This window comes from Dorea sp. 210702-DFI.3.125 (assembly GCF_020560945.1).
GTDB lineage: Bacteria > Bacillota > Clostridia > Lachnospirales > Lachnospiraceae > Dorea > Dorea formicigenerans.
On the sequence record NZ_JAJCNF010000007.1, the window covers coordinates 1 to 57,671 of the forward strand.

46 protein-coding genes and 1 pseudogene are annotated in these 57,671 nt (G+C 39.5%); 40 read left to right on the top strand and 7 right to left on the bottom strand.

Annotation, left to right across the window (positions count from 1 at the left end):
* From LI164_RS04905 to LI164_RS04980, 16 genes and pseudogenes are all read left to right on the top strand, one after another.
* On the top strand, nt 1-407 hold a 407-nt coding region (locus LI164_RS04905), incomplete at its 5' end, for a DUF4368 domain-containing protein (protein ID WP_227086815.1).
* A gap of 90 nt (nt 408-497) precedes the next feature.
* Nucleotides 498-581 (top strand): annotated as a pseudogene (locus LI164_RS04910) (Maff2 family mobile element protein); the annotation flags it as partial.
* 24 nt (nt 582-605) lie between these two features.
* The gene (locus tag LI164_RS04915; RefSeq protein WP_069989214.1) at nt 606-1,475 is read left to right on the top strand and encodes a VirB6/TrbL-like conjugal transfer protein, CD1112 family; all 870 of its coding nucleotides are present in this window, start codon (nt 606-608) and stop codon (nt 1,473-1,475) included.
* A gap of 17 nt (nt 1,476-1,492) precedes the next feature.
* Entirely contained in the window at nt 1,493-1,861 is a 369-nt protein-coding gene (locus tag LI164_RS04920; protein ID WP_069989213.1) for a PrgI family protein, read from the top strand.
* Entirely contained in the window at nt 1,842-4,664 is a 2,823-nt protein-coding gene (locus LI164_RS04925; RefSeq protein ID WP_227086816.1) for a VirB4-like conjugal transfer ATPase, CD1110 family, read from the top strand. Before LI164_RS04920 ends, LI164_RS04925 begins: the two co-directional genes overlap by 20 nt.
* A 45-nt stretch (nt 4,665-4,709) precedes the next feature.
* The gene (locus tag LI164_RS04930; protein WP_069989211.1) at nt 4,710-5,033 is read left to right on the top strand and encodes a hypothetical protein; all 324 of its coding nucleotides are present in this window, start codon (nt 4,710-4,712) and stop codon (nt 5,031-5,033) included.
* 30 nt (nt 5,034-5,063) lie between these two features.
* Entirely contained in the window at nt 5,064-7,532 is a 2,469-nt protein-coding gene (locus LI164_RS04935; RefSeq protein WP_227086817.1) for a CD1108 family mobile element protein, read from the top strand.
* Nucleotides 7,533-7,547: 15 nt separating this feature from the next.
* The gene (locus LI164_RS04940) at nt 7,548-7,880 is read left to right on the top strand and encodes a DUF4315 family protein (protein WP_227086818.1); all 333 of its coding nucleotides are present in this window, start codon (nt 7,548-7,550) and stop codon (nt 7,878-7,880) included.
* Complete coding sequence (locus tag LI164_RS04945) at nt 7,870-8,562, top strand: CD1107 family mobile element protein (RefSeq protein WP_227086819.1); 693 nt, start codon at nt 7,870-7,872, stop codon at nt 8,560-8,562. The genes LI164_RS04940 and LI164_RS04945 overlap by 11 nt, the downstream gene beginning before the upstream one ends.
* 88 nt (nt 8,563-8,650) lie before the next feature.
* On the top strand, nt 8,651-10,747 hold the full coding sequence (locus tag LI164_RS04950) for a DNA topoisomerase 3 (protein ID WP_227086820.1): 2,097 nt from the start codon (nt 8,651-8,653) through the stop codon (nt 10,745-10,747).
* A 915-nt stretch (nt 10,748-11,662) separates the two neighbouring features.
* Nucleotides 11,663-12,004 (top strand): TnpV protein, encoded by a 342-nt coding sequence (locus tag LI164_RS16275; protein ID WP_227086821.1) that lies wholly within the window; start codon nt 11,663-11,665, stop codon nt 12,002-12,004.
* A 4,343-nt stretch (nt 12,005-16,347) separates the two neighbouring features.
* On the top strand, nt 16,348-18,969 hold the full coding sequence (locus LI164_RS16280; RefSeq protein WP_227086859.1) for an SNF2-related protein: 2,622 nt from the start codon (nt 16,348-16,350) through the stop codon (nt 18,967-18,969).
* 57 nt (nt 18,970-19,026) lie between these two features.
* Nucleotides 19,027-23,847, top strand: a complete 4,821-nt coding sequence (locus tag LI164_RS04965) for a DUF3849 domain-containing protein (protein WP_227086822.1) — start codon at nt 19,027-19,029, stop codon at nt 23,845-23,847.
* Nucleotides 23,844-24,101: a transposon-transfer assisting family protein gene (locus tag LI164_RS04970; RefSeq protein ID WP_227086823.1), complete on the top strand. Its 258-nt coding sequence runs from the start codon at nt 23,844-23,846 to the stop codon at nt 24,099-24,101. The genes LI164_RS04965 and LI164_RS04970 overlap by 4 nt, the downstream gene beginning before the upstream one ends.
* A complete protein-coding gene (locus LI164_RS04975; RefSeq protein ID WP_227086824.1) occupies nt 24,098-25,009 on the top strand; it encodes a YodL domain-containing protein in 912 nt (303 codons plus the stop codon). Before LI164_RS04970 ends, LI164_RS04975 begins: the two co-directional genes overlap by 4 nt.
* A 162-nt stretch (nt 25,010-25,171) precedes the next feature.
* Nucleotides 25,172-25,801: a hypothetical protein gene (locus LI164_RS04980; protein WP_227086825.1), complete on the top strand. Its 630-nt coding sequence runs from the start codon at nt 25,172-25,174 to the stop codon at nt 25,799-25,801.
* A gap of 36 nt (nt 25,802-25,837) precedes the next feature.
* On the opposite strand, the gene LI164_RS04985 is transcribed toward LI164_RS04980, so the two are convergent.
* Together LI164_RS04985 and mobC are read right to left on the bottom strand one after the other, a co-directional pair.
* Nucleotides 25,838-27,487 carry a relaxase/mobilization nuclease domain-containing protein gene (locus tag LI164_RS04985; RefSeq protein ID WP_227086826.1) on the bottom strand — a complete coding sequence of 550 codons (1,650 nt, stop codon included), beginning with the start codon at nt 27,485-27,487 and terminating at the stop codon, nt 25,838-25,840.
* Nucleotides 27,474-27,851, bottom strand: coding sequence for a plasmid mobilization relaxosome protein MobC (mobC, locus tag LI164_RS04990; protein WP_069989199.1), 378 nt, complete (start codon nt 27,849-27,851; stop codon nt 27,474-27,476). Before mobC ends, LI164_RS04985 begins: the two co-directional genes overlap by 14 nt.
* Before the next feature lie 360 nt (nt 27,852-28,211).
* Here mobC and LI164_RS04995 point away from each other — a divergent pair, with 360 nt between their 5' ends.
* The 7 genes from LI164_RS04995 to LI164_RS05025 all read left to right on the top strand — a co-directional run bounded on the left by LI164_RS04995 (nt 28,212) and on the right by LI164_RS05025 (nt 35,830).
* Nucleotides 28,212-28,484, top strand: coding sequence for a DUF6870 family protein (locus tag LI164_RS04995; protein WP_227086827.1), 273 nt, complete (start codon nt 28,212-28,214; stop codon nt 28,482-28,484).
* A gap of 136 nt (nt 28,485-28,620) precedes the next feature.
* Nucleotides 28,621-30,270, top strand: coding sequence for a recombinase family protein (locus LI164_RS05000; protein WP_227086828.1), 1,650 nt, complete (start codon nt 28,621-28,623; stop codon nt 30,268-30,270).
* 20 nt (nt 30,271-30,290) lie between these two features.
* A complete protein-coding gene (locus LI164_RS05005; protein WP_227086860.1) occupies nt 30,291-31,763 on the top strand; it encodes a recombinase family protein in 1,473 nt (490 codons plus the stop codon).
* Between the two features lies 1 nt (nt 31,764).
* Nucleotides 31,765-33,447 carry a recombinase family protein gene (locus tag LI164_RS05010; RefSeq protein WP_227086829.1) on the top strand — a complete coding sequence of 561 codons (1,683 nt, stop codon included), beginning with the start codon at nt 31,765-31,767 and terminating at the stop codon, nt 33,445-33,447.
* Between the two features lie 6 nt (nt 33,448-33,453).
* Nucleotides 33,454-35,061, top strand: a complete 1,608-nt coding sequence (locus tag LI164_RS05015) for a recombinase family protein (protein ID WP_227086830.1) — start codon at nt 33,454-33,456, stop codon at nt 35,059-35,061.
* Nucleotides 35,058-35,399 (top strand): DUF6050 family protein, encoded by a 342-nt coding sequence (locus tag LI164_RS05020; RefSeq protein WP_227086831.1) that lies wholly within the window; start codon nt 35,058-35,060, stop codon nt 35,397-35,399. The genes LI164_RS05015 and LI164_RS05020 overlap by 4 nt, the downstream gene beginning before the upstream one ends.
* Complete coding sequence (locus LI164_RS05025) at nt 35,396-35,830, top strand: helix-turn-helix domain-containing protein (protein WP_227086832.1); 435 nt, start codon at nt 35,396-35,398, stop codon at nt 35,828-35,830. Before LI164_RS05020 ends, LI164_RS05025 begins: the two co-directional genes overlap by 4 nt.
* Nucleotides 35,831-36,024: 194 nt before the next feature.
* Here the strand turns inward: LI164_RS05025 and LI164_RS05030 are convergent, their stop codons facing one another.
* On the bottom strand, nt 36,025-36,231 hold the full coding sequence (locus LI164_RS05030; protein WP_118618550.1) for a helix-turn-helix transcriptional regulator: 207 nt from the start codon (nt 36,229-36,231) through the stop codon (nt 36,025-36,027).
* 198 nt (nt 36,232-36,429) lie between these two features.
* Here LI164_RS05030 and LI164_RS05035 point away from each other — a divergent pair, with 198 nt between their 5' ends.
* Both LI164_RS05035 and LI164_RS05040 read left to right on the top strand, forming a co-directional pair.
* Entirely contained in the window at nt 36,430-36,915 is a 486-nt protein-coding gene (locus tag LI164_RS05035) for a hypothetical protein (RefSeq protein WP_227086833.1), read from the top strand.
* 92 nt (nt 36,916-37,007) lie between these two features.
* The gene (locus tag LI164_RS05040) at nt 37,008-37,385 is read left to right on the top strand and encodes a VOC family protein (RefSeq protein WP_227086834.1); all 378 of its coding nucleotides are present in this window, start codon (nt 37,008-37,010) and stop codon (nt 37,383-37,385) included.
* Between the two features lie 74 nt (nt 37,386-37,459).
* Here the strand turns inward: LI164_RS05040 and LI164_RS05045 are convergent, their stop codons facing one another.
* Nucleotides 37,460-38,080: a helix-turn-helix domain-containing protein gene (locus LI164_RS05045; RefSeq protein WP_227086835.1), complete on the bottom strand. Its 621-nt coding sequence runs from the start codon at nt 38,078-38,080 to the stop codon at nt 37,460-37,462.
* 268 nt (nt 38,081-38,348) lie between these two features.
* Between LI164_RS05045 and LI164_RS05050 the strand changes: the two genes are divergently transcribed.
* From LI164_RS05050 to LI164_RS05060, 3 genes are all read left to right on the top strand, one after another.
* Entirely contained in the window at nt 38,349-39,293 is a 945-nt protein-coding gene (locus LI164_RS05050) for a ParM/StbA family protein (RefSeq protein WP_118329472.1), read from the top strand.
* Between the two features lie 3 nt (nt 39,294-39,296).
* Nucleotides 39,297-39,650 carry a hypothetical protein gene (locus LI164_RS05055; RefSeq protein ID WP_227086836.1) on the top strand — a complete coding sequence of 118 codons (354 nt, stop codon included), beginning with the start codon at nt 39,297-39,299 and terminating at the stop codon, nt 39,648-39,650.
* Nucleotides 39,651-39,730: 80 nt separating this feature from the next.
* Entirely contained in the window at nt 39,731-42,310 is a 2,580-nt protein-coding gene (locus tag LI164_RS05060; RefSeq protein ID WP_227086837.1) for a hypothetical protein, read from the top strand.
* Between the two features lie 154 nt (nt 42,311-42,464).
* Here LI164_RS05060 and LI164_RS16285 read toward each other — a convergent pair whose 3' ends face one another.
* Nucleotides 42,465-42,647 carry a helix-turn-helix transcriptional regulator gene (locus LI164_RS16285; protein ID WP_180214205.1) on the bottom strand — a complete coding sequence of 61 codons (183 nt, stop codon included), beginning with the start codon at nt 42,645-42,647 and terminating at the stop codon, nt 42,465-42,467.
* A gap of 310 nt (nt 42,648-42,957) precedes the next feature.
* Between LI164_RS16285 and LI164_RS05070 the strand changes: the two genes are divergently transcribed.
* The 9 genes from LI164_RS05070 (at nt 42,958) to glmS (ending at nt 52,169) form a co-directional block, all read left to right on the top strand.
* Entirely contained in the window at nt 42,958-43,266 is a 309-nt protein-coding gene (locus LI164_RS05070) for a helix-turn-helix domain-containing protein (RefSeq protein WP_167338123.1), read from the top strand.
* Nucleotides 43,267-44,268: an AAA family ATPase gene (locus LI164_RS05075; protein ID WP_227086838.1), complete on the top strand. Its 1,002-nt coding sequence runs from the start codon at nt 43,267-43,269 to the stop codon at nt 44,266-44,268.
* Nucleotides 44,255-46,156: a recombinase family protein gene (locus LI164_RS05080; protein ID WP_227086839.1), complete on the top strand. Its 1,902-nt coding sequence runs from the start codon at nt 44,255-44,257 to the stop codon at nt 46,154-46,156. Before LI164_RS05075 ends, LI164_RS05080 begins: the two co-directional genes overlap by 14 nt.
* Nucleotides 46,153-46,875, top strand: coding sequence for a hypothetical protein (locus LI164_RS05085; RefSeq protein WP_227086840.1), 723 nt, complete (start codon nt 46,153-46,155; stop codon nt 46,873-46,875). The genes LI164_RS05080 and LI164_RS05085 overlap by 4 nt, the downstream gene beginning before the upstream one ends.
* A gap of 37 nt (nt 46,876-46,912) precedes the next feature.
* Nucleotides 46,913-47,287 (top strand): hypothetical protein, encoded by a 375-nt coding sequence (locus LI164_RS05090; RefSeq protein WP_227086841.1) that lies wholly within the window; start codon nt 46,913-46,915, stop codon nt 47,285-47,287.
* A 230-nt stretch (nt 47,288-47,517) separates the two neighbouring features.
* Nucleotides 47,518-48,180 carry a hypothetical protein gene (locus tag LI164_RS05095; RefSeq protein ID WP_227086842.1) on the top strand — a complete coding sequence of 221 codons (663 nt, stop codon included), beginning with the start codon at nt 47,518-47,520 and terminating at the stop codon, nt 48,178-48,180.
* Nucleotides 48,181-48,379: 199 nt separating this feature from the next.
* Complete coding sequence (locus tag LI164_RS05100; protein ID WP_005336009.1) at nt 48,380-48,790, top strand: DUF234 domain-containing protein; 411 nt, start codon at nt 48,380-48,382, stop codon at nt 48,788-48,790.
* Between the two features lie 40 nt (nt 48,791-48,830).
* Complete coding sequence (locus tag LI164_RS05105; RefSeq protein WP_227086844.1) at nt 48,831-50,066, top strand: Wadjet anti-phage system protein JetD domain-containing protein; 1,236 nt, start codon at nt 48,831-48,833, stop codon at nt 50,064-50,066.
* Between the two features lie 264 nt (nt 50,067-50,330).
* Nucleotides 50,331-52,169 carry a glutamine--fructose-6-phosphate transaminase (isomerizing) gene (gene glmS, locus LI164_RS05110; protein WP_227086845.1) on the top strand — a complete coding sequence of 613 codons (1,839 nt, stop codon included), beginning with the start codon at nt 50,331-50,333 and terminating at the stop codon, nt 52,167-52,169.
* A 183-nt stretch (nt 52,170-52,352) separates the two neighbouring features.
* On the opposite strand, the gene LI164_RS05115 is transcribed toward glmS, so the two are convergent.
* The gene (locus LI164_RS05115; RefSeq protein WP_227086846.1) at nt 52,353-52,934 is read right to left on the bottom strand and encodes a 50S ribosomal protein L25; all 582 of its coding nucleotides are present in this window, start codon (nt 52,932-52,934) and stop codon (nt 52,353-52,355) included.
* 312 nt (nt 52,935-53,246) lie between these two features.
* Here LI164_RS05115 and putP point away from each other — a divergent pair, with 312 nt between their 5' ends.
* A complete protein-coding gene (gene putP / locus LI164_RS05120; RefSeq protein ID WP_227086847.1) occupies nt 53,247-54,791 on the top strand; it encodes a sodium/proline symporter PutP in 1,545 nt (514 codons plus the stop codon).
* Between the two features lie 330 nt (nt 54,792-55,121).
* Nucleotides 55,122-55,922 (top strand): SDR family NAD(P)-dependent oxidoreductase, encoded by an 801-nt coding sequence (locus LI164_RS05125; protein WP_005341128.1) that lies wholly within the window; start codon nt 55,122-55,124, stop codon nt 55,920-55,922.
* Between the two features lie 67 nt (nt 55,923-55,989).
* Here LI164_RS05125 and LI164_RS05130 read toward each other — a convergent pair whose 3' ends face one another.
* Entirely contained in the window at nt 55,990-56,727 is a 738-nt protein-coding gene (locus LI164_RS05130) for an SDR family NAD(P)-dependent oxidoreductase (protein WP_173785513.1), read from the bottom strand.
* A gap of 240 nt (nt 56,728-56,967) precedes the next feature.
* Between LI164_RS05130 and LI164_RS05135 the strand changes: the two genes are divergently transcribed.
* Complete coding sequence (locus LI164_RS05135) at nt 56,968-57,525, top strand: HD domain-containing protein (protein ID WP_173790176.1); 558 nt, start codon at nt 56,968-56,970, stop codon at nt 57,523-57,525.
* The last annotated feature ends 146 nt before the right edge of the window (nt 57,526-57,671 follow it).

Genomic DNA, 57,671 nt, shown 5'->3' on the forward strand with positions numbered 1-57,671 from the left:
GGGAAGCAATGGAACGCTCCCTTACAAGGGACGAGGAACGGATTGAGGTTCTGGATAAAATGGTCATGCGGCTTTATGAGGATATGATTGCAGGGCGTATCAGTGAGCAGAATTTCAACACCATGCTGGAAAAGACACAGACCGAGCAGACGGAGCTTAAAGCAAAAGTGTCCGAGGGCAGGAAGCGGCTGTCCGATGAAGCCCAGCTTGCCAATGACGCAAAACAATGGGTGGAAGCCATTCAGGAATATGCCAACATCACAGAGCTGGACGCAGCCACCCTTAACCGCTTAATCAAAGAAATCGTCGTGCATGAGCGCATTGACGAAGATAAAACAAGACACATTTCTATCGAAATTCATTTTAATCTCAAACCCATCCCGGAGGTGGAACAGGTCACTGCCTGACCTGTCCCGCCGGGACGGTTCTCTTAAAAACACCATATAGATTTTTTGTACGCCGCCGCCCGCCATCGAGCAGAGTTTTACACCTAATTGGGGATAAAACAGCTTATGGCTGGTGGCGGTGTGGCACTGATCGGAACACAGTTAGTACCGCTGTTATCCGGATTGTTTGGTTAAGTGTAAAAAGAGAGGAGATAACTCATGGATCGTATATTTGAGGCGATTGAAACATGGATGAGGGATCTTCTGACAGGCATGGTAAGTTCCAACCTGACAACAATGTACACCGATGTCAATGAAAAGACAGGTGAGATTGCTGCTCAGGTTGGGCAGACACCACAGGGCTGGAATGGAAACATTTTCAGTATGATACAGAATCTTTCCGATTCGGTAATTGTTCCGATTGCCGGTATGATTATCACTTTTGTACTTTGTTATGAATTGATTTCCATGCTGACAGAAAAAAATAACATGCATGATTTGGACACATGGATGTTCTTTAAATATTTTTTCAAGATGTGGGTGGCAGTCTGGATTGTCAGCCACACGTTCACAATTACTATGGCGGTATTTGATGTCGGACAGACGGTGGTAAGCCGGGCGGCAGGGGTCATCAGTTCTGATACAGCGATCAATATAGATACGATGATCAGTACGATGGAAACAGCTATGGAATCTATGGAAATCGGTGAACTTGTCATACTGGCACTGGAAACGATGCTGGTAAGCCTGTGTATGAAGATTATATCTGTATTGATCACAGTTATTTTGTATGGACGAATGATTGAGATTTATTTGTATTCCTCGGTCGGTGCAATACCATTTGCAACGATGTCAAACAGGGAATGGGGACAGATTGGAAACAACTATCTGCGGGGATTATTTGCACTGGCATTTCAGGGATTTTTCATGATGGTTTGTGTGGGAATCTACGCAGTCCTTGTGGCAAATATCCAGATGTCAGATAACGTACATTCCGCATTGTTTGGTGTGATGGCATATACAGTGATTCTGTGTTTCAGTCTGATGAAAACAGGTAATTTTGCAAAAAGTGTGTTTAATGCCCATTAGCAGGAAGGGGGAAAATGATGGCTTTTGTATCTGTACCAAAAGATCTGACCAAAGTAAAAAACAAGATTATTTTAAATCTTACCAAAAGACAGCTTATCTGTTTTGGACTTGCAGCAGCAGTGGGGGTACCGTTTTATTTTTTAACCAGAGGAGTGATCGGTTCCAGTAATGCTGCAACTGGAATGTGTCTTCTGATGCTTCCGGCATTTGTATTTGCCATGTATGAGAAGGATGGGCTTCCGTTAGAAAAAGTTCTGAAGAATATAATTGTGGTCCGGTTTATCCGGCCATCTGTAAGGAAGTATCAGGTGGAAAATATGTATGAGAAAAAACAGAGGATAGTCAGAAAGAAAGGAGGCAGGGAACGTGTTAAAAAGAAAAAATAAGAAAGCGTTGCCAGAACAGTTGGAGGACAGTTTATATCCGGATGATTACTGGCTGGATAAGGAAGATGGGCAGGAAGTTTCAGAACCATTGCCAGATGGAGAAAATCCAGTAAGCGGAAAGTTACGCAAAGAACCGATGGTAACAGGTTATGAAGCACTGGAAAGACAAAGAGGTGTCCGCAGACCCAAAAGGAAGATAACCAGAAGGGAAAAGAAAGCATTAAAACAGGCACAGAAATATGAAGCAAAGCTGCGTAAAGAGCAGGAAAGGGCAGATAAGAAAAGTGAAAAAAGAGAAGCAAAACTTGCTGAAAAAGCAGAAAAAGAAGCCATGCGTCAGGCAAAAAAAGACGCAAAAAAGAGAAAAAGTAAACCGGCTTCCACATCCGGGCAAAAAGCGGCAGGAAACAGGAAACCTGTAAAGACAGGGACAAATAAGACAGCAGTGAAAGCAGATACAGCAAAGGAAAAACAGATTTCAGCACAGCAGTCTATTCCATATCATGAGATGGCAAAGGATGGGATTTGCCGGGTGCAGGATAAGTTTTATTCAAAAACGATCCGGTTTTATGACATCAATTATCAGTTGGCACAGAATGAGGATAAGAACGCAATCTTTGAAAACTGGTGTGATTTTTTAAATTACTTTGACAGCACTATTCATTTTCAGTTGTCTTTTATCAATCAGCACAGTAACATGGCGGAATTTGAAAAAGTTATTCTTATTAAGCCACAGGATGATGAATTTGATGAGCTGCGTATGGAATTTGCCCAGATGTTAAAGAATCAGCTTTCCAAAGGAAATAATGGATTGCTCCGTACCAAATATATTACATTTGGCATTGAAGCGGACAGTATCCGGGAAGCAAAACCGAAGCTGGAGAGAATTGAATCGGATATTCTTAATAACTTTAAGATTCTAGGAGTTTCGGCTTATCCACTGAATGGAGAAGAAAGACTTCAGATCATGTATGAAACCTTTAATCAGGACAGTAAGGTTCCGTTTCATTTTTCTTATGATGATGTGCTTCGGACAGGACTGAGTACCAAAGATTATGTCGCTCCGACCAGTTTTGTGTTTAAAAACGGCAGAGATTTTCAGATGGGAGGTACGATTGGGGCTGTCTCTTATTTGCAGATTCTTGCACCGGAACTTACTGACAAGATGCTTGCGGAATTTCTGGAAATGGACTGTAACCTGATGGTTAATCTCCATATCCAGTCTATCGACCAGATGAAAGCAATTAAGTTGGTAAAGAGTAAGGTAACAGATATTAACAGGATGAAAATTGAGGAGCAGAAAAAAGCGGTACGTTCCGGATATGACATGGATATTATCCCATCAGACTTAAATACATACGGTGGGGAAGCAAAAAGGCTTCTGGAAGATTTACAGTCCAGAAATGAGAGAATGTTCCTTGTGACAGTATTATTTTTAAATACTGCACAGACGAAGCAGGAACTTGAAAATGTGGTATTTCAGACTGCGGGAATTGCACAGAAATATAATTGTGCGTTGAAACGTCTGGACTATCAGCAGGAGCCGGGACTGATGAGCTGTCTGCCTCTTGGGATGAATCTGGTTCCGATCAAAAGGGCACTGACTACAACATCCACAGCAATTTTTGTTCCGTTTACTACACAGGAATTATTTATGGGAGGGGAATCTATTTATTATGGATTAAATGCTCTTTCCAATAATCTGATTATGGCAGACAGAAAGAAATTAAAGAACCCGAACGGTCTGATACTTGGTACACCGGGTTCTGGTAAATCCTTTGCTGCAAAACGTGAAATTGCCAATGCTTTTATTGTGACAAGGGATGATATTATCGTCTGCGATCCAGAAGGGGAATATTACCCACTTGTCCGGGCATTTCATGGACAAGTTATCAGGATTTCACCAACCAGCCATGATTATATTAATCCGATGGACATTAATCTTGATTATGCAGATGATGATGACCCGTTATCTCTAAAGTCAGATTTTATCCTGTCTTTATGCGAGTTGATCGTGGGAGGTAAAAATGGTCTGGAACCAGTGGAAATGACTATCATTGACCGATGTGTACGGCTGGTCTATCAGAATTATCTTTCTGACCCAGTGCCAGAGAATATGCCAATACTGGAAGATTTATATAATCTTCTCCGGGAGCAGAAAGAGCAGGAAGCACAGCGGCTTGCTACTTCCCTTGAAATTTATGTTAATGGTTCTCTGAAAGTATTCAATCACAGAACAAACGTGGAACTGAATAACCGTATGGTCTGCTTTGACATTAAAGACCTTGGAAAGCAGTTGAAAAAACTGGGGATGCTCATTGTACAGGATCAGGTCTGGAATCGAGTGACAATCAACCGTTCTGCAAATAAGAGTACCCGATATTATATTGATGAGTTTCATTTGCTGCTGAAAGAAGAACAGACAGCAGCATACAGTGTGGAAATTTGGAAGCGATTCCGTAAGTGGGGTGGTATCCCGACAGGTATTACACAGAATGTCAAAGATTTGCTTGCATCAAGGGAAATTGAAAATATCTTTGAGAACTCAGACTTTATCCTGATGCTGAATCAGGCTTCCGGTGACAGACAGATTCTTGCGAAACAGTTGAATATTTCACCGCATCAGCTTTCCTATGTTACCAACAGTGGAGAAGGTGAGGGACTTGTTTTTTATGGAAGTACGATTATTCCATTCAAGGATAAATTCGATAATTCACTGATGCTGTATGCACTCATGACTTCCAAACCAGATGAAGTAGAAAAGCGGAAACGTCTTGGAATCGGGGAAAGAGATGAAGAGTAGTTGTAAAAAAGATAGAACAAAACAGAGAAAACGGAGGATTACAGAATGGAAAATAATTGTATGGCAAATCCATGTGAAGGATGCACAGAAGAGGCTTGTGTAGAAATGATGAAAAAACTGCAGGCCGATGAAAAGGTCAAGCAGCTTTTAGAGGCAGGAAAGGACAGCAACGGTGAAGAAGTATTTGGTGAAATGTTGGATGATATGCTTTTTCTGTCAGAAATGATTGATTTACAGCAGGTGCTTTTTTATCTGAGAGAAAAGGAAGGGCTGAGTGAAAGGATGCTGGATATGCTTTTGACTTCGATTCTTTCTAATGTAGATGAAATCTCACATAAATGGGAAGTGTACAAGGATAAAGCGAATTAAAGGGAAACCGCAGCAAAGGGGATGGTGAAATTGCAGGAACATGAATATAAAGCCAGAGATAAAACCGTCCATAAGATGAGCAGGGATGGTCTTAGGGAAGAAAACCTGCATAACAAGGAAGAAAAACGGATCACCAGTCGTGATGAGGATATAGAAGTTTCCAGAAATCCGAAAAAAGAAGAAGATTTCGGAAAAAATCGACGGGAGCGAATAACGGAAAGTAAAGATATACCGACCAGAAAGAAACCCTTTGATATAACCAGATACAGTATAGATGAAGAACAAAAAGTGAAAATGGAACAAGATCTGGGGAATGAGGATGCGAAGGAAGATATGTCTTTAACGGAAGATTCCGGGCCAGATAAACATGCCGTATTTCGTACAGAAAGTATCCGGGGACAGCCAAGAAGTGAACATGCTGCTCTGGAAACCGCAGTGGACAGCAGAAAACTTAGACAGAGAAAAATGGTCAGAGATTACGCAGAAAGAGAAAAACGGAAGGAAAAGGAGGCTTCCAGACAACAAAAAACTGCGGAAAAAGAAAATATCCGTTATCGTGAAACATCTCAGGTTACAGAAGAATCACTGGAAGGATTTCAGGATGAGATCAAAGGTAAGGTAAAGCGGGAGCGGATACTGAAAGAACAGAAAAAACAGTCCCGGCTTTCTTTTGGAGATGAAGGGGATGGCATGGTACATGGAGCAGGAACCGGAATCCGCAAATCAGCTTCGGCAGTGAAAAATGCTGCTCTTACTGTGGGACACTGGAAAGCCCATGAAGCAGAAGATGATAACGCTGCTGTGGAAGGGGCACACAGGATGGAACTTTCAGGGGAAAGTCTTGCAAGAAAGTCTATTTATGTCCGGCAGCGACTGAGGGAAAGCAGGAAACAATCTGCCCGTCTGACAGAAAATATGCTGGATGAAGCAGAAAATAGCAGACTGATGTTTGATGCTGCTTACGGAAATCAGGCAAAAAATGCAGTGAAGAGAGAAGCTGACCAGAAGAAAAAATCAGTACTTCAAAAATTACTACAGAAAAAACGATACCAAAAGCAGTACCGGGCGGCAAAAGAAAGTAAAAAAGCCAAAGATGCGGCAATCACATCGGCACAAAGATTTACAGAAAAAACAAAAGATGCAGTCAAAATGGTGGCGGCACAAAACAAAGGAATCTTTGCTACAGTAGCTCTTTTTGGACTGATTTTTGTTCTGATAGCAGCCAGTTTTTCCAGTTGCAGTGCAGTTTTACAGGGTGGTTCTTCAGCGATCATTTCAACCAGTTATTCCAGTACGGATGAAGATATTTATGCTGCAGAAAATGCGTATAAAGCTCTGGAGGAAGCATTGAACACACAGATCAATCAAATAGAATCCAGGCATCCGGATTATGATGAATACCGTTATCAGATTGATGAGATCGGACACAATCCATATCAGCTTATTTCTTATCTGACAGTGAAATATGGCGGTTTTACTTATGCAGAAGTCGCAGACGAGATAAAAGAAATTTTTCAGCAGCAATATGGAATCAATACACAGTCTACCAGAGAAACCGTAACAGAAACAAAGACTGTCCGGGTAGGAGAATCACTGGGACAGGTTGTTACCAGTGGATATTGCAACTGTTCCATCTGCTGTGGTCAGTGGAGTGGAGGACCGACCGCAAGTGGAGCAATGCCTACCGCAAACCACACGATTGCCGTAGATGCGACAAATCCTTTTGTTCCGATCGGCACTCATGTAGTGATGAATGGCGTGGAATATGTGGTAGAAGATACCGGAGCTTTCGCAAGATATGGTGTGCAGTTTGATGTTTATTATGATAATCATGCGGCGGCATCTGCTCATGGACATCAGACATGGGAGGCTTACATAGCTGACAGCAACGGAAGTCAGGAAGTAGAAGTGACAACAACAAAAGAAGTGAACCGTCTGGATGTTACTATGACCAATCATAATCTGGATACGGTGTTAAGAAGCCGTATGACAGAAGAGGAACAGGAAAGATACGATGCGTATAACCGATATTATGGAAACAGGGATTACCTGTTTGACCTGAATTCCATTCCAACAGGAAGTAGTGGTTTTGGCTATACGATTCCTGGTGAAGCGTTATCTGACCCACAATTCGCAAAGATGATACGGGAAGCAGAGAAATATCTGGGAGTGCCTTATGTATGGGGTGGTTATTCTCCAAGCGGTTTTGACTGTTCTGGATTTGTAAGCTGGGTAATCAATAATTGTGGAAATGGATGGAACATAGGAAGGTGTACTGCCGATGAACTTCGTTCTCATTGTTCACAGGTGTCCCCATCAGAAGCAAAACCGGGAGATCTGATTTTCTTCCAGGGAACTTATAACACAAGCGGAGCGAGTCATGTAGGAATTTATGTTGGCAACAATATGATGATACATTGCGGAAAGCCGGTACAGTATACAAGCATTGCAAGTTCTTACTGGCAGGAACATTTTATGGCATTTGGTCGTCTGCATTAGGAGGTGACAGGGCAAATGAATATGAAGTTAAAAAAAGTTCTGGATGATATTCAGAAAACAGAAGAAAAGATTGCAGAACTGCAGAAGCATCTGAAAAAGCAGAATGATTTAAAACAGCAGATGGAGGACATAGAAATTATCAAATCTTTCCGTTCACTGAAGCTGGACAGCAGGGAACTTCTTGTACTGCTTGATGGGATTCAGAAAGGAACAGCAACGATTCGGTTGGATGAAGAAGGTGGTATTGCAATAGAAGATGCAGGAGAAAAGAAAGACGGAAACAAAGAAAATAACAAAGAATCTGATGTACAGATACCGGAAAGAGAGGGCTTAGAACATGAAAAATAAAGTAGTAAAAAAACTGATGATGATTGTAATGGCAGTTACAATGCTTTCGGGATTTTCGTTTGCAACTGTATATGCAAATGCTGATCCGCCTGCAGAAGAAACAACTACCGAGGTTGTGGCAGAAACATCATCGGAAGCAACCACAGAAGAAAATACGGAGGATACGGGCAGAGTGATCGCAGAAAGTGATTCCTCTGCTTTTTCTACGCCAGGAAATGCACAACTGGTCGATGATAAGGAAAATGATGATACAAAGCAGTTCCTTACCATCCAGACAAAAAAGGGAAATACTTTTTATATGGTAATTGACCGTTCCAGCACATCAGAAAATGTCTATATGATGTCGTTAGTTGATGAAAATGATCTTGCAGAATTCCTGGATGAAACAGAGGACAGTAAGACAGAGGAAGAACAGAAGGTAGTGATTCCGGAAACAACCACAGAAACAACACCTGCTGTGGAAAAAGAGACAGAAGAAACAACGCAGAAAAATACAGGCAGTGCAGACATCTGGAAACTCTGTACCATTGTATTAGCAGGGGGACTTGGTATTGGTGCAGTGGTTGTATATCTGAAATATGGACGTAAAAAAGAAGATGGTTTTGTCAGTGAACAACTTGAATTTACAGACGGACCGTTTATCAATGAAGAACAGGAAAATGAAGATGGACAGGAAGATTAAGATTTTGGTTCTCTGAAGTTTAGCACAGAAAAATAAGATACAGGAAAGGGACAGCTAATCTGGCTGTCCTTTTCAGAAAGGACGAAAAATGGCGAGATTTTTAGTGATTGCAGAAAAACCGAGTGTAGCACAAAGTTATGCGAAAAATTTGTCTGCATATAAAAAACAGGACGGGTATATGGAGGGAGAAAACTGCCTTGTGAGCTGGTGCCTTGGACATCTGGCAGAATATGCACGACCGGAAGAATATGATGAAAGATATGCGAAATGGCAGTTTGATGACCTGCCGATCATTCCTGAAAAGTGGAAATTACAGGTGTCAGCAGATAAAAAGAAGCAGTTTTCAGTATTAAAGGATCTGATGAACCGGGAAGATATAGAGTATCTGGTAAATGGCTGTGATGCAGGACGGGAAGGAGAATTGATTTTCCAGAGAGTATATGATCTGTCCGGATGTAGAAAACCAGTCAGACGATTATGGATCAGCTCTATGGAAGATGAAGCAATAAGAAATGGTTTCCATGAGATGAAAGATGCCGGCTTTTACAGTAACCTTTGCATGGCGGCGGTATGCAGGGCACAGGCAGACTGGCTGATTGGAATGAACGCTACCAGAGCTTATACGACAAAGTATTATAAAAAACTGGTAGTTGGAAGAGTACAGACACCAACTCTTGCCATGCTGACAGAACGGCAGGACAGGATTGAGCATTTTCAGAAAGAAACCTTTTACAGAGTGGAACTGACAGATGGAAAGCTCGTTGCCGTATCAGAGAACATTACCAATAAAGCAGACGCAGAACTTCTGGCAGCATTATGTGACGGTTCTGAGGCAATTATTACAGAGTTAAAAAGAGAACGGAAGAAAGTATCCCCGCCTAAATTATATGATCTGACAAGTCTGCAGAGGGAAGCGAACCGGTATTTTGGATTTACGGCAAAGAAAACGCTTGATCTTTTACAGGAATTATATGAAGAAAAGCTGGTAACGTATCCGAGGACAGACAGCCGCTTTGTTACAGAAGATATGATTGGAACAGTAGAAGAACTGGCAGGGAAAATGCCGTTGATGCTGCCTTTTGTAGAATATGGGCAGTTAGGACATAACATAAAAAGAGTTGTAAATAATGCAAAGGTATCTGACCATCACGCTATTCTTCCGACAAAAGAGGCTGTGGAAAAAGGAATCGTGGATTTGCCAGTGGATAAAAAAAATCTGATGATACTGATTGGACAGCAGGTGATTCAGGCAGTCGGGGAAGATTATCTGTATGAACAGACAGATGTTACTGTGAACTGTCAGAAAAATGAGTTTACTGCCAGAGGAAAAACAGCGGTGCAGATGGGATTTAAAGACGTGGAAAAAGCTTTTTGCAGTCATTGTGTTAAAACAGAGAAAGAGGATTCAGACAGACAGTTGGAAATTCCATACGGATACCAGAAAGGTATGCAGATTTTCAATGTCAAGGCAGAAACAAGTATCCATTATACTTCTCCACCGAAATCATTCAATGAAGATACGCTTCTTGCAGCAATGGAAACAGCAGGTAATAAAGAATTTGATGAAAAGACAGAGAAAAAAGGGCTTGGAACACCTGCAACGAGAGCCAGTACCATTGAAAAACTGGTGGCATCCGGATATGCACAGCGAAAGGGGAAACAGATTATTCCAACAGCGGAGGGCAGGGAACTCATTCGTGTAATGCCGGAGAATTTAAAATCAGCAGGGCTGACAGCCGAATGGGAGAACAGGCTTTTGCTGATGGAACGAGGGGAGCTTAATGGAGAACAGTTCATGGATGATATTGTAACCATGCTGGAAGAAATCCTGAATGGCTGCAGAAAAATCCCAGAGGAAGAAAGAAATCGTTTTCAGACAGCAAAAGAATTAATCGGGAAATGCCCAGTCTGCGGTTCTGATATTTTTGAGGGGAAAAGGAATTTTTACTGCTCGAACCGCCAGTGTGATTTTGCTCTTTGGAAGGATAACCGATTTTTAGAAGGTATGGAGAAGAAACTGGACAAGAAAATGGCAAAAGAACTTCTGGATAAGGCGTGTACCCATGTAAAAGGGTTATATTCTAAAAAGAAAGATGCCAGGTTTGATGCAGATCTTCTGATGACATTGGAAAATGGAAAACCGAAATTTCATTTGGAATTTCCGAAAAGAAAGCATAAAGGATAAAGCAAAAATTAAAGATTGGAGGAAGAGACATGGCAAGAGTACAGGAGATTCGTGGCATGGCAGAATGGTATGCCACTGACATAGCCAGTTCCCCGGCAGACTGGATGAAATATCTGGATACTGCCGCCAGATTATACCGTTATTCCTTTACTGACCAGCTTCTCATTTATGCACAGCGTCCACAGGCAACCGCATGTGCATCCTTGGAATTGTGGAATGAGAAGATGATGAGATGGGTAAACCGAGGGGCAAAAGGAATTGCTCTGCTGGATGAAACAGGGACAAAAGCAAAAATCCGATATGTGTTCGATATAAAAGATACCCATATGGTACAGGGTGGCAGATCACCATACCTGTGGCAGCTTCAGGAACATCAGAGGGGAGAAGTGCTTGCACATCTTTCTGATGTTTATAATCTGGAAGAAAAAGATACGGCAGATCTGGCGGATGCGTTGATGTCTGTGGCAAAAGAGATGGTCAATGAAAATCTGGAGGATTATCTGGATGGCTTATCGTATGCAGCAGAAGGAACCTATCTGGAAGACCTGGATGAAGGGACGATTCGGAACGATTTTCGGCAGCTTGCAACGGACAGTGTATATTATATGCTTGCAAGAAGATGCGGACTTGATCCTATGTTGCTTCTTGAAGAAGAGGATTTCATGCACATCACCGATTATAACAGGCTTTCCGTATTGACTTTTCTAGGAAATGCTGCAAGCCAGCTCGCTGAGAGTGTACTGATTGATATTGGAAAAACGGTACATAAAATTTCTCTGGAAGAAATCAGGAAAGGTCTTGAAAATTCTGAAGAGAGGAATTATAATAACTTTAACACGTTAATGCGTGAAAATAAAATACTGGGCACAGAAGAGAGAATAAATGATATTGAGGATAATGAAGGAGGAACTGACTATGGAACTGACCTATCATCGCAAGGGGGACTACCTGTTTCCGAACCTGACCGTAGAGGAGGAAGAAGTGACAATCGGGAAATACGGGATGCTGAGGAGAACGTTTCTGAAGGAACACAAGAACAGCCTTTACCAGAGCCTTTTCCTGACAGGGAAGCTGAACAAGCATCTTATGGAGATCGAGAAAGCGGCTCAGGAGAGAATGGAAAGCCAGATGGAGAAATTGCTGAAGAACAAACCGGCACCGGACAAGGAAGCCGATCCGATGGCATGGACAGCACATATGAACGCACTGACAGCAATAGCAGAAGAGAGCATCTTGACGGAATTGGTATACAGTTAGTTACGGATACAGGAGAAGATGGATTGAGTGAAGCAGAGGAAGAAATCGCCTCTGCTTTATCTTTGCCCGAATTACCAACTGTAAATCAGCAGATCCGGAAGATTGAGGAGCATATGTCTGCCCTGTATGCCGGGGAAATCCCAATTCCGGAAGAGGTTGTGGATGAAATCCTCCGTACCGGAAGTAATAAGAGTAAAAGCCAGTTACGGATTATCTACAATTTTATGAGTGAACAGTCAGAAGAAGATTATACAGAATTTGTGAAGCGTGAATATGGCATCGGTGGCAAAGGTCTTAAAATTAATGGAAACGAGTATTCTGTGTGGTTTGATGAAACAGGGATGCAGATTGCCGTAGGACATACGGTGAACGATCGACTTTTAGATAAGGCTTTTTTATCATGGGAGGATGTCAGTGGACGTATCCATCAGTTATTAAAACAGGGAGAATACGCACCACAGTCTGTTCTTGATGCAGCAAGGGAAAATGCCTTGCAGGAACACGCACAAGTGCTTGCTTATATGGAAACTGATATTGTGGATGATCTGTCTGAACTGGTATTTTCAGCAGATGATATGAAGATTTTTCATAATGGTTATCCGGAAAAGACAGATGCTCTGGCGGAAAAGCTAGATGATGCAGAGTGGCTTTCCGAATTAAATGAAAGACTGGAAGGTCTGGCTGAAATGTATGACATAGATAAATCCATCATGCGTTTTCATTATTATAAACCAACCCTTGTTTCTGAGCAGTTTCAGAAATTTGCCGAAGAAGTCATTCCCTATCAGGCAAGAGAGGTATTTGCTTGGAAAGAACAGGAAATGTTTATCACGCAGGATGAGATAGATGCTTTTCTTGCAAGAGGTGGAGCTTTTTCAGAAGGAAGGCTTCGCATATATTCTTTTTATCTGCGGCATCAGGATGAACAGGAGAGAACAAATTTTATGAAAGAACAGTATGGCATTGGAGGACAGAGCCATGCCCTTTCCAGAGCGGACAATTCCTACGCAGATTACAATGGAAAAGGATTACAGCTTTCCAGAGGAACTCCGGGTGCATACCATACGAAAGAAGAACTGAGCTGGCAGAAAGTGGCAAAAAGAGTGGATTATCTCATAAAAAATGACCATTTTCTTCAAGCCGGAGACTACGCTCATATGCCGGAATATGAACGATACCAGATGGCAATGCGGGTGATTAATTTTTATAACAGGCTGCCACAGGAAATTGAGCGACCATTTACGGATGAACTTTTGCATGAGGAAGCAAGAAAACAGGTGCCAAGGATGCTGGCAGATGAAGAAATGGCACAGGAATTGTTACAGAAGATGGATGCAGCTCTTGCAGAACTACCCTTGGATTTTGAAGCCTATGGGACAAATTACAACGAGAAAGCACAAAGTCTGTCAATACTCCATCAGTATGTAGAGGGAACGTACACTATATTTCCAACCAAGGAACTGGAACAGCCGACCATAGAGTTAAGCGGTCATCAGATGTCCATGTTTGATTATCTGGATACGAAAGCATATATGGAACCGGATGTTGTAGACATGCAGGATGTAGAGGAAACAGTGGAATCGGTTTTAGACGAAACGGAAGAAGAAGCTGGTGAGATCGAACAGTCAGAAATTTCAGAAGAAAACGATACAATGGTGCAGTCAGAAATACCGGAAACTCCTGTGGAAACGGCGGAAAAATCAGCAGGTGCAATAGCTGACCAATGGGAACAGGGTGTTTTTGAATATCAGGGATACCATTTTGAAGCAGTTGGTGTCCTGTATGATGGAGTGGAAGGAAAAGAATTGGTTGCACAGACACGTTCCAATACGGAACTGCATTTGTCAACGTACCATACTGAAGATTTTCCCAAATATTCGTATGATGAATTTTATGCTGTCAGCAATGCCCCGGATGCGGATATATTCCGATGTCTGGAAACAGGAAAAAACTATATTCCGGGAGAAAATGAGCTGTTTGGCTATGAGGGAGAATTTCAACCATATATCAGACAGGAAAAAACAAAGATTGTGACTATGCCACATAACTTCCGTATTGAAGATAATGACCTTGGTGCAGGCGGTCCGAAAGCAAAATATAAAGCGAATATAGAAGCAATCCGTTTATTGCAGACTTTGGAGAAAGAAGAACGTTTGGCAACACCAGAAGAACAGAAAGTATTATCCCATTATGTTGGCTGGGGCGGTATCCCGCAGGCATTTGAAGAAAACAACGGAAGCTGGGCAAATGAGTACAGAGAACTGAAAAATACGCTGACTTCAGAAGAGTATAGTGCAGCAAGAGCATCCACCCTAAATGCGTTTTATACTTCTCCGACAGTGATACATAGCATGTATGAAGCATTGGAAAATATGGGATTTACAAAAGAAAACATTCTGGAACCATCCTGTGGAGTAGGAAATTTCATGGGACTTATCCCGGAAAGCATGAGTAAGGCGAAAATGTATGGTGTGGAACTTGACCCGGTATCCGGCAGAATCGCCAGACAGTTATATCAGAAAAACCAGATTGCCATACAGGGATTTGAAACAACACAGTTTCAGGATAGTTTCTTTGACTGTGTGATTGGTAATGTGCCGTTTGGAGCGTACCAGGTAAATGACAAAAGATACGACAGGCATCATTTTCTGATTCATGATTATTTCATTGCAAAATCTCTTGATCTTGTGCGTCCAGGCGGTGTGGTTGCAGTTGTGACTTCCAGTGGAACTATGGATAAACAGAATCCGGCAGTCAGACAATATATTGCAAACAGGGCAGAGCTGCTGGGGGCAATCAGGCTTCCTAATAATGCTTTTCAGAGAAATGCAAATACAAATGTTGTATCAGATATTCTGTTTTTTCAGAAAAGGGACAGGGCGGCAATCGAGGAGCCAGAATGGGTAAACCTAAAGACGACAGAGGAAGGCTATTCTGTAAATGCGTATTTTGCAGAGCATCCGGAAATGGTTCTTGGTGAATTTACCACAGAAAGTACCCAGTATGGTAAGCAGGAAGTTACTGTAAAGCCAAAAGAAGGCATTACTCTTGAAGAACAGTTAAAGAAAGCTGTACAGAATATTCATGGAACAATCACAGAAATGGAACTTTCAGATAGCGAGTTAGAGGAACAGGTAGTTTCTATTCCGGCAGATTCGGATGTGAAGAACTTTAGCTTTGCCGTTTTGGATGATGACATTTATTACAGGGAAAACTCTGTGATGAATAAAGTAGAACTTCCAATGGCAACTACAGAACGAGTAAAAGGCATGGTGAAGATTCGTGACGCAACAAATAAATTGTTACAGCGTCAGATGGAAGACTGCGGTGATCAGGAAGTTGAAGAACTTCAAAAAGATTTGAATGAAGTTTATGATTCCTTTACTGCAAAATATGGTCTGCTTAGCAGCAATGCAAACAAAAGGGCATTTAGTCAGGACAGCAGCTATTGTCTTCTGACTTCACTGGAATTTCTGGATGAGCAGGGCAACCTCAAAAGAAAAGCAGATATTTTTACAAAAAGGACAATCCGTCATGCTCAGGTAGTTGCTTCGGTGGATACCGCCAGTGAAGCATTGGCAGTGTCTATTGGAGAAAAGGCACAGGTTGATCTTGCTTATATGTCACAGCTTACCGGGAAAACAGAAGCAGAACTGACGGAAGAACTGACAGGTGTGATATTTAGAAATCCGCTAAATGAAAAATGGGAGCCATCTGATGAATATTTGTCTGGAAATGTCCGGGAAAAATTGAAGATTGCCAGAGGATTTGCCGAGAACCGCCCGGAATATGCTGTTAATGTACAATATCTGGAACGAGTGCAGCCAAAAGACCTGGATGCCTCAGAAATTGAAGCAAGACTTGGTGCAACATGGATTTCTCCAGATTATGTGACACAGTTTATGGCAGAAACATTCCATACACCAAGATATTATATTGGAAGCCGGATAAAAGTCCAGTATGCTGAAGTAACCGGTCAGTGGAATGTTTCGGGAAAGAGTGTGGACAGTTATCAGAATCCACTCGTTACTTCTACTTATGGAACACAGAGAGCAAATGCGTACAGACTGTTAGAAGATGCTTTGAATCTTCGAGATACAAAAATCTATGATACAGTGCAGGATGTGGAAGGGGAACACCGGGAACTGAACCGGAAGGAAACCATGCTGGCACAGCAAAAGCAGGAACTTATAAGGGAAGAATTTAAGTCATGGATTTTCCGGGATATGCACCGCAGGGATGCCCTTTGTCAGATATACAATGAGCGTTTCAATAGTATCCGTCCGAGAGAATACGATGGCAGTCATATTCAGTTCGAGGGAATGAATCCGGAAATCACGTTAATGTCACATCAGAAAAATGCAGTGGCTCACATTTTATATGGAAATAATACTTTGCTTGCACATTGTGTAGGAGCTGGGAAAACTTTTCAAATGATCGCTGCGGGTATGGAAGCAAAACGTCTTGGACTATCGCAAAAGAATCTTTATGTTGTGCCAAATCATCTGACAGAGCAGTGGGGCAGTGATTTCTTACGTCTGTATCCGGGAGCGAATATTCTGGTAGCAACTAAGAAAGATTTTGAACCGGCAAACCGTAAACGTTTCTGTTCCCGTATTGCGACAGGGGATTATGATGCTGTAATTATCGGGCATACACAATTTGAGAAAATCCCTCTTTCAAGGGAACGTCAGATTGCCATGTTGGAGCAGCAGATAGAGGATATTACCTTTTCTATTGAAGAAGCTGGCAGGGAAGCAGGACAGAATTACAGTGTAAAACAGATGGAAAAAACAAAAAAATCATTGCAGGCAAAACTGCAGAGATTAAATGATCAGACAAGGAAGGATGATGTAGTAACCTTTGAACAGTTAGGCGTAGACAGGCTCTTTGTAGATGAGAGCCACAACTTTAAGAACCTTTTTTTGTATACAAAAATGAGAAATGTTGCAGGTATTTCACAGACGGACGCACAGAAAAGTTCGGATATGTTTATGAAATGCCGTTATATGGATGAACTGACAGGCGGGCGTGGAATTGTTTTTGCGACGGGAACTCCAGTGTCAAATAGTATGACCGAACTTTATACTATCATGCGTTATCTCCAGTATGATACATTGATGCGTATGGGAATGGGACACTTTGATTCATGGGCGGCAACGTTCGGGGAGACAGTAACCGCAATCGAATTATCACCGGAAGGAACGGGCTATCGTGCAAAAACACGATTTGCCCGTTTTTTCAATCTTCCGGAGTTGATTTCAATTTTTAAAGAAGCTGCAGATATTCAGACTTCTGATATGTTAAATCTTCCAGTGCCGGATGCAGAGTTTATTAATGAGGTATTAAAACCAAGTGAAGAACAGCAGGATATGGTAGCAGCATTTTCAGAACGTGCAGAATCAGTAAGGGCAGGAATGGTAAATCCTACAGAGGACAATATGCTCAAGATTACCAATGACGGAAGAAAATGTGCCCTTGACCAGAGATTATTGAATGAGCTTCTTCCAGATGCGGAAAAAAGCAAAGTCAACACCTGCGTAGAAAATGCCTTTCAGGTATGGGAGGAAGGAAAAGAGCAGAAAACAACACAGTTGATTTTTTGTGACTTATCTACTCCAAAAGGGGATGGAACTTTTAATGTCTATGATGATGTACGAAACAAACTGACAGAAAAAGGAATCCCAAAGGAAGAGATTGCATTTATCCATGAGTACAACACAGAAGTAAAAAAAGCAGAATTATTCGCAAAAGTGAGAGCAGGTCAGGTAAGAATCCTGATGGGTTCCACTCCAAAACTCGGTGCAGGTACCAACGTGCAAGACAGGCTCATTGCTCTGCATCATCTGGATTGCCCCTGGAAGCCATCTGATCTGGAGCAGCAGGAGGGACGAATTTTACGACAGGGAAACCTGAATGAGACAGTTAAGATATTCCGTTATGTAACAGAGAATACGTTTGATGCGTACATGTGGCAGATTTTGGAAAATAAACAGAAGTTTATTTCTCAGATTATGACCAGTAAGTCACCAGTCAGGGCGTGTGAAGATGTGGATGATACTGCACTTTCGTATGCAGAGATCAAAGCCCTTGCAACAGGAAATCCTTATATAAAAGAAAAAATGGATCTGGATGTTCAAGTCAGTAAATTAAAGCTCTTGAAGGCTAACCACACCAGTCAGATTTATCGTCTGGAATCAGATATTGCAAAGAACTATCCAGTTCAGATCAGTGCATTGAAAGAGAGGATTGCCGGAATGCAGTCTGATGTCAGTGTGATAAAGAATGTTGATCTGCAGGATAATGACAGCTTTTCTATGAATATAGGGAATGTTGCCTATACAGACAAAAAAGAAGCAGGCGAAGCTATGATAGCTGCCTGTGCAGGATTAAAGGCAGTCACCACAGGAGGAAAAGTCGGAGAGTACCATAGATTTACTTTATCTGCATCATATAACCTGTTTGCAAATTCCTTTGAATTGACCATAAAGGGAAAATGTTCTTACAAAATTGAAATAGGAAAAGACCCTTTGGGAAATATCCAGCGTATTCATAATGCCCTTTCTTCGATTGATAAGAAACTGGCAGAGAGTGAGCAAAAGTTGGAAACAGTACAACAGCAGCTTGCAACAGCACAGGAAGAAGTAAAAAAGCCATTTCCGAAAGAAACGGAACTGAATGAGAAAATGGAGCGTTTATCGGAGTTAAATGCTTTGCTCAACATGGATGAAAAAGGGAATGAAACAATTCTGGCAGATGAGGATATTGGTACAGAAAAGATTCCAGACAGAGATGATTCGAGAAAGGAAGAAGTCCAGGATGCAGACAGGAATCTGCAGGAAACAGCAGACAAGGTTCATAAGCCGTCCATACTGGAACGTCTGAAACAGGAAAAGGCAAGACAGCTTGCACCGGAGCAGACTGGTACAGCGAAACCAAAGAAAAATTACGAGCAGGAGTTATAAACAATGTCCCGTCAGAGAACTTTCTGGCGGGATAAATTCAAAATTGGAGGACAAACTATGGCAGAAACAGATAAAAAATTAAAAGAAATCACAGAGCGTCTGGAACAGGGAGTAAAGGAAATTTTTACATCAGAGCGTTATACAGAATATCTGGATACGATGTCAAAATTTCATAATTATAGTTTCAACAATACTCTTCTGATTACGATGCAGAAACCGGATGCGACACTGGTGGCAGGCTATCAGGCATGGCAGAAGAAATTTAACCGTCATGTAAAACGGGGGGAAAAAGGAATCCAGATTATTGCACCGACGCCAGTAAAAGAAAAACAGGAAATAGAAAAGATTGATCCAGATACACAGGAACCAATCATTGGCGAGGATGGACAGCCGGAAACAGAGATTGTAGAAATGGTAATCCCAAGATTTCGGGTAGCGACAGTATTTGATGTCAGCCAGACAGAAGGAGAACCGATTGCAGAACTGGATGTACCGGAGCTGACAGGAAGCGTGCAGTTTTATGATATTTTTATGGAAGCATTGCAGGATATTTCACCGGTACCAGTACGGTTTATGGAAATAGACGGGGAGGCAAAAGGCTATTATCATCAGACAGAAAAATATATTGCGATTAAAACAGGAATGAGTAATCTCCAGTCCATGAAAACCGGTGTCCATGAAGTTGCCCATGCAATTCTGCATGACAATGATGTAATGGATGCAGATGGCATTATAAAAGGAAAGACAGCCAAAGAAGTAGAAGCAGAAAGTATTGCTTATATTGTATGTAGTCATTTTGGACTGGATACTTCGGAATATTCTTTTACTTATATTGCAAGCTGGTGTGAAAGTCAGAACATGAAAACACTGAAAGCGTCTATGGATACCATCCGAAAAACTTCAGCGGGAATTATTGAAAATATTGAAACAAAGATGCATGAGTTGGAAATGGAAAGACCAATCAGAGAAACATTCCATAGAGAGGATGTGATTCTGCATCTTTCAGGCAGCATGGGTTCAGAATATTCGTATGATCTGGTTGAGAACATGACAGCAGAACAGTTGCAGGAGAACGTGAGGGAATATGTCAGGCGGCTGGAGCAGAAAGAAATCACTGGGGATGAGAAATCTTTGAAAGAATTTTTGGAGGACAGAGGTGCAGCAATCACAGTATTGTATGCAAGTGATGGAGTGGGAGAAAATTATCCGATTCACTTTTTTGATGCAGCGTATGATGCAGATACAGGCAGTGCTTATTTTTCAGAGCTGACACCGAAAGAACAGGCAGAAATGCTGGTGGAAAAAGCAGAATTTCCGAGAACGATTTTTACAGAAGAAGAGAAAGCATTTGTATCTGAATATGCAGAAACCTTTCCCGGACAGTTAGAAAGACTGAATGATCTGGTTTGGGATATGCGGGAGTCTTATGATGAAGCCGGTACAAACTTAGTACATGAAGTGATTCAGGCAGCAAGAGCAAATTTTCCAACCAAAGAGCTTCCAGAAGAAAGAGAAGGTACCATGCAGTATGCCCATAGACTGATTGAAGCCGCAGAAACCGCCAGCCATGAGAATTTTACGGAATCACAAAGAAATCTTATCGTAAATTTTGCTTATAAGATGGATGACCGGGACGAAGTTTTGGGACTGGTAAACCGTATGCTGACAGCGAATCGGGGTGACCGAAGTGAAGTTATGAGAAGTCTTGTGCATGAGACAGAGAAACAGATTGATAACTTTCCAGATGGAAGGATTGGTTTTACAGAAATGCACGAAGCAGGAATCCGACTGGAACACATGTATCCTCTTGAAAAAAACAGGGCAGTAGAACTGTATCGAGAAGGTGCAGAAGTTTTTATCTTAAATGGAAATCCAGATCATCCAGAACAGGCAGGACAGATTCTTGCAGAAACAGAAAATGCGATCCTGGGGCATGATGGTATCTTTGGTATTACGGAAACGGAATGGGAAGTACATAAAGAAAGAGAAGCAGCGATAGCCAGACAGGAAAAACTGGAACAGGATAGTGCAGAAAAGATTGACGAAACTTTACTTCTTCATGGAGAAAGCGGTCGTTTTGCAATCTATCAGATGGATACAGGTGGAGAGCATACTTATCAGTTTATGGGGATTGAATCGGCTCAAAAATTAGGCTATACCATTGAGGGAAAAGACTACAAGATGGTGTATGCGGCTCCATGGACACCAACGATCACATTAGATGATATTTTTGAGAGATTTAATATCAACCGCCCAAACGATTTTCATGGACATTCCTTATCGGTAAGCGATGTCATAGTTATAAACCGGACGGCGGAAACAAAGGCTTATTATGTCGATTCTTTCGGCTTTGAGGAACTTCCGGACTTTGTACAGCAGAGAATAGAGATACTGGAAAATAATCACACCAGAGCCTATCCACCAGTCTATAAAGGAACACTTGCTCAGGCAATGGAAGAACGGGATGTAGATGCTTATCTGGATTCCAGAAAGTTAAATATTGATTGTAAGAAAGCAATCGAGGAAGCAATCGCATTAAAATTTGACGGACTGCATTTAGAGGAAGATGCAGCAACGCAAGTGCTGGAACAGTTTGGAGAAGAACGTATGACGTTTGTTATGGCAAATACGCTCCGGGAACTTTCTTATGACGGCAGATTTTCCAGACAGAACAAAGACTGGGCAGAGCATATCGAAATCCCGGAAAATATCAATCAGGGAAAGAATCTGAATCAGGATTATGTGATAGAAAGCCACCCGGCGGTGTTAGATGGATTTATTGATATGGCAAGAGCAGAGATCCGTATGCAGAAGATTGAACAGACATTGGATGAAGCGGAAGTCACCATTACAGCAGATACCAGAGGATTTGAAGCAGATGGACATGCGGGAACCTGGCATATAGGAGATGAAAGAGAGTATGCAGGGGAGAAGTTCTTCTTCATGGAACATGATGAGTATGGTTCAGATGTGGCAGGGATTATCGTATCGGAACATGGTCAGCTTGTCGCAGAAGATCTCTGGAATGGGTATGATGCGGGAGCATTGGAAGCTATTTCAGAATATCTGCAGGAGAAAGGAATTTCTGTGGAAGGACTTATGCCGGAACTGGAACCGGATGAACTGGCATATAAGATTGGCGATAGGTATTTTACAATCCAGAGAACAGAGGAAGGTTATGATTATACTTTTTATGCTTTGGATTATGATGAGATTGACGGTGGTGCTTATGATAATCCTGATGTTTCTATGCGGCAGGCAATGGAAGATATTCTGGAAGATGAAGATATGTCCCTGGAAAATGCAGTTTCCGTTGATTATGAGGATTTGATGGCAGAAGTGGAAGAAGCAGGCGAACGGCAGATGCAGCTGGCACAGTTATTAAAGAATTGTCCTCCAAGTATTTTTGAGGACTATGACAGGGAAAGAGCAGTGGATACCTGTGAGGGAATCGCCATGCAGTTTACTAAGAGTAAAGGGTATCTGACTGTACAGGCAACGGAAGAAGGTTATTTTTACATTTTCTATGATTCTGATTTGCATGAAATTAATGAAAGGGATTACGATAATCCGGATATATCTATTCAGAAAGCTACTTATGAAATCCTGAAAAGTGAAAGAATGGATGATATGGAGTGCATCAAAGTGGATTATAAAGAATTTGAGGCAATGACCATCCAACATTCCAAAGACTTATTGCAGGCAGGTGAGCTTCGTGCGACTTCTGAGATTGGAAGAGATGAAGTAGCATTAAATGGTCTGAGCAGGGCAGAAGTGGAACGGGGTGTCTTGTATCACGCACAGGGTATTCTGGAAGAGATGGGACTGGAAAATGAAGTAGAGCTGCTTGCTGCAAGGGTGCATGGTTCCAGAAGCAGAGAGGAACTTTACAGAGATGATTCTGATCTTGATGTAGTGCTTTCTTATCGTGGCAATATCCGGGAGGATAGTTTCTTCAATGAATTAAATGCTCATGGTATAGCAATGGCAGGTATTAAGGTAGACATCAATCCTATCGCAGAAGAAAGAATTACTCTGGCAGAGTATATGAGGGAGTCCGAAGCCTATCTTGAGCAGCAGGAGATCAAAAAGCTGGCAGTGGATTTAGATAATTTCAGCTATGAATATGATACTTACGAATATAAAGATACCGTTGAGAACAGGGAAGAACAGATAGAGAAAATCACAGAGGACATTTTGAATAAGAAAACAGGGTGTTTAAAGGACTGGCTGATTGAAGTATCGGAAGAATCTGATATAGACAGTGATGTGATAACTGCCCGTTCACTGCTTTCCCGTCTGGAAAAAGCAGAAACCCTTTCTATCTTTACCAGACGACCAGAACAGGAACAGCCAGAAGCTACGATTACTTTTTATGTAGCAGAGTGCATGGAGTTCCCGGTCATGGGGGAATACCATAATAATCTCACGCTAGAAGAAGCGATTAAAATTTATGAAAGTATTCCGGCAGAACGAATGCATGGAGGCAAAGGTATTGGCTTTGATCTGCAGGATGGGGATGAAGATTATTCTGGAGAATACGAACTGATGAGCTGGGATAGAGTAGACAGGGAACTGATAGATATGATTCCGCATTATAAGGAAAGCCCATTGGTACAGAAAGCAATCAATGATATGGAAAAATATCTTGCAGATAAAAAGAATAAGCAGGCAGAGATTACGGAAGAATTATCCGAAAACCAGTCAGGGAAAAACATAGATGTTGAAAAAAATGCAGAGAAGAAAGTAACAAGAGAACCAGGAAGCATTAAAAAATCTGTTCTGCAGTCTTTAAAAGACTATCAGGCAAGAGTAAAAGCACAGGAAAAAGCAAAAGAAAAAACCAATGAACATAAGAAGGGAGATATGGAATTATGATGGATATGTCTATGAATTTTGATATGGAAGAATGTATCGTGACTGCAATGCTCGATCAGGGCAACCGAATTGATACGATGGAAGCAATCGACCGGGTCATACCATTTCTTGCAGGAGATTCGGAAATGATTATGCTGGTCTGCGAAACAATAAGAAAACTGTTCTGCATGAGCGATGAAGGCTATGAGGTTTTTCTTATGGATTTGGAAGAGTATAAAGAAGATTTAGAGTTGATGGAGGAGAGTGAAGCATGAATACAAGTCAGTGTGCAGTATATCAGGTGAAAGAAGCACCAGAGTACAGAAATGTCCGTTTCCGTTCTTATGCCAAATTAAAAAGTGAAGGAAAAGAGGTCAGGGCAGAAAATTATCAGCAGGTATATATTGGAAGAATCCAGCCGGGGGAAACTCCGGCGGATATAAAAACACGCTTGCAGAAACAGCGACCGAAGAACTTTAAGGGGCACTCTGTTGGATGCAGTGATGTCATTGTTCTTACGGACGATGGAAAAACGACAGCTTACTATGTAGATAAAGATGGATTTATCATTGTTTCGGATTTCTTCCAGATAAAAAATTCTTCAGATACAAAGCTGGATGTTGATACAAAAGGATATACCATCGAAAAGAAAAAAGGAACATGGCAGGTTGTCGATTACATTTTGATGAATGAAAGAAAATGGTTCCTGATGGAACACGAAGAATACGGACCGAGAACTGCCTATGTGGTTCTCAGTGATGATGGTGCTGTTGTTATGAATGATAACTATAACGGACTCGATGCAGAGGCAAGAGAGAAAATTCAGAGTTTCTTAAAACAGCAGGAAGAGAAAGAACAGGAAACATCGCCACAGCAACAAACAGTAACACCAATCGGACAGGAACAACCACTACAACAAAAGAGAAAAGAACCAGAGCTGGAAAACTGGCAGAAGATCATGGACAATGGAGAATATCTCCGCAGTGCAGAGATGGCAGAAGAAGCCAACTACAACATGATCGACGGACTGATGAACAATGTCCGCAAGGTAAAAGATAAAGATAAACCAAGAGAATCCGTACTTGTCAAGCTCCGGCTCAACCAGAAGAAAGTCGCAAAGCAGGGGAAGAAACAGACGCAGCAGAAAGCGATGACGGAGGATATGGAGAGGAAGAAAAAATAGTATTTGAAAGAAGTGGTCTTGCTACATATGTGGCAGGGCCATTTTTGTTGAAAAAAGCAAGACAAGATATAAAAGATTTGCTATAATATGCTCCATAAATATAGAAAAACTGGTCTATAGGAAACAATAAAATTTGTTTGATTTGGTTAGGAGAGTGATAAAATGTATTACAAACCAGAATCATTAGAAGAAAATTTCAGCAATGTTTTGAAACTTAGAGATAATTTTATGAATAATATTAAATCATACATGTGGGAATATGGTTGGATATGTCGGGTATATACAGATGCAAATGCATATAATTTTTATTCAAGAAATTATATGATCAATCCTTATGTAAACAGTTTTGAGGCTGCGATGGAACAGTTGGCATACAAAGTATTTGGATATACATTAACAGTGTTTGAAACATTATCATATGCTTTAGATTATTGGCGTATACACACAGACTCAAAACAGAAAAATAGAAATGTAACTGATAAAGAATACGACCAAGCGTTAAAATTATTATCTCGGAAAAAGAAAATATCAAACAGCGATAAAGAGATATTATTAAAATTTCGGTCGCAAAGAAACTATTGTACTCATTACGGAAGAATTCAATTTTGTACATTTATTTTTAATCATCAGATGATTTTATATAATCTTATTCAAGTGATACTCAGCTTATTGGGGCAGATGGATATAAATTATGCTGTTGTATCAGAGTATAATTTATTGCAAGGAGATTATATAGAACAAATAAAAGAAACCTTAGATGAATTTTCAAGAGATAATAATTGTGTGGCATAAAAATGTGGGCAAGTGTAAATTTGCCCACATTTTATCTTATAAATGCTGAGATTTTTCTTGCACCTGTCCATGCTCAGGCTTCTTCCCAAGAATCATATCAATATTCGCATCTACAGTCCTCAGTTCCCGTTCCTGATCACGATGGCTGTAAAAATCGGCTCGTTGTACTTCACGCAGTTCTGTGAGCCGGTCTTTTTCGGTGTAGAGGGATTTTATGGAAGGAAGTTTCTGACCATTGGATTTTTCTTTCAGAACACGCAAAGCGGTTTCGTAAAGAGAGAGTTCCGCTTTATGCTCCTCATAAAATTTATTACGGTTGCGGCTTTTGCGGTACTGAGCATAGAGGTCTTTGTAGGCAAGGTACTGTCCTGTAAAATGAATCTGCTCGTTGACATTTTTGAGTTGTTGTTCGGTATCTTTCATCTTTTTACGGGCAAGGCTGGTTTGGCTTTCTGCATTTGTAAGAGCAGCATTAAAATCTGCTCTGGTGTCATACCCATGTTCCTGTATATAGGCAACGGTCTGAGCCATCTGTTTCAGATTCGTCAGTTTTACTTTTTGAGCATAGGCTTCGCTCTGCTGTGCTTTGATACAGGTCTGTAAATCTATCACAAGCCGGAGATCCGATTTTATGAAAATGAATGGAACAGAAATCTGAGATGAATCGGAAGAAAGTGCCTGCTGTAAATTGGTAGCGGTATCCGAAACAGCTTGTTCCTGGACGTTCTCTTCCTTTTTGGAGAGAGATTTTGTATTTTCCATAAATGTTTTCATGAGAAAATCTTCTTCATATCTGGTTCCAAGATTTCTGCCAGTAACATATTTTTTACGGTCAGGGTGAAGGTAACTGTAACGTCCTCGACTAATTTTGAAAATAATACGATACTTTCCTTCAAGGATTTTTGAAAATTCTTCCGGAGATTTTGCGATACCTGCAGCATTGTCAATCGCATCCCGGAGAAATTGCTTCTCTGTCTGGTATTTCGTTTCTTTTGGGGTAATCCCATCTTCACGCATCTTCTGGTTGAGCTTATCAAGTTTTTCCTGTCCCCGGCGTTGTGCCCAGTATTCTTTTTCTGTGATTTTTCTTTCAGCAGGAGTGAGCAGATCAACTTGATGCAATCCCTCTTTTTGGCACATATCCATAACTTCTTGTTTTAAATGGGCAAGGTAGGCTGTGCTTAGATGATGCTTATAGCCAGCTTTTGATTCACAGGCATATTCCATGAATGGTTCTTCTGGTACATCATATTTCCGGATACTGTTGATTACGATGTGAATATGGATGTTGCCGCTTTCGTTGTGTCCATTTGTATGTGTACAGATTAAAGCCTGGTGACCGGGAAAGTTTTTCTTTGCAAAAGTTAAGCCAAGCTGCTGTGCCCGTTCACCGGTCAATCCACATTCATCCCTATCTTTCGGGTCAAAACTGATAATGTAGTGATGAGATTTAATCTCGTTGAAGTTCTGATTTTTATGGTAATAGCTGTTCAGTTCCTGACATTCAGAAGCAAAAGTAAATGGATCACAGTTTAGTCCATCCAGATAATACTCATCCCGGAGAATCATGTGTCCGTTTTCATCCAAGACAGGTTTTTGGGTATATTCGTTGTGTTGAAAAATAAGATACCGTTCAGATTCTCCATAGTCTGCATTTTTACTTGCGATATGTTTAATCACTGCCACGAAAATCACCTGCCATCTTCATTACTTCATATTTCATTTCATAAATATCCCGTATACATTTCTTTATTTCCCCACGCATTTCTGCCGATATGATTCCACCTTGGTTAAAATATCGGGCAATCTGATTGAGGTTGCTACCAATCTTGCCAAATTCTCCGATCAGTTTTTTTATTTCCGGAACATCAGCAACAAGTTCATATTTGATTGTTACCTGCTGATTGTCCAGAGCATTTCGTATAAATTCAGCCATGCTCATGTTGACGGCACTGGCTCGCTCCTGTAAAAGTTCATACTCCGTATCGTTCATGCGAATATGGATGCTGTTACTGCGGACGGTCTGTTCGTCTTTTTTCGGTCTTGTCATATTCTTTTCCTTTCTGCTGTACGGTTCCGAATACAGGAAGAAACATTCACAGAAGTCTGTGATGACAAAGGATGAAAATTCATCCTGCTGTGACCATGTACATGGGAACCAATACGTCTGCTTTTGATAGTAGCCGAGGGTATGGGGAAACGGAATCCCCATCAAGTTGCAAGTGACCGATGAGCCTGTAAGGGTTATTGGGCTACGTTGCGAAACTTGCTCTAAGAGAGAAATTCCCTCACTAATAGTCAGTTTGAAGCTATGAAATGACGGTGAAAAATAAAAAAAGTTAAAAAAGTGCCGACCAAACACCCTCTGAAACTTGCAATTAGTAGAAGACAAAAAAATGGAGGTTGGAAAATGACGCAGAAAAGATTACCAACAGCGGCTCAATTAAAGGAAATGGCACAGATAGATATTCATACTGTAGAGAAAGAATCCCTTGTATCAGCAGAAGATGTGCAGATTCATACAGAACTTTCAGATAGGGAAAGACTGGAAGATTATATCCGGCAGATTAAAAATCCGTATTGTTATCTGTCAAATGGGGTGATAGTAAAGATTAGTTTTGCAGGCAGAGATACTTTGGAAGAATGTCTGAGCAGATGCATCATGTCAGAAAAAAAATTATAAAAATAAAAAAAGATGTGGCAAAGAACCAGAAGTTATGTTAATATGGATGTGGGTCAAAATTTAAAGAGTATTCAAAGAGCCATGAATTTTCTGGTTTACAGCTATAAGGCTAGTAGATTAGGAGGTTGATGGCTTTATGTATTTTAAAAGTCAAAATTCATATTTAGCTGCGGTATATCTGCGACTTTCCAGAGATGATGGAGATAAAGTGGAAAGTGACAGTATCCGCAATCAAAGAAGTCTGCTTCGTGACTTCGCAAATCAGCATAATGATATAACACTGGTCAAAGAGTATATTGACGATGGATATAGTGGTGCAAATTTTGAGCGTCCGGGTTTTCAGAAGATGCTTGAAGATGCAAAGGAACATAAGATTAACTGTATCATCGTAAAAGACCTTTCCAGACTGGGACGAAACTACATTGAAACAGGGCGGTATTTGGAAAAAATATTTCCGGTGCTTGGTATTCGTTTTATAGCAGTGAACGATCATTACGACAGTGCTGATACGGAGAACGATGCAGATCAAATCATAGTTCCTTTTAAGAATCTTATAAATGATGCTTATTGCAGGGACATCTCAATTAAAATCCGAAGTCAGTTTGATGTGAAAAGAAAGCGGGGACAGTTTATCAGTAACTATGCCTGCTATGGGTATAAAAAAGATCCGGACAACAAAAACCATCTGGTCATAGACGAGTATGCCGCAGAGATTGTGCGGACAATTTTTAATATGAAGCTGGATGGATTCAGCGCACAGAATATTGCGGCTGATTTGTCAGACATGGGTGTGTTGATACCAACCGAATACAAGCGTTCATGTGGAATCAATTATAACAATGGTTTCAGAGCAGGAAAGAATCCGAAGTGGGATGCCGGAACAGTTCTCAGAATCTTGAAAAATGAACTTTATACCGGAACGATGGTGCAGGGAAAGACGAGAAAGATTAACTACAAAGTCAAAGCGTGTCAGATGATAGAACCGGAGAACTGGATTAGAGTAGAAGGGACACATGAGCCGATCATTTCCAGAGAAGTTTTTGAAACTGTACAAAGGCTGATGGCATTAGATACAAGAACATCACCAGAGGAAGAAAGCATTTATGTGTTTTCCGGTCTGCTCCGATGTGGAGACTGTGGGCAAAATATGGTACGCCGGAGTGTAAAGAAAAAAGGAAAACGCTACTTCTATTACCATTGTTCAACTTATAAACGTGGAGAAGGATGCAGCTCGAATAATATCAGTGATATTAAATTGAAGAAGATAGTTCTGGAAGCAGTCAGAAATCAGATTGCCTTGATTGTCAGAGCGGACAATATCCTTTCTCAGATTGAAGACATTCCTCAGCAGCAATTTGGAGTGAAGATGCTTGATACACAGATAAAAACGCTTTATAAAGAAATGCAGAAATATGAAGAACTAAAAAATAATCTTTATGAAGACATGACAGATGGAATCATTTCAAGGGAAGAATACCGGGATATTAAACAGACATTTTCAAAAAAAATCGAGACGGCGAAAAACACAAGGCATGAGCTGGAAGAAAAGAGAAAAAGAATGCTGTCCAATGAAATGTGTACACAGCAATGGGTAGAAGAATTTAAGAAGTATCATAATATCGAATCTCTGAATCGGAAAGTAATAGCAATATTGATTGACAGAATTATTGTATATGGCACTGATAGGATAGAAATTCATTTTAACTATGAAGATGAAATCGCAGAATTTGTAGAGTGTGCAGCAATGCATGAGAATGAAACGGAAAGAAAGGCTGGGAGCTTATGAGATGTGCGAGTTATACGAGGATGGTTTCCTGTATGGAGAAGGGAGAAATTCCGAATGATATTATCAGTCAGCAGAATGAGAGAATACAGGAATATATAAAACAGAGAAAATGGAAGCTGGTAAAAAAATATTCTGACAGGAAAAAAGAAGAATTTGAAGAAACTGCATATCTTCAGATGAAGCAGGATGCTATGGGAAGACAGTTTGACTGCTTAGTGATAGATTCTATGTTTCGCTGTGGAAGAAATTCTAATGTAGCGGCAGAGCTTTTTAAAAGTATGTTTCTTCCGGCCGGATTACAGATTGCAGTGGTGGAAGACGATTTTTGTTCTTTGGATGTGACGGAACAGGAAGCTGTTGTGTATCTGGACAGGAAAGCAAAAGAGTATAAAGATAAATTGGTAACAGAGGACATGAGAAAGTTCAATGAAACCAAGAAATATTATAAATATGGTTTTCGATATAAGGATGGGAAGATGGAACTTGAAATAGATCCGGAACCTGCAGAAATAGTAAGAAGAATCTTTCGTTTGTCAAGTGAGGGACAGTCTTGCTCAGAAATAGCTAAAATCCTTACCGAAGAAAAAATAGAATCCTCTGGAAATTATGTTAACAAGTTGTGGGGAAGAAAAATTAAAGATGAACATGCTGCATGGAAACGGGATCAGATAAAAAGAATCTTATATAACCGTCAGTATATCGGTGAATGGGAACGGACGATAGATGGAAAGAAGCAAATGTTCTCCTGCCCAATGGTGGTGGATATGGAACTTTTTCAGAAAGCACAAAAATCACTTACTCACAGGAGCATTAATAAAAAAAATCTGGGTCTTGGGAAATTAAATCCGTTTTCCGGTAGAATTTTTGATAAAGAATCCGGCATACCGTTAAAATTATATCCACATCAGAGATTGAAGATAAGAGTATTTCGCCTGAGTTATCCAAAGCCGGCAGAAATATCTTATGAGAGAGGTAATATTTCTTTTGAGGAAGTGTATCAGGCTGTTTATGAAATTCTCGTAAATGAAAATCAGATCGCCAGAAAAATTACAGGGATGATTGGAAGCCAGATGTGGGAAGAAGAAAAGGTTAAAAAGATTCAGAAAGTAAAAGCATCTGCTCAAAAAGTTTTTCAGAAAATGCTTTCTGTAGAAGAAAAGAACCTGCCACTTTACAACCAGATGATAGCAGGAGAGATTTCAGAAGATGAATATGAGATGCAAAAAGAGATTAATGTGCAGGAATTTATGGAGTGCGATGAAAAACTGGAATTTTATCTGGAAGAAATCAAAAAGATAGAAAAGTGTTTCAGCAAAAATAATCCATGGATAGAAATGTTTTCTGAAATGGTGATTCCGGAAGAGATTACCAGACCAGATGTAAAGAGATGGATAGACCGGGTGGAATCTTTTCGATATGAAAAAATAGAGGTACAGTTTAAAAACCGGGAATGGAAAGAAATGTTACCTGAAGAATGGTTTGAGGAGGCATAAGATGGCACGAAAGAGCAGAAGAAATAATAACATTATTGAAAAGAAGCAGGAGATGATGACACCGGAAATCATAACAGGACCGCAGTTGGAGACAGGTGTCTATGCCAGACTTTCTGTAGAAAAAGATAATGAAGAAACGATACAGACACAGATAGAGATGCTTCATCAATATGTTGAAGAACATGGAGAATATCATCTGGTAGATACTTATGTAGATAATGGTTATACAGGAACAGATTTTGACAGACCAGGATTTATCAGAATGATGGAAGATGTGCGGACAGGAAAGATTCAGTGTATTATCGTAAAGGATTTGTCCCGCTTTGGAAGAAACTTTATAGAAACAGGCTATTATATAGAAACAATTTTTCCATGTTTGAATGTCAGGCTCATTTCTATTAATGATGAATTTGACAGCAGCAGGGAAGAAGATAGAAACAGCATCGTGATGCCAGTAAAAAATATGATAAATGAAATGTATGCGAAAGATGCTTCCAAGAAAAAAGTGCTGGCTTTTGAGATGCAAAGTAAAAGAGGGGATGCCACGATAGCAAGGAGCATATATGGATACACCGTTGATAAAAAGGAAAATCAGTTAAAAGTCAATCCAGAAACAGCTCCGATAGTGCGGGTAATTTTCAGATGGTATCAGATGGGACGAGGAACAGGAGCTATAGTAAAACGTTTAAAAATGCTTGATATTATGACACCTCATGCATATAAGGCAACCCATGAACTTGATATGGTTATACCAGATACAGATCGTTGGACAGGGGACAGAGTAAAAACAATTCTTGTGAATCAGGCATATATCGGTACAACTATTTATGGAAAAAGAAAAAGAGCAAAATACAGAAATATGCCGGAACATCACACAGACCCGAAAGACTGGGTTATCCATGAAAATACACATGAGTCGATCATTGCCAGACCAGATTTTGATGAAGTTCAGAGAATATGGAATCGGGCAAGTGAAAAATATAAAGAATCTGTGGAGCGTGGACTGGCGAGACAGAGGGATATAGTAGATAGCTTTCCTCAGAAAGTCAAGTGCATGGAGTGTGGAATGACTATGACCTATATGCGTTATACCAACTTTGGTCAGTCCCATGGTATAAGAAAAGGTTTTTATTATTGTAAAGAATATGATGGAAAACCGGGATATTGCAGACAGAAAGTGCATGAAGATCTGTTAAAGATTATAGTTATGGATCAGATTCATAACATGATACAGGCAATGTGTGACCGGAAGGTGCTTCTTGAAAAAATGAAAGAAGGAAGTTATGACAAGGGTGAGCTGGTATCTTTGCGTGTGAGAATACAGAATATGCAATTTAAACTGATGAAAGCAGAGGAAACCAGTGCAACTTTATATGAAAATTTTGCAACAGGCTTGCTGGATGAACAGGAATACCGGATGTTACGGGAACATTATACGGAAGAAAAAGAAAAACTGGAAACTGGAATACGTGAAGCACAGACAAGGAAACGAGTTGTAGAAAAAAGTATAGAAGAATTTTTAGAAATAGAAAAGAATTTGGAAAAATATCTGGATGAGCGTTCTTTTAATCAAAAGATGATAGATGAACTGGTAGAAAAGATTTATGTCAGTTCAAAGGGAATGATTGAAATACAAATGAAATGCTCAGATGTATTCCAGAAGATAACGGAAATATTGGAGTGATGATTTATGAAGCTGGCATTTTATTTAAGACTGTCACTGGCAGATGGTGATCTTGGTAAAAATAATAAGGATGAGAGCAATAGTATTGAAAACCAGAGATTGATTTTACAGAATTTTGTAGAATCTATGGATGAACTGGATGGGGATGTTACAGAATATGTCGATGATGGGCATACTGGAACGAACTTTAACCGTCCGGCATTTCAGGCAATGGTGGAAGATGCAAAACGTGGGAAGATAGATGTTATTCTTGTAAAAGATTTATCCAGAATAGGAAGAGATTATATTGGCGTGGGAGATTATCTGGAACAGATATTTCCCATCTTAGGTGTACGTGTGATTGCAGTCAATTCCCAGTATGACAGTAATAACTATATTGGAAATACGATGGGTCTGGAGATGAGTATCAGCAACCTTATCAATACCTTATATAGCAGGGATTTGTCAAAAAAGTTTAAAAGCTGCGTCCAGACGAAGTGGAAAAAAGGTATTTCTACTTATGGTCGTGTCCCATTTGGGTATAAAAAAGGAGAGGGACAGCAGTGGGAAATAGACCCGGAACCTGCAAAGATCATACGGCTGGTCTTTGAACTGGCTTTGCAGGATTATAGCACATTAATGATTGCAAATGAATTAAATGAAAGAGGTATTCCGACACCGGGAAAGTTCCGAAAGCAGAGAAAAGAAAATATTGTCTGGAACAGAAAAGTAGCAGATGAAGAATGGCTGTGGGATGCAAGGATGGTTTGGATGACGTTGCGTAATTACACTTATACGGGTGCATTGGTGCAAGGAAAGACGAGCAATATCCGAGTAGGAAGCACTGAACGGCGAAGAACCAAAAAACATCAGCAATTCATTACAGAAAATCACCACAAGGGAATTGTGACACATGAAGAATTTGAAGATGCACAGAGCGTTATAGGAAAACAGAAAGAACGGGGGTTTGTCCAGGATTCTGGTTTCTCACTAAAAGGAAAAGTAACCTGTGGAAATTGCAAATTAAAAATGATGTATAACTATGGGGCAGTACCAGTTGTGTACTGTGCCCATACATCAGCAGCAGGAAAAATGTCTACTTGCGATAAGACTAGGCACAAGGTGAAAAAGATTGAGAGAATTGTATTAAATGCACTTCGCAGACAGCTAGAGATATTTAAACAGCTTGCAAAAAAACTTGAGGAAGAACAAAAAAATAAACAGACGGATCTGCCGGCAATACAAAAAGAAATGGAAAAACAACTGGAAACACTAAGAGAAGAACGGATACGCCAGTATGAAGCATATGCGGAAGGAATGACAGACCAAGAATGCTATCTGAAAGTAAAAAAAGAGCTAAATCAAAAAATAGATAAAATACAGGAAAAATACGAGAGGCTTCTGACGATCACAACAGAAGATGGAGAACTGATGAAAGAAATTCAGGTCGTAAAGCAGGAAGCGGAACAGGCAGAAGTATTTGATAAAATGACAAGACATATAGCAGAAACATTTATAGATGAAGTCATAATTTATGATGCTGAAAAAATAGAAATTAGGTTCCTGTTTGATGATCTGATTGCAGAAATGACAGAAAAAATTGAAAGAGAAGAAAAGGAGGATGTGGCAGTATGACGGCAGGTAATTTTATAAAAAAGGGAATCATGCCATTAATTTTGATGGGGATACTTACATGGCTTGGACAGTACATATATATGGAAAATGGCTGTGTGGACTGGTTGCGTTTTATATTAGTGTATGGTATCCCTGTTGGGATTCCATATATGTTTATCATTGTACCAACGAGATGGAGTTTGTCTGGAACGGTAGGAATGGCAGTTTTTTGTGTGATAATTGGGGCATTGTTTGGATTTGTGTTAGCGGCAGTGATTGTAGTGCGGGCAGTCTGGTATGTAACAATGTTTCCATTAAGCTGCTTGGTACGACATAGAGAAGGGAGAAACAGAATATGAGTACAGGAAAGAATATTAAAAAAGTACGCAAGTGGCGTGGTATAACACAGGAGGAACTTGGAAAAGCTCTTGGAATCGGAGAGGGAAGTGCAGGGACAAGAATTGCACAGTATGAAACGGGAAAGCGGACACCAAAAGGAGAAATTCTAGGAAAGATTTCCAGAGTGTTGTTTGTTAATCCGAAATGCCTGGCTGCTCCAAAAGGGTATAGTGAAGATGATATGATATATCGCCTGCTCATACTGGAAGATTATTTCCCGGAAATGAAACTGGAACGAAATGGCAGGACAGGCGAGGTCGTGATCAATCTGCAGAATAAGAAAATCAATGAGTTCCTTTATCAGTGGGGAACAATCAGAGGAAAGAAAAAGCAGGGAATGATTTCCGAAGATGAATATATGCAGTGGAGATATTGTAGAGAACATGCGTAATAATATATGCAAGAGTCAGAATATGACACAGAAAGATTTATCGGCTAAAACCGGAATTTGTTCCGATACCAACAAAAAATAAAATGTAAAGAGTATGAGAAAATAGAAACCGCAGGAATTTTCACCTGCGGTTTTTCTCTGCCCTGTCATATACAGAAATACCGCCATAGAAATATTGCTATACTATGACGGTATTACAAATCTTTTTCATCTTTGAAAGCGAACACATCATTGGGTGTACAGTTAAGAATATTGCACAGTTTTTCAACGGTAAGGATTGTGATGTTCTGATTTTTCCGGAGCTGATCGAGGGTGTGCTTGTCAATTCCTTTGTTAATCAGGGCATATTGGGAAATTTGGCGTTTTTTCATGGTTTCCCATAATGGACTATAATCAATCAAGGTATCCCCGCCTTTCTTTGCTTTTTGGCATAAAATACCATTAATTTCAATTATAATTGTCGAATAAAATAAAAAATATGGTGGACATCTTCACCATAAGAGATATAATTTGATCGAGGGATATGTAAAATAAAGGAAAATAAAGTCGAGTAATGTAAGAATTGATTGATGGGTGCATGTGGGAGGAGAGTTATATAAGTGAATATTGAAAAGTTTTACTACGATGAACAGACAGAAATGTATGAGCAGATGAAGAAGGAACAGGATGAGCATGAACAGTCACTTTCGGTAGAGGAAAGGGAAAAAGAACATCAAAAATTATTCCAGGAAGCAAGAACGATTATGGAAAAAGCAGAGCGTAAAAAGAAAGAAGAATATCAGATCATCAATCCTGTAAAATATCAGAGATTTATATATCTGTCAGAACGGGCAGTACAGTTTTCAAAAATCTCAGGATGTAATATTAAGATTCAGACATTTCCAGACATGTCCGCACTTATTAAAATGCAGACGGGATATATCTGGTTGCTGAGTGATGGTGAATCAGCACTGGAAGATAAGGAAACAATGAAGAATCTGTTAAATGAAGCGGACTGGGTAGGTATTGGCAGCAGAAAACATGGAGAAAAAGATGTCGTTGAATTGGAGTTTTGGTTTGAACTGGCAGAAAAATTAAAAAAATAAATGGATATGAAATGACTATTCCACATGTATCGTTACTGTGATAAAATGTGAGAAAAATATATATCAACATATGAAAAACGGAGGAGAGAGTTATGTTCGATACCATTCATCATATTGCAATCATTGGAAGTGATTATGAAAAATCAAAACATTTTTATGTGGATCTGCTTGGATTTAAGGTGATCAGAGAAAATTATCGAAAAGAACGTGACGATTACAAGATTGATCTGGCGTGTGGGCCGCAGGAAATAGAACTTTTTATCATAAAAAATGCTCCAGCTCGTGTAAATTATCCAGAAGCATTGGGATTACGCCATCTGGCATTTAAAGTTGAGAGTGTAGATGATACAGTAAATGAATTGAATGGAAAAGGAATTGAAACAGAGCCGGTACGCCTAGATGATTATACCGGAAAGAAAATGACATTTTTCCATGATCCAGATGGACTTCCATTGGAAATTCATGAGTAGAAAATAGCATAGGATAGAAAGAGACAGATGCAGGTAATGAAATACTTCCACATCTGTCTTTTTTGTGCAAAGATTTATTTATCGGAATGTCGCAGACAGCTTTTTATAAAGGAAGCAGCTTTTATCATTTGTTCTTTTTCTTCATCAGAGCAGTCAGAGGATAATTCAAACCAAGTCTGGTCAGCAGAAGAAAGAGAAAGTGCAGGTTTACCGGAATCTGCAGATAAAGCAGGACTGTCAGTATGGATACTGCTATTGTCATCCAATAATCTGTTCTGGATTTCTGATAGAGCTTTTTCACGATATTGAGCATCCATGTCCTGGATACTTTCAATAGAAGCATGGTAATTGCCTAATATGTGATTGATGTATCCATTTTTAAAATGCAGAAAAAGAGCATCTTCAGATAGATCTGCCAAATCTTTTGAGGTTGCAATTTCTAAATCTGCCTGTCCCTCCATTTTAAACAGAATAGAAAACAGATCGGATACAGACTGAATTTCAAAATCCATAAAGAGATTCACACTGATACCTAATGCATCAGCAATTTTTGAAAGCTGTTCATATTTCGGATTACGTTCATTGGCTTCGTACTTGCGGAGTGTACTGAAACTGATCTCAGCGTCCTGTGCAAGTTGTTCCTGTGTCATGTTACGAGCCAGACGAAAATACTTGATTATTTCTCCTGTATTCATAGGCAAAGTCCTCCAATAGCAAAAGTATATCACATTTTTAAATAAAAGTGCCACAAAAGTTTTGGAAAAAATATTGACAGATACAAATGTGACATATATAATGATAACAGATACAAAAGTAACACATAACTTACATAACAGACACAAAAGTACAAGTAAACTTATACGTAACTGTCATAAGAAATATGAAAAAAGATGCAGAAAATCAAACGGTTTGAAGTTAAGTAACAGTTAAGTATAAGATGATCAGGAAAGGATGGAATAGGATATGGCAGAAATTATTATGGGAATTGATCATGGAAACGGAAATATGAAAGGGGTACATGTAAACTTTCCATGTGGTCTGGTAAGATATACTTCTGAACCAGGACGATTTATGAATGAGGATATTCTGGAATACAACGGTGTGTATTATACGTTATCAGAAACAAGGATGCCATTCAAAGCAGATAAGACAGTGGATGAAGATTACTTTATATTGACCTTATTTTCACTGGCTTTGGAAGCAAAGGAAAGAGGAATCACTTTATCCGGCAAAGATATTGTGCTGGGAGTTGGACTGCCACCAGCAGACTTCGGACAGCAGGCTCCGGGATTCAAAAAATACTTTATGGAACATTCAAAACATGGAATTTCTTTCCGATTCAATGGAAAGCCGGTAAATTGTTACCTGAAAGATGTTCTGGTAAGTCCTCAAAATTTTGCGGCAGTCATGTGCTATAAAGCAAGCCTGTTCCGTCAGTACCGGACGGTCAACTGCATTGATATTGGAGACGGAACTGTAGATTTACTGGTAATCAGAAAAGGACAGCCGGATTTGTCAGTTCGTGTCAGTGACAGATCTGGAATGGCGATTCTCCGTTCAGAAATTTCTAATTCCATTCAGCAGAATTACGGTATCCATCTGGAATCCTCAGACGTAGAGCAGGTATTAATGCAGGAAGCAACGATTCTGGATGAAGAAGTGGTAAGAGAGATTCAGAAAATGGCAGGGGACTGGATGCAGAGAATTATCAATAAACTCCATGCGTATGTACCAGATTTCCGAACTAATCCGGCAGTATTTCTTGGTGGAGGTAGCCTGTTACTGAAACAGCAGATTGAAAAATCTTCTGATTTTAAATATATAGAGTTTATCGAGGACATCCGGGCAAATGCGGTAGGATATGAGAAAATGACAGCATTACACATCCAGAAGAGACAGGGGGTGTAATGCGTGGGAGAGATACGGGTTGTATTGATATTTAATGAAGATAATGAACGGCAGAAAGAAATCGGAAGGTATCTGAAATCACAGAAAAGGTGCAAAACAGCACTGATTACAGAACTGGTTTATGCGTGGCTGCATAAAGAAAATGTACCCGTTTCTTCCTATAATAATGCAAATGTCAGTGTGGAGGAATTAAAACAGCAGTTGTTGCAGGATACGGATTTTATACAGCAGATAAAAAAGAGTGTAGTTGTTGAAGAAGATGCCGGGAAAGTGATTGAAGAAGAACAGAGCGATGGACTGGATATGGATGAAGGGATGCTGATGGCAGGGCTGTCGATGTTTGAGAATGGATTTTAGAAGATACCGCTGAACAAGGGAAAAAGAATGTTCAGCGGTATTTTTTTACGCTTGTAGATATGGTAGAATATAAATGAATTATGGGAAATTTTGAAGAAAGGGAAAAATATATGAGATGGAATAAAGCTGATTTATTGCACATTGTTAAAACAAAGAGAGACAGTATGAAAGAAAAACTTTATTGTAATTGGTTGAAAATATCGTCTTGTATAATAATTCTTGGAATTATTCTTGATATAGGAGTAGAATTAACTGGTGTATCGCAATTCACTGTGACTGAATCATATATGGATTATATTTTTGCAGCTGTAGTGTCGGTTGGGTTGCTTAGTTTTTCTATAATTGCATTGGTTGCAGGTATTTTACAAGAAAAATTTTATGGATACAAATTAAGAGAATTGTTGACATTTGATGGGGTAAAAAAGCGTATTAATTTAAGGATATATATAAAAACATCACTTTTACAGATTGTATTAGGCATTGTGCTATTAAGCCTATATTTTAGAGTGAGCTGTGTTAATACCATGATATGTTTGCTAGTTGCAACTATTTTTTCGGCGGGATGTATGGCATATTCTGTTTTTGACATTATGATTAATGATGAATCTGTATACAAAACACTAGAAAATGGATATGGAAGCCTTGTTAAAAGGGATTTTAATAAAAATGGGAAAATCTCATATCATGTCAATACGTTGACTAATGCCTTAATAGAAAGTTGTAAAGAACGTAATTTGGAAGAAATGGAAGAGCTATGTAAATTATATTCTATATTAATACAAAGTGTTGATAATAAAGAGAATTTACCATGGGAGCAGGTGAATTTTGTTGAAACTAGATTTCAGCAAGTCTGTTGCAATATAAGTACAGAGTTTGGATACTCTAAGATGATTGAACAAAGCATAAAAATGCTTAATGGAGTATCAAAGTACGGTTATTGGAAGGAAGATTTATATTTAAAACCAATTCTGGAGATGAAGTATTTCAATGACGAAGAACTAGAAAAGAACGATTATAGAAATCAAGTTTTGTCTCTGTGTGCATTAAAAGTATATAAAGATGGGAGCATAACAGATTATGACTGGAAAAGAATATTATATCGGTATTTTTGGGTTTTGATAAAAAATGAATCAGCAACGCTAAAGATTAAATATCAAACCCTAAAAAGCTATTTAAGTGAATTACTGTATTTTTCCAGAAATTGTGAAGATGGAAAACTATTGGTTGAAGAAGAAGTCGCTCTGGAAATTCTCAAGTATATATTGAATACGGATAATATAGAAGAACAGGAAAAAATTTATACACTATTTATTCGAAGCATAACAGTGAAAAATCAATATGAAAAAGATATGCATTATTTTCTGTTTTTATCAATGGTATTCCAGTTGATTTATTATTATGCATATTGTGAAATGGATGTGCGTACGGAAGAGTATCGAAAAAAAATAAGAAATCTTTTATACACAACAATAACGGATGACATGATAAGTGGATTAAGAGCATCATTCCTTTTAGAAGAAAACCTAGAAAATATTTTGATAAGTTTTCAATACAGAGTTCCTAAAGATATTTCAGTAACAGATACGTTTGAGGCGAATACAGATTTTATTATTGCTAAATACAAAATATGGACGAAGGATTTTAATGTAAAATTTCTCTTTATGTTATACTGCCAATATTATGATTTGATTGGATGTTTTTACAAATTGTCGGATTTTTTTCAATGGAATGGGATGCTAGGAACTGAAAAGGATGCTATTCTAAAGTTATTAAATGGATTTTTTGATAAAGAAACAGGCTTATTAAAGGAAGAATTTATAAAAGAGTGTAAACAACTTGGGGAACTCTATAATCATAATTATGATATTGCAGATATGGAACAGCAATGTATTTATGCTTGGATTCAAGATGAACAAATAAAATTAGTGGATACAGAACTGGCAGGTTCAGAGCCAGATGAAGAAGGCTCTTTAAACACGACAATGATTGCAAGATATGTGGATGAAAATATGCTAAGAAATAAAATTTTTGGATGGAATCCTGAAGATAAGATGGATTTTTACATAAGATATACCAAAATAACCGGAATTATGCATTATTCAGATAATTCAGATATTGATCATGAAAAAACTGTTGCAGGATTAGTAGAAACATGTGGTCAAGAAGCATTAAATGGATTTATAAAGAGTAAGTGTCAGAAGTTAAGTATTTCTTATGATGAAAAAGGTATTGAAAATGTTCTGAAACTTATAGAAGAAACAGATTATTCAATGCGTAATTTTTCTTACACATCAGATTGGGCGCTTGCAAGGTATGTTCAATCTCAGACATATAAGCAGCTTAGGGAAAAAGAAAATGCAATACCGATATGCAGGATGCATGGTATAAATGAGCATATTTACTCAAAGAAGAATAATTTTAGTTATAAATTTGTAATTTCAAAAGCAAGAATGAAGAATCTAACAGAACAGGAATGTCTCAGAGAATTAGAGAGACTTGGAAAATACAAAGAATTTTATTATGTGGATGGTGTTTTGCTAGATAAAAAGAGAGCAGTGGAGTGTATCAGAAGAAAGTATTATGCTTATGAATTTGATTTTAAATTATACATAAAGTTCAAGCCTAAAGATGTTGTATGGTTTTGTCGGGAGAAAGCATAGCACAGTAAGAATTAAATATAATATGACAAGAGTGCAGGGACAGGAAGAGAAATCCCTGCATTTTTGCTGCTTTTAGGTATTTTTCATCAAGACCGCAACACCGCAAGACCGCAATGTTGCAAAATAAAACTGCCGGATTCATCTGTTCCGACAGTTATTTATCATGTGTATCATCATCTGTAAAAGTTAAAATGTCATTTGGGGTACAAGATAAGATCCGGCAAAGTTTTTCGATAGTAGATGCGGTGATATTCTGGTTATTTCTAAGTTGCTGCATAGTTCGATAGTCGATGCCATTGTTGACGAGATAATATTGAGATATATTCCGTTTTTCCATTGTTACCCATAATGGACTATAATCAATCACATTGTTCCCGCCCTTCTAAAATATTTCCTGATTGTCTAATTATAAGTAGGGAAAAATGCAAAAATATAGTGAATAAATTCACTAGATACTATATAATTGAGAAGATAATAAAAAACAGTATTTATGGATTAAGAATAGTATAGAGCATTGTAGTCTGAAAATTTGGCTGGTTCTCGAAAGAGGAACCGCAGTTCCCCAAACGAGAACTATAAATTGATAGAATATACTAAAATACTGTAAAATCAAAAATTTTCATAGTGCATAGAAAGGTAAGATGCACATGATGGAATCATTAGGAAATAGATTAAAGCAATTAAGACAAAACAATCGCTTGCGGCAGGATCAGGTAGCAAGTTTGGTTGGAGTAAATAAAAATACAATGTGTTCCTATGAAAATGATGTCAGACAGCCTTCTTATGAAATTTTAGTCAGATTAGCTACAATTTATAGAGTGAGTACCGACTATCTGCTGGGGTGCGAAAGTAAAAGAACGGTTGACGTATCTGGTCTTACACCAAAAGAAATACAAACAATTACAGAACTGGTTGCAGATATGACAGAGAAAAATAAAAAGCTGGAAGGGTTATAGATGGCTCAAAATGAAAAGGAACAAAATGATTATAGAATTACATATTACAATACAGTGTCATCAAAAGAAGTTGATTGGTTATGGTATCCGTATATTCCCTATGGAAAGATAACGATATTGCAAGGAGATCCAGGAGAAGGAAAATCCACAATGATGATGCAGCTTGCAGCACTTATTACAAATGGAGATGCTATGCCGGATGGAAGCGGGGACAGGATACCGGGAAATGTAATTTATCAGGCGGCAGAAGATGGGATTGAAGATACAATCAAGCCACGATTGGAAGCAGCAGGAGCAGATTGCAGTCGGATCGCATTTTTGGAACAGTCTGATGAAGAACCTATTTTATTAAATGATGTGAGACTGGCACAGGCGATTGAAGGTATAAAGGCAAAATTATTGGTTATTGATCCCCTTCAGGCATACTTAGGAATGGACGGGGAAATGCAACGTTCAAATTCGGTACGTTCCGTTCTTGGAAATCTTGTAAAAGTTGCAGAACGGACAGGATGTGCAGTTGTATTGATTGGACATATGAATAAAAGCAATCGTGCAAAAGGCATATACAGAGGTCTTGGAAGTATAGACATAGCTGCAGTGGCAAGGAGCATCTTATTGGTAGGAAGGGACAGGAATATCCCATATCATCGTGTAATGTTTCAGATTAAAAATAATCTGGCACCAGAAGGAAAAGCCTATGTTTTTGAATTAAATCCGGATTATGGATTCCGATGGATAGGGCAGGATGAATATGAAGTAGAAGATATTCTGGTGCGTAAACCAAGAACGGACAGCAAATTGGACAAGGCAAAGGATTATCTGCGATTGTTATTGAATGGAACAGATATGGCATGTGCAGATATATTTGATAAAATGCGGGCAAATGGAATTGGAAAGCGTACTGTGGAACAAGCAAAAAAAGATATGGGGATTATATCTTATAAATTGGGAGATAAATGGTATTGGCAGTTAAATGGGAGTGATGTAGGTGAACGGATATGAAAAAGAAATAAATAGCCGGGAAGAACAGAAGAATAGGATTCGTGAAAGATATAAAGGTGTTGATCGAAGCGAATTGGAATTTATTCCGGCGAAACCAAAAGAAAAGTTATTTGAAGATACAACGGAGAAACGGGTATGTGCGTATTGTCGTGTGTCTACAGATGATGTGAACCAGATATCTTCTTATGAACTGCAGAAAAATCATTATGAGGATATGATAAAGGAACATCAGGGATGGAAACTGGTTGGAATTTATGCAGACGAAGGAATTTCCGGAACCTCCTTACAGCACAGGGATGAGTTTAACCGAATGATAGAGGACTGCAAATCCGGGAAAATAGATCTAATCGTTACAAAAAGTGTTTCCAGATTTGCAAGAAATATTGTAGATTGTATTGCTAAGGTTCGTGAACTGGCAAATATGGTTCCGAGAGTAGGCGTATTCTTTGAAACGGAACATATTTATACTCTTGATAATACCAGTGAAATGATGCTGGCAGTTCTTTCGGCAGCCGCACAGGAAGAATCCCATACAAAAAGCGAGATTATGAATATATCCATAGAGCAGAGATTTTCCAGGGGAATTTTTCTTACACCAAAATTGCTTGGATATGATAAAGATGAGGATGGAAACCTTGTGATAAACGAAGAAGAAGCAGAAACAGTGAGATTGTGCTATTATTTGTTTCTTAATGGATTTCCGACCTCTGAAATAGCAGAAATTATGATGCAGCTAAAGCGGAAAACAAAGCGTGGTAATCTGAAGTGGAGTAGCAGTACAGTTGTAAATCTACTGCGAAATGAAAGGTACTGTGGTGATGTGCTTTCAAGAAAGACATTTACACCAAATTATCTGGATCACAAAGCAAAAAAGAACCGGCACGACAGAAATCAGTATCGTCAGAATGATCATCACGAAGCGATTGTAGACAGAGAAGTCTATAATGCGGCACAAAAAATGCTGTCTGTAACCAGATATGCGAAAGAGGGATTCCCTTTTCCGAATTTGAAAGTAGTAGATTCAGGTGCTTTAAAGGGATTTGTTTCAGTTAATCGTTCCTGGACTGGATTTACTGGTGATGATTATCAACAGGCAAGCCAGAGCGTATATGAAGAAACTGAAAAGAACGCTGGAGGAGAGAATTTAGCGGAGAAAAATATAGAAAGTAAGTTTGATTTATCTGGATATGAGATCGTCAGGGCACAGTTTTTTTCCACTAGATTAGATCCGGCGATGACTATATCCGATGGGCAGCTTACATTTAACACTGCCTGTCTAAAGAAATTTGAAGATGTGGAGTATGTGGAGATACTCTTTAATTCGATTGAGAAAATTATTGCTGTCAGACCTTGTGAAAAAGATAATGTCAATGCGGTAAGATGGGGAACGATAAGAAAAGGGAAATGGGCAGTACTTCCCAAGAGCTGCAGGGGATTTTCACAGCCATTGTATGAATTGATGGACTGGAATGGAGACTGCAAATACCGATTTAGAGGTCAGTATTCTAAATCTGTCGATGAACAGATTTTCCTTTTTAATCTGGAAGAACCAGAGATAATCCAACAGGAAACTATAGAGAAACCTTCGATAGACGAAATAGTGGAGACGAATGAGCAGATAGAAAAAGAAGATACAGCAGTTATAGAAAAAGAAAAGAAAGTCAGACCAAAGGAGTATCGGACACTTTATCCGGAAACGTGGGCAGGACATTTCGGATGTGCTGCAGGGGATATAGTGTTATTGGAACGAGTTACTTATTATGGAGAATGGGATGTATTGCGCCCAGCTAAAGCTGTTGAGGGAATGGATATAATATCAGAAGATTTACTGAACAGGCTAAATGAACAGGCACAAGGGATGATAGATAGAATGAGGTGTGCAGTATGAGTGAAACAGTGTTAGAAAACAGAAACGAAAATACAGAAAATATAGATCAGAAAGCACTGGAACTTGCACAGGATTTCAGCTACGATGGGTTTCAGGTAGTCAGAAGGGAACTTTTTGCTCATTTGCGAGAACCGGCAGTTGTGATCCGGAGAGACAGTGTAACATTTAATACAGCCTGCATCGCTGGTTTAGAAGATGCAGTTTACATACAGATATTAGTGAATCCAGAAGATAAACGTATGGTAGTGCGTAAATGCGAAGAGAATGATAAAGATGCTCTGCGGTGGTGCATTGCAAAGCCTGATAAGAGAAAAAGCAGGAAAATGTCCAATAAGATTTTTTCAGCAATGCTGTATGATATGATGGGATGGAGCATGGACTGTCGTTATAAAATACTTGGACACAAAATAACCCATGAAGGTGAAACTATTTACGTTTTTGACTTGTTAGAAACAGAAATATTTATGGATACAAAACGTAAAAAGAAAGTAGCAGAAGGAACTATATTGCCAGAGACAGTAAATCAGGAGGAAAAAACACTGTCAGATAAAGAAAAAGCTGCGATTGCAGACGAAGAAAAGGCAATAAAAAAGAGAAACAGAATACCATTCTATCCAAGTGATTGGAAAGATTCCTTTGGCTTACCGGTAGAAGAACATAAGAAGGCGTTAGAAATAAATATGTGTGAGGGGTACGTCGAACTGACTTCATGCAGATAATAGGGAAAGTGCGCTCAATTTGGAAGGAGGAGTGCAAATGTCGCAAAAGACAATAAACATTACAGGGGTATCTCTGTGCAAAAAAGCAGGAAGAATACGGATATTTCATTCTACAATAAAAAGATTGGGTGAACCGAAGTATATTCGCTTCCTTTTTAACCCAGAGAAACAGCTTTTTGCGGTACAGGCATCTGATCGGAAAGATTCAGAGTGCTTCTATGTGCCAAAATGTAGTGAGAATGACTGGAACTTTGTAATAAACAGTATTCCTATGCTGCGTATTATCTGGAAAGTATGTAAATGGGATGAAGAAAAAAGCTATCGAATATCAGGAACCTATCATGCAGAGTGTAATCTGGTGGTATTTGATCTGAAACAGGCAGTTACCTTGATGATGAATGAGACAGAATAAGAGAAAATAGCAGATATTATTGAGCTTCTGAGCAATCAGAGGTTCTTTTTTTATGCCATTTTACAGGGTGTAATTGAATAGTTCTGTGCTTAGTGAGTAATTTTGAAAAAAAGTTGTTCCTTACGGGCTACTGGAATTCGGGGTGCTAGACTAAATTCCACCAGCCATATTTGAAAAATGTGAAACGTTTACATCCAGTCTGCATTACTATGAGAAGATAGAGCCTATTTTTGGCCAAAAATGAAGTGAATTGGGTGGAATATATATGTTTATTTTCTGATACTCCGGTAATGGAATTAAAATATGTTTTTGAAATTGATAAATCTGAAATAATTTATGATATTTCTTATCAATGGGTAGATGTATTTTTGAGAGAAAAGTTGACTGTAGATGGTATTGAATTGTTGTCAAGGGAGGGAAGTACAGCAAATACAATACTGACAGAGGTAAAGAATTATACAGATATACCAAAACAGTTATTATTTTTGAGAGATATATTTTTTAATACAAGATTTCGAGGACAAGTAAAATTACAGAAATGGTTTGAGTTTTTGTCTAATTCTGTATATATGGATATGTGTTTAAAAAGTGCTACGCAGTATAAGGGAGTGGATTTATCACTAAGATCTTATATGGAAGAGTCTGGAACAAAACTCATTAATGATTTCTTTGAGCAATATCATTTTGAACAAAGGATTGAGTATAATAAAAAAGCAACTGGAAATATCGTGACTTTAGAGTCTCCGGAGAATCAGATATATTTTAGGCGAAATGGGATAAACGAACCAATCCCGTATGAAATGGAATCATTGGGAAAGGCATATAGAATACTGAGCTTGTTGTGTGTTTCATTGCTTGATTTAGGGTTATTAGAGATAGAAGAGGAAACTTAAGAGAATTTTCCATTTTATTCAAAAAGAATGAGAAATATTGATTTGCCCCTTGATTAGTTTTTAAGGACTGGTTGTTTTTTGTTTTTGCTGTGATATAATCTCATCTTTGACAGTTGATTAGTTAAAAAAGTGCCACAATCCCTGTAAATTGATATGCTCCCCATATGGTAGACAATGGAAATATCCAAAAATCTATCATATGCATGACTATATGGAACTTATATTTGAAAAGATGTGTAAGGAGTATCTGATGCGTTATGCAGACAACCTGCCGTTTGATTTGGCTGATGTCGGTCAGTGGTGGGGAACTGATCCGCGTGAGAAGAAGCAGATACAGATAGATATTGTAGGTGTTCCGGTACAGGAATCAAATCAGAAAATAGCAGAGTATTTGATGGGGTCTTGTAAATTCAAAAATGAGAAAATTGGGTTGAATGAATTAGAATTATTAGAACGATATGCGATGGCCTTTGCAAAGGGAGAAAAATATTATTATATTATTTTTTCACTGGGAGGATTTACCGAGGAATTGCTTGCAGTGGCACATGAACGAAACGTAATGTTGCTAACTTTGGAGGATCTTTATAATTACTTCAATCGCATGTTATAAAAAGAAATGTAAGGTTATGATGAAAAGTGAAGAATAAAATATGGAATATAATGAAAAGAATCTGCCGTTGGCAAAATGGCTAATCGATAAGACAAATACAAAGGACTATCGCATAGGAAATCTCTTAGGAATGAAGCACCCAAAGGTGGATGGGGATCTTTTGAAAATAGTGGGTGGCAGAGATGAACTGGTCAGACAGGCAAAAGTTTTAGAAAGAATTCCAGCATTAGGCGGAGAAGAATATCTGCATTTTGACTGGAGAGAAATGAATACAGATATCACGAAGATTGATTATCGGGTAGAAGTAATTCCTGGATTATGTGACTTAATTGGGGTCATTGATCCTAGAGAACGCCAGTTACAGGCAATAACAAGAGTGTGCAAACTGCAGGAGGATGTATCCGGAAGCTGTCTGTTCGCTTATTGTAATCATGTGCTGGAACAGTTGAATAAAGGGAATACGAAAGAGTTATCCAAAGCGGAGGATGAAGAATTTCTTAAGTGTCTGAAAGCGTTAGCTGATCTGAAAGAACCGGAATGGAAGCGCGTGTTCAGCTCCAAAGTATTTGAAAAGAAAAATGATATCACGCCATCTAAAGTTTTCGAACGCATTTATCAAGGTGCAGTTATCGAAGCTTTGAAATACTCTCCGCAATATGAAGAAGGCATGTCAGATGATGAGATACTGGCAGCACATGGAATATTAAGTTATTCCCAGACATTAGAATGGAAAGGTGCCGTGGAGTATTGCATGACAGATCGAAATGGCACAGCGATAGAGAAGAAAATCGACACTTCCTTGAATTATTATGGAACGGTACTTAATGCACAGACATTAGAGCATGCCGTACCAAACTTACGAAATAGTGTTGAAAAAATCATTGTGATTGAGAATAAAGCGAATTATGAAAGCATGGAATATAATCCAAAAGTTTTATATATCTTTTGTCATGGCTACTTTTCGCCAAAGGAAGTTCGCTTTTTGCAAATGTTAATGAAGACAGCACCGGAAGAAATCCAGTGTTATCATTGGGGAGATATGGATTACGGTGGAATACAGATTTTTTTGTATAATGAAAAGAATATTTTTCCAAATCTGATTCCATGGAAGATGGACGTTCCCTCCTATAAGGCAGCGTTGGAAAAGGGAAAAGGAATTAAGCTATGCAGCAAAAAGCAGAAAAAGTTAGAAGCATTGAATGCCGGTAAATTAGAAGTACTGAAACAGTGTATATTGGAAAATAAGATGGAAATCGAGCAGGAGATGTTAATATAAAAATGTCTCGATCTCATCGACAGTCATCATATTATATACACTCTGGCAAAGCTCAATTACAAAGATAGTTTGAATCAGCTTCATCTCTTGCGCCAGCGAAGCTTCTATGGTATACTTACACGGATTGTAGAATTGACTATATAATGACAAATAAGAGGAATCTGGTCGCAAAAAAGCTTTTTTAGATACCGGATTTCGTATCGGGGCTCACAAGGGAGTCTTGAAGTGTACATATACAAGAGACACAGTGAAAGGAGTTATAGTATGTGTGGGATTGTAGGATTTACAGGTGATATGCAGGCAGCACCAATTCTGTTGGATGGTCTTTCTAAGCTGGAGTACCGAGGATATGATTCAGCAGGAATCGCAGTAAGAGATGGGGAGAAAGAGACAGAAGTAATTAAAGCAAAAGGCCGTCTGAAAGTTCTGTCTGAGAAGACGAATGGCGGAGAATCCGTACCTGGAACATGTGGTATCGGACATACAAGATGGGCGACTCATGGAGAGCCATCTGAGACAAATGCACATCCGCACGTCAGTGATGATGGCAATGTTGTAGCAGTTCACAATGGTATTATAGAGAACTATCAGGAACTGAAAGATAAGCTGATCCGTAAAGGTTATTCTTTTTACTCAGCAACAGATACAGAAGTTGCTGTAAAATTAGTTGACTATTATTATAAGAAATATCTTGGTACACCGGTTGATGCAATCAATCATGCATTGATCCGTATTCGTGGTTCTTATGCACTGGCAATGATGTTTAAGGATTATCCAGGAGAGATTTATGTGGCAAGAAAAGACAGCCCGATGATACTTGGTGTAGATGGTGAGAATTCTTACATCGCATCTGATGTTCCGGCTATTCTGAAATATACAAGAAATGTGTATTACATCGGAAATCTTGAAATGGCCCGCGTAAGAAAAGGAGAGATTACATTTTATAATCTGGACGGAGACGAGATTCAGAAAGAGTTGAAGACGGTCGAGTGGGATGCAGAAGCAGCTGAAAAGGCAGGATTTGAGCATTTCATGATGAAAGAGATTCATGAGCAGCCAAAAGCAGTTTCTGACACTTTGAATTCTGTCCTGAAAAATGGAGCGATTGATTTATCGGAAGTAGGATTATCCGAAGAGGAGATGAAAGAGATCAGCCAGATTTATATCGTAGCATGCGGATCTGCTTATCATGTAGGTATGGCAGCACAGTATGTCATCGAAGACCTGGCAAGAATTCCGGTACGTGTGGAACTGGCAAGCGAATTCCGTTATCGTAATCCAATCTTAGATCCCGAAGGTCTGGTCATTATCATCAGCCAGTCCGGAGAGACGGCAGACAGCCTTGCAGCACTCCGTGAATCTAAGGAGATGGGAATTAAGACACTTGGTATTGTAAATGTGATCGGATCTTCTATCGCAAGAGAAGCAGACAACGTATTCTATACACTGGCAGGACCGGAGATTTCTGTAGCTACAACAAAAGCTTACAGCACACAGCTGATCGCAACTTATGCACTTGCAATTCAGTTTGCAAAGGTTCGTGGACAGATTACGGAAGAACAGTATACAGGATATATTGAAGAGCTGCAGACAATTCCGGATAAGATCAGTAAGATTATTGCAGATAAAGAGAGAATCCAGTGGTTCGCAGCAAAGCAGGCTAATGCAAAAGACGCATTTTTCGTAGGAAGAGGAATTGATTATGCAATCAGTCTGGAAGGCAGCCTGAAGATGAAAGAAATCAGTTATATCCATTCTGAGGCATATGCAGCAGGAGAGTTGAAACACGGAACCATTTCTCTGATTGAAGATGGAACACTGGTAATCGGAGTGCTGACACAGCCAGATCTCTATGAGAAGACAGTCAGCAATATGGTAGAATGTAAGAGCCGTGGAGCGTACCTTATGGGATTGACTACATTTGGTCATTACAATATTGAGGATACAGCAGATTTCACTGTTTATATTCCAAAGACAGATCCACATTTTGCAACATCACTTGCAGTTATTCCATTACAGTTGATGGGATATTATGTGAGCGTGGCAAAGGGATTAGACGTAGATAAGCCGAGAAACCTTGCAAAGAGTGTAACAGTGGAATAAGAATAATAGAATAAGAATGTTAATTGAGGACATAGTGTTTATTTAAAATGCTATGTCCTCTTTATAAAAAATGAAGCCTCCCACTTAAGGAGCCTTCATTTTTTATGAGTGTCTGACAAATTTCCAATTATGATATCTGTTCAGATACAAAATGTTCAATTTGAAAATGATCCGATACTGGGATTACTCAGCCTCTTCACTGTCTTCATCATCAGCAATTGCAATATGTGATTCAGTTACAGTAACAACAGTTGTCTCAGGATCTGTAACCAAGTGGACATCTTTATCCTGTGCAAGTGACAGATCTTTTACTTTAATCGTATCGCCGATACGGAGTTCTGCTACATCAATCTCAACTTTGTCAACAAGTGCAGATGGAAGTGCTTTATAAGAAACTTCCTCTAACTGTTGCTGCAATACACCAGATGCAAGTTTGTCATGGTTTACAAGAACAATCTCTGCAACAGAATGTACAACTTCATCTTTGACAAGAGCCTGGAAATCCATCTCATCTACTCTGCCTTTTAATGGGTTATAATCAACCTCTTTGATCAATACATTGTGGGATTCGCCGTCAATATCCAACATGATCTGGCTTCCTTTATTGCTCGTCTTAAGCAGGCGGTCAACTGCGGCAGCATCCATTTTTACTGGAATGGACTCTTTCATCTCTTTGCCGAATACGTTACCGGTAACATAGCCCTCTTTTCTTAATTTTTTTGCCTTTACGGCAAGTGTTCTTTTTTCAGCTTTTAAAGTATTCATTTATCTTTTCCTCCAAGTCTGAATAATTTTATGAGTTCTATTTGTTACAACTGTAGTATAGCACCTGCACAATATTATGATTAACCAAAAAATATAAAAAACAGAGAAAAAGATTATGCAAAATAGACAAAGCACTAAGACCTGATGTTTCATGTATAACGGATGAAACAGATGAATAATGTTACCAGGTCGTTACCAGGTGACGTTAACGAGCAAGAAAGCATATATTGACAAATATTCATTTTTTAGTATAATTAATACAATGCTCTCAAAAGTGAGAGCGTTCTTTGATTATAGAAAAGGAGAGAGAACATGACAACAACAGTATCTATATTAATTGCATTTGGCGTCTATCTTTTGGGAATGATCGGAATTGGGATCTGGAGCATGAGACAGACGAAGGGGGCAGACGATTTCTTCCTCGGAGGACGAGGACTTTCCGCTCCGGTAGCTGCGATGTCTGCACAGGCATCTGACATGAGCGGCTGGTTGCTGATGGGACTTCCGGGCTCTGTATATGCACTTGGAACCGGGCAGGCATGGATCGCCGTAGGACTAGGACTTGGAACGATTGCTAACTGGCTTATTATCGCAAGACCACTTCGTGCATATACAATTGTAGCGGGAAATTCTATGACGCTTCCGGAATTTTTCGGAAACCGTTATCACGATGAAAAGAAGATTTTACTTGGTATTTCTTCAGTTATTATCGTCATTTTCTTTCTGGTATATACAGCTTCCGCGCTGGCAAGCGGAGGTAAGCTTTTTAACACTGTATTTGGATTGGATTACCATATAGCTTTATTTCTGGGTGCAGCAGTTATTCTGATCTACACATTTATGGGAGGATTTCTTGCAGTGTGTTCTACAGATTTCTTCCAAGGATTACTGATGTTGATTGCAATTCTTGCAGTACCGGTGCTGGCATGGGGATTTGTAGGTGGTGATTTTCATAACATGCTTGCAAATACAGGAGTGAATCCGGACAATTACTTAAGCTTTACATATAATGGAGATCATCCGATCACAGCGGTAGAGATTATTTCTAATATGGCATGGGGACTTGGATATTGTGGTATGCCACATATCCTGATTCGTTTTATGGCAATCCGCAGTGAGAAAGAACTGAAGAAATCTTCAGCAATTGCAATTGTGTGGGTTGTACTTTCCCTTGGATTTACGATTGCGATCGGACTGCTCGGACGTGCTTTTCTCTATCCGGAGATTCTCGGAGTAACAGAGGGGGCACCATCAGCAGAGTCAGTATTTATTGAGATGATTCAGAAGGTTTTCATCGAAAAGATTCCGATTCCATTTATTGCAGGATTGTTTATCTGTGGAATCCTGGCAGCTGTAATGTCAACTGCAGATTCACAGCTTCTGGTATGTTCTTCTTCCGTGTCTAAAGACATTTACCAGAACATTCTGAATCCGGAAGCTTCTGATAAGAAGGTATTAAATGTAGCACGTCTGACAACATTTGGCGTAGCTGTATTAGCATTTTTCATCGCATGGGATCCGAACAGTTCTATCATGGACCTGGTATCTGATGCATGGGCAGGACTTGGAGCAGCATTTGGTCCGCTTGTCGTTATGAGCCTCTTCTGGCGCAGAACGAATCTTCCGGGAGCTGTGGCAGGACTGGTGTCCGGAGCAGTGACTGTGCTGATCTGGGATTATCTTCCAATTGTAAATGGACAGACAATCGGAAATGCAACAGGAATTTATTCTTTGTTAGTCGGATTTGTTATCAGCTTGTGCTTTATCGTAATCGTCAGTATGGTTACAAAAGCACCGGACGAGACAATTCTTGCGCAGTTTGATGAATATAAAAAATACGAAGAAAAAGATATGTAAGAATAGAAGTGTAAATAATAAGAAATGTAAGTATAAGGTCGCTATATGGCTAATGTTAACTTCATGACATTGGCTGTATGGCGCCTTTTTCGTTGCCAAGCATACGACAAAAAGGTCCGGTGGACCTTTTTTAGTTACATAGCAGGAAATGTTAAATTATCTATATTTGATATAATATTAACTCAAATTTATAAAAATAGTTTGTTTTTTAACTATCGATCGTATTATTTATAGAAAATTGCGAAAAATAGTAAAATAATATTGAATTGAATGTAAAAATGTGATATGGTACGTTATACAAGAAAAGGCTTACTGAAAGGAGAAGGAAATATGGGATTTTTAACAGGTAAGACAGCGATCATCACAGGAGCGGGACGCGCGGTATTAAGTGATGGCAGATGTGGATCTATCGGATATGGAATCGCAACTGCATATGCAAAAGAGGGGGCAAATCTTGTTATTACAGGACGTAATGTGCAGAAACTGACAGATGCAAAAGAAGAATTAGAGAGACTGTACGGAATAAAAGTACTTCCGGTACAAGCAGACGTATCTGCAGGCGCAGACAATAAAGCAGTTGTTGACAATGTCGTGAAACAGGCAATCGATACATTTGGGCGAATCGATGTGCTGATCAACAATGCACAGGCTTCTGCATCCGGAGTTACACTGGCAGATCATACGCAGGAACAGTTCGATCTGGCAATGTATTCAGGATTGTATGCAGTATTTTATTATATGCAGGCATGCTATCCATACTTGAAAGAGACAAAAGGAAGCGTTATCAACTTTGCTTCCGGTGCGGGACTTTTTGGTAATTATGGTCAGTGTGCATATGCGGCAGCAAAAGAAGGAATCCGTGGACTTACAAGAGTTGCAGCAACTGAGTGGGGACCGGACGGAATCAATGTCAACATCGTATGCCCACTTGCATGGACTGCACAGCTTGAGAAATTCGAGCAGGCTTATCCGGACGCATTTAAGGCAAATGTAAAGATGCCGCCGGCAGGTCACTATGCAGACGCAGAGAAAGAGATCGGAAGAGTGTGTGTACAGCTTGCATCTCCAGACTTCAAATATATGAGTGGTGAGACACTGACACTGGAAGGTGGAATGGGTCAGAGACCATAAATAAGAATTTATCAATAAAAAGATGCATGATTGCAGGATAAGATTCTGCAGTCGTGCATCTTTTTCTTTATAAGTATCCCCCGTCAAATGTGATGATCTGTCCGGTGAGATATTCTGGCGCGCAGATTAGTTTCCACACCATTTCAGCAACTTCTTCAGGAGTGGCGAAGCGTCCGGCAGGGATATCTTCCGCAAGTTCTGCCCGTTCTGCTTCGTCTAATTGTTTATTCATTTCGGTATCGATGACACCACATGCAAGAGCATTGACTGGAATTTTACTTCTTGCCAGTTCTTTGGCAAGTGCCTGGGTGAGCCCGCCGACACCGGCTTTGGAAGCAGAGTAAGCCGCTTCACAGGATGCACCGTTTACGCCCCACATGGAGGAAATGTTGATGATCCTTCCGCTTCCGTGTGACAGCATAGGAGGAATGGCAGCGCGGCAGCAGTAGAAGACGGAGGAGAGATTACTGGAAAGCACCTTATCCCAGTCTTCATCAGTCATATCCATGAGAAGCCCGATGTGGGAAATCCCGGCATTGTTTACCAGTACATCCAGATGGTCACAGGTCTTGGCAATCGTATGGAAGATTTCCCGCACAGTATCAGGATTTCCAATGTCACCTGGCACCAGTGTACATGTGCCAATCTTTTCAATTTCTTGTCTGGTTTCTTCCAGTGCGTCAAAAGAGCGGGAACAGTTCAGGAAGATATGATAGCCCTCAGCCGCGAGTCGAAGGGCGATCGCACGTCCGATGCCACGGGAAGAGCCGGTAACAAATGCATATTTTTGTGTATATTCAGACATAATGACCTCCAGGAAAAATGTTTTTATGCATTACAGTTGAGGCAAAAATCCACAACATCATCTTATAAATACATATTTATATTTATTATATACTGGAATGATTGATATTTGAAGAACGAGATGCTATTATTTAAATAATAGTTGATAAGCACGCTTGTAATATAGGACTTATCAATAAGACAGGTGACTGGCAGCGAATATGGGGATAAAATTTTGAACGAATTAGAAAAGAAAGGGCAGATGGTCGCTCGTGCGATTGCATTTGCTACAAAGGCACATGAGGGGCAGTTCCGAAAAGGGACGAAAAGACCGTATATTGTTCATCCATTGGAGGTGGGTGAGATTGTCGCAACACTGACTTTTGATGAGGAGATTATCAGTGCAGCGCTTTTGCATGATACAATCGAGGATTGCCAGGGAATTACACGGGAAGTACTGGCGCAGGAGTTTTCTGAGCGTGTGGCAGCGCTGGTGGCTCAGGAGAGCGAAGACAAGTCAAAGACATGGTTTGAGCGCAAGAGTCATACGATTGAGCATTTAAAATATGCACCGTATGAGGTGCGTATGATTGGTCTGGCAGACAAGCTTTCTAATATCCGTGATATCGACAGGGATTATCCGGTCATGGGAGAAGAGTTGTGGAATCGTTTCCGAATGAAAGAAAAGAACACGATTGGCTGGTATTACAAAGGATTGCGGGAATCTCTGCGCGAAGGATTTGAGCAGGAAGAAGCATTTCGCGAGTACAGTTATCTGGTAGATAAGAATTTTGGGATAGATGAGTCATCTCACATCTGATATAGCTGTGTAAAAAGGAGACGCTTCAGATTTATAATAGAATCTGAAGCGTCTCCTTTTTGTTGTTGCCAAGTTAATTGAGGAACCGGGCGACCACAATGTTTGATTAAGTGCTGTTCGCACTTAAAATTTGGGTTGGGTAAAAT

Excerpts from the sequence above, each read along its gene's own strand:
- LI164_RS04915 (WP_069989214.1), top strand. The coding sequence starts at position 606 with ATGGATCGTATATTTGAGGCGATTGAAACATGGATGAGGGATCTTCTG.
- LI164_RS04920 (WP_069989213.1), top strand. The coding sequence starts at position 1,493 with ATGGCTTTTGTATCTGTACCAAAAGATCTGACCAAAGTAAAAAACAAG.
- LI164_RS04930 (WP_069989211.1), top strand. The coding sequence starts at position 4,710 with ATGGAAAATAATTGTATGGCAAATCCATGTGAAGGATGCACAGAAGAG.
- LI164_RS04940 (WP_227086818.1), top strand. The coding sequence starts at position 7,548 with ATGAATATGAAGTTAAAAAAAGTTCTGGATGATATTCAGAAAACAGAA.
- LI164_RS04945 (WP_227086819.1), top strand. The coding sequence starts at position 7,870 with ATGAAAAATAAAGTAGTAAAAAAACTGATGATGATTGTAATGGCAGTT.
- LI164_RS04950 (WP_227086820.1), top strand. The coding sequence starts at position 8,651 with ATGGCGAGATTTTTAGTGATTGCAGAAAAACCGAGTGTAGCACAAAGT.
- LI164_RS16275 (WP_227086821.1), top strand. The coding sequence starts at position 11,663 with ATGGAACTGACCTATCATCGCAAGGGGGACTACCTGTTTCCGAACCTG.
- LI164_RS16280 (WP_227086859.1), top strand. The coding sequence starts at position 16,348 with ATGTCACATCAGAAAAATGCAGTGGCTCACATTTTATATGGAAATAAT.
- LI164_RS04965 (WP_227086822.1), top strand. The coding sequence starts at position 19,027 with ATGGCAGAAACAGATAAAAAATTAAAAGAAATCACAGAGCGTCTGGAA.
- LI164_RS04970 (WP_227086823.1), top strand. The coding sequence starts at position 23,844 with ATGATGGATATGTCTATGAATTTTGATATGGAAGAATGTATCGTGACT.
- LI164_RS04975 (WP_227086824.1), top strand. The coding sequence starts at position 24,098 with ATGAATACAAGTCAGTGTGCAGTATATCAGGTGAAAGAAGCACCAGAG.
- LI164_RS04980 (WP_227086825.1), top strand. The coding sequence starts at position 25,172 with ATGTATTACAAACCAGAATCATTAGAAGAAAATTTCAGCAATGTTTTG.
- mobC (WP_069989199.1), bottom strand. The coding sequence starts at position 27,851 with ATGACAAGACCGAAAAAAGACGAACAGACCGTCCGCAGTAACAGCATC.
- LI164_RS04995 (WP_227086827.1), top strand. The coding sequence starts at position 28,212 with ATGACGCAGAAAAGATTACCAACAGCGGCTCAATTAAAGGAAATGGCA.
- LI164_RS05000 (WP_227086828.1), top strand. The coding sequence starts at position 28,621 with ATGTATTTTAAAAGTCAAAATTCATATTTAGCTGCGGTATATCTGCGA.
- LI164_RS05005 (WP_227086860.1), top strand. The coding sequence starts at position 30,291 with ATGGTTTCCTGTATGGAGAAGGGAGAAATTCCGAATGATATTATCAGT.
- LI164_RS05010 (WP_227086829.1), top strand. The coding sequence starts at position 31,765 with ATGGCACGAAAGAGCAGAAGAAATAATAACATTATTGAAAAGAAGCAG.
- LI164_RS05015 (WP_227086830.1), top strand. The coding sequence starts at position 33,454 with ATGAAGCTGGCATTTTATTTAAGACTGTCACTGGCAGATGGTGATCTT.
- LI164_RS05020 (WP_227086831.1), top strand. The coding sequence starts at position 35,058 with ATGACGGCAGGTAATTTTATAAAAAAGGGAATCATGCCATTAATTTTG.
- LI164_RS05025 (WP_227086832.1), top strand. The coding sequence starts at position 35,396 with ATGAGTACAGGAAAGAATATTAAAAAAGTACGCAAGTGGCGTGGTATA.
- LI164_RS05040 (WP_227086834.1), top strand. The coding sequence starts at position 37,008 with ATGTTCGATACCATTCATCATATTGCAATCATTGGAAGTGATTATGAA.
- LI164_RS05045 (WP_227086835.1), bottom strand. The coding sequence starts at position 38,080 with ATGAATACAGGAGAAATAATCAAGTATTTTCGTCTGGCTCGTAACATG.
- LI164_RS05050 (WP_118329472.1), top strand. The coding sequence starts at position 38,349 with ATGGCAGAAATTATTATGGGAATTGATCATGGAAACGGAAATATGAAA.
- LI164_RS05060 (WP_227086837.1), top strand. The coding sequence starts at position 39,731 with ATGGGAAATTTTGAAGAAAGGGAAAAATATATGAGATGGAATAAAGCT.
- LI164_RS16285 (WP_180214205.1), bottom strand. The coding sequence starts at position 42,647 with ATGGAAAAACGGAATATATCTCAATATTATCTCGTCAACAATGGCATC.
- LI164_RS05070 (WP_167338123.1), top strand. The coding sequence starts at position 42,958 with ATGATGGAATCATTAGGAAATAGATTAAAGCAATTAAGACAAAACAAT.
- LI164_RS05075 (WP_227086838.1), top strand. The coding sequence starts at position 43,267 with ATGGCTCAAAATGAAAAGGAACAAAATGATTATAGAATTACATATTAC.
- LI164_RS05085 (WP_227086840.1), top strand. The coding sequence starts at position 46,153 with ATGAGTGAAACAGTGTTAGAAAACAGAAACGAAAATACAGAAAATATA.
- LI164_RS05090 (WP_227086841.1), top strand. The coding sequence starts at position 46,913 with ATGTCGCAAAAGACAATAAACATTACAGGGGTATCTCTGTGCAAAAAA.
- LI164_RS05100 (WP_005336009.1), top strand. The coding sequence starts at position 48,380 with ATGCATGACTATATGGAACTTATATTTGAAAAGATGTGTAAGGAGTAT.
- LI164_RS05105 (WP_227086844.1), top strand. The coding sequence starts at position 48,831 with ATGGAATATAATGAAAAGAATCTGCCGTTGGCAAAATGGCTAATCGAT.
- glmS (WP_227086845.1), top strand. The coding sequence starts at position 50,331 with ATGTGTGGGATTGTAGGATTTACAGGTGATATGCAGGCAGCACCAATT.
- LI164_RS05115 (WP_227086846.1), bottom strand. The coding sequence starts at position 52,934 with ATGAATACTTTAAAAGCTGAAAAAAGAACACTTGCCGTAAAGGCAAAA.
- putP (WP_227086847.1), top strand. The coding sequence starts at position 53,247 with ATGACAACAACAGTATCTATATTAATTGCATTTGGCGTCTATCTTTTG.
- LI164_RS05125 (WP_005341128.1), top strand. The coding sequence starts at position 55,122 with ATGGGATTTTTAACAGGTAAGACAGCGATCATCACAGGAGCGGGACGC.
- LI164_RS05130 (WP_173785513.1), bottom strand. The coding sequence starts at position 56,727 with ATGTCTGAATATACACAAAAATATGCATTTGTTACCGGCTCTTCCCGT.
- LI164_RS05135 (WP_173790176.1), top strand. The coding sequence starts at position 56,968 with ATGGTCGCTCGTGCGATTGCATTTGCTACAAAGGCACATGAGGGGCAG.